At 69.7% G+C, this 47,291-nt stretch carries 37 protein-coding genes (1 of these 37 running past the window's edge); 26 read left to right on the plus strand and 11 right to left on the minus strand.

Annotated elements, in window-relative coordinates:
* A protein-coding gene (locus SYV04_RS33800) for an HYR domain-containing protein (protein WP_321550122.1) crosses the window boundary here: on the plus strand, window positions 1-1,662 show its 3' portion. 1,353 nt of this gene lie to the left of the window's left edge; only the last 1,662 of its 3,015 coding nucleotides appear in the window; the start codon falls outside the window, past its left edge; the stop codon is at window positions 1,660-1,662.
* A 344-nt stretch (window positions 1,663-2,006) separates the two neighbouring features.
* Complete coding sequence (locus tag SYV04_RS33805; protein ID WP_321550123.1) at window positions 2,007-7,862, plus strand: Ig-like domain-containing protein; 5,856 nt, start codon at window positions 2,007-2,009, stop codon at window positions 7,860-7,862.
* Window positions 7,863-7,933: 71 nt separating this feature from the next.
* Here the strand turns inward: SYV04_RS33805 and SYV04_RS33810 are convergent, their stop codons facing one another.
* The 4 genes from SYV04_RS33810 to SYV04_RS33825 all read right to left on the minus strand — a co-directional run bounded on the left by SYV04_RS33810 (window position 7,934) and on the right by SYV04_RS33825 (window position 12,572).
* Complete coding sequence (locus SYV04_RS33810; RefSeq protein WP_321550124.1) at window positions 7,934-8,746, minus strand: hypothetical protein; 813 nt, start codon at window positions 8,744-8,746, stop codon at window positions 7,934-7,936.
* Between the two features lie 14 nt (window positions 8,747-8,760).
* Window positions 8,761-9,576 (minus strand): hypothetical protein, encoded by an 816-nt coding sequence (locus SYV04_RS33815; protein ID WP_321550125.1) that lies wholly within the window; start codon window positions 9,574-9,576, stop codon window positions 8,761-8,763.
* A 53-nt stretch (window positions 9,577-9,629) separates the two neighbouring features.
* Window positions 9,630-11,456, minus strand: coding sequence for a serine/threonine-protein kinase (locus tag SYV04_RS33820; protein ID WP_321550126.1), 1,827 nt, complete (start codon window positions 11,454-11,456; stop codon window positions 9,630-9,632).
* A gap of 144 nt (window positions 11,457-11,600) precedes the next feature.
* On the minus strand, window positions 11,601-12,572 hold the full coding sequence (locus SYV04_RS33825) for a L,D-transpeptidase (protein WP_321550127.1): 972 nt from the start codon (window positions 12,570-12,572) through the stop codon (window positions 11,601-11,603).
* 115 nt (window positions 12,573-12,687) lie between these two features.
* Between SYV04_RS33825 and SYV04_RS33830 the strand changes: the two genes are divergently transcribed.
* The 5 genes from SYV04_RS33830 to yddG all read left to right on the plus strand — a co-directional run bounded on the left by SYV04_RS33830 (window position 12,688) and on the right by yddG (window position 17,191).
* Entirely contained in the window at window positions 12,688-13,458 is a 771-nt protein-coding gene (locus SYV04_RS33830; RefSeq protein ID WP_321550128.1) for an arginyltransferase, read from the plus strand.
* A 126-nt stretch (window positions 13,459-13,584) separates the two neighbouring features.
* Window positions 13,585-14,946: a DNA/RNA non-specific endonuclease gene (locus SYV04_RS33835; protein WP_321550129.1), complete on the plus strand. Its 1,362-nt coding sequence runs from the start codon at window positions 13,585-13,587 to the stop codon at window positions 14,944-14,946.
* Window positions 14,947-15,039: 93 nt separating this feature from the next.
* Entirely contained in the window at window positions 15,040-15,387 is a 348-nt protein-coding gene (locus SYV04_RS33840; protein ID WP_321550130.1) for a hypothetical protein, read from the plus strand.
* A 37-nt stretch (window positions 15,388-15,424) separates the two neighbouring features.
* Window positions 15,425-16,192, plus strand: coding sequence for an ADYC domain-containing protein (locus tag SYV04_RS33845; RefSeq protein ID WP_321550131.1), 768 nt, complete (start codon window positions 15,425-15,427; stop codon window positions 16,190-16,192).
* 69 nt (window positions 16,193-16,261) lie between these two features.
* Complete coding sequence (yddG, locus tag SYV04_RS33850; protein ID WP_321550132.1) at window positions 16,262-17,191, plus strand: aromatic amino acid exporter YddG; 930 nt, start codon at window positions 16,262-16,264, stop codon at window positions 17,189-17,191.
* Here the strand turns inward: yddG and SYV04_RS33855 are convergent.
* A complete protein-coding gene (locus tag SYV04_RS33855) occupies window positions 17,160-17,786 on the minus strand; it encodes an NAD(P)-dependent oxidoreductase (protein ID WP_321550133.1) in 627 nt (208 codons plus the stop codon). The genes yddG and SYV04_RS33855 overlap by 32 nt on opposite strands.
* A gap of 737 nt (window positions 17,787-18,523) precedes the next feature.
* On the opposite strand from SYV04_RS33855, the gene SYV04_RS33860 reads away from it, so the two are divergent.
* The 3 genes from SYV04_RS33860 (at window position 18,524) to SYV04_RS33870 (ending at window position 22,172) form a co-directional block, all read left to right on the plus strand.
* Window positions 18,524-18,994 (plus strand): SMI1/KNR4 family protein, encoded by a 471-nt coding sequence (locus SYV04_RS33860; protein WP_321550134.1) that lies wholly within the window; start codon window positions 18,524-18,526, stop codon window positions 18,992-18,994.
* Between the two features lie 110 nt (window positions 18,995-19,104).
* Complete coding sequence (locus SYV04_RS33865; protein ID WP_321550135.1) at window positions 19,105-20,742, plus strand: sensor histidine kinase; 1,638 nt, start codon at window positions 19,105-19,107, stop codon at window positions 20,740-20,742.
* The gene (locus SYV04_RS33870) at window positions 20,739-22,172 is read left to right on the plus strand and encodes a sigma-54-dependent transcriptional regulator (protein WP_321550136.1); all 1,434 of its coding nucleotides are present in this window, start codon (window positions 20,739-20,741) and stop codon (window positions 22,170-22,172) included. Before SYV04_RS33865 ends, SYV04_RS33870 begins: the two co-directional genes overlap by 4 nt.
* Before the next feature lie 2 nt (window positions 22,173-22,174).
* On the opposite strand, the gene SYV04_RS33875 is transcribed toward SYV04_RS33870, so the two are convergent.
* Window positions 22,175-23,437, minus strand: a complete 1,263-nt coding sequence (locus tag SYV04_RS33875; protein WP_321550137.1) for a GAF domain-containing sensor histidine kinase — start codon at window positions 23,435-23,437, stop codon at window positions 22,175-22,177.
* Between the two features lie 233 nt (window positions 23,438-23,670).
* Here SYV04_RS33875 and SYV04_RS33880 point away from each other — a divergent pair, with 233 nt between their 5' ends.
* The 3 genes from SYV04_RS33880 to SYV04_RS33890 are packed head-to-tail and all read left to right on the plus strand — an operon-like array spanning window position 23,671 to window position 25,749.
* Window positions 23,671-24,288, plus strand: a complete 618-nt coding sequence (locus tag SYV04_RS33880; RefSeq protein WP_321550138.1) for a hypothetical protein — start codon at window positions 23,671-23,673, stop codon at window positions 24,286-24,288.
* Between the two features lie 5 nt (window positions 24,289-24,293).
* The gene (locus SYV04_RS33885) at window positions 24,294-25,097 is read left to right on the plus strand and encodes a hypothetical protein (RefSeq protein ID WP_321550139.1); all 804 of its coding nucleotides are present in this window, start codon (window positions 24,294-24,296) and stop codon (window positions 25,095-25,097) included.
* A gap of 10 nt (window positions 25,098-25,107) precedes the next feature.
* Window positions 25,108-25,749: a hypothetical protein gene (locus SYV04_RS33890; protein ID WP_321550140.1), complete on the plus strand. Its 642-nt coding sequence runs from the start codon at window positions 25,108-25,110 to the stop codon at window positions 25,747-25,749.
* A 20-nt stretch (window positions 25,750-25,769) separates the two neighbouring features.
* Here SYV04_RS33890 and SYV04_RS33895 read toward each other — a convergent pair whose 3' ends face one another.
* A complete protein-coding gene (locus tag SYV04_RS33895; protein ID WP_321550141.1) occupies window positions 25,770-26,786 on the minus strand; it encodes a zinc-binding alcohol dehydrogenase family protein in 1,017 nt (338 codons plus the stop codon).
* A gap of 100 nt (window positions 26,787-26,886) precedes the next feature.
* Between SYV04_RS33895 and SYV04_RS33900 the strand changes: the two genes are divergently transcribed.
* From SYV04_RS33900 to SYV04_RS33940, 9 genes are all read left to right on the plus strand, one after another.
* A complete protein-coding gene (locus SYV04_RS33900; protein WP_479691453.1) occupies window positions 26,887-28,254 on the plus strand; it encodes a restriction endonuclease fold toxin 5 domain-containing protein in 1,368 nt (455 codons plus the stop codon).
* Between the two features lie 13 nt (window positions 28,255-28,267).
* Complete coding sequence (locus SYV04_RS33905) at window positions 28,268-28,981, plus strand: immunity 52 family protein (RefSeq protein ID WP_321550143.1); 714 nt, start codon at window positions 28,268-28,270, stop codon at window positions 28,979-28,981.
* Between the two features lie 189 nt (window positions 28,982-29,170).
* Window positions 29,171-30,007 carry a hypothetical protein gene (locus tag SYV04_RS33910; RefSeq protein WP_321550144.1) on the plus strand — a complete coding sequence of 279 codons (837 nt, stop codon included), beginning with the start codon at window positions 29,171-29,173 and terminating at the stop codon, window positions 30,005-30,007.
* 16 nt (window positions 30,008-30,023) lie between these two features.
* Entirely contained in the window at window positions 30,024-31,715 is a 1,692-nt protein-coding gene (locus SYV04_RS33915; RefSeq protein ID WP_321550145.1) for a vWA domain-containing protein, read from the plus strand.
* A 3-nt stretch (window positions 31,716-31,718) separates the two neighbouring features.
* Window positions 31,719-33,560 carry a sensor histidine kinase gene (locus SYV04_RS33920; RefSeq protein WP_321550146.1) on the plus strand — a complete coding sequence of 614 codons (1,842 nt, stop codon included), beginning with the start codon at window positions 31,719-31,721 and terminating at the stop codon, window positions 33,558-33,560.
* Complete coding sequence (locus SYV04_RS33925; protein ID WP_321550147.1) at window positions 33,557-34,261, plus strand: response regulator transcription factor; 705 nt, start codon at window positions 33,557-33,559, stop codon at window positions 34,259-34,261. The genes SYV04_RS33920 and SYV04_RS33925 overlap by 4 nt, the downstream gene beginning before the upstream one ends.
* Window positions 34,262-34,401: 140 nt before the next feature.
* Window positions 34,402-36,972: an ATP-binding protein gene (locus tag SYV04_RS33930; protein ID WP_321550148.1), complete on the plus strand. Its 2,571-nt coding sequence runs from the start codon at window positions 34,402-34,404 to the stop codon at window positions 36,970-36,972.
* Window positions 36,965-37,426 carry a response regulator gene (locus SYV04_RS33935; protein WP_321550149.1) on the plus strand — a complete coding sequence of 154 codons (462 nt, stop codon included), beginning with the start codon at window positions 36,965-36,967 and terminating at the stop codon, window positions 37,424-37,426. Before SYV04_RS33930 ends, SYV04_RS33935 begins: the two co-directional genes overlap by 8 nt.
* Before the next feature lie 4 nt (window positions 37,427-37,430).
* Window positions 37,431-39,005 (plus strand): sensor histidine kinase, encoded by a 1,575-nt coding sequence (locus tag SYV04_RS33940; RefSeq protein WP_321550150.1) that lies wholly within the window; start codon window positions 37,431-37,433, stop codon window positions 39,003-39,005.
* 66 nt (window positions 39,006-39,071) lie between these two features.
* Here the strand turns inward: SYV04_RS33940 and SYV04_RS33945 are convergent, their stop codons facing one another.
* Complete coding sequence (locus SYV04_RS33945) at window positions 39,072-40,496, minus strand: SPFH domain-containing protein (protein WP_321550151.1); 1,425 nt, start codon at window positions 40,494-40,496, stop codon at window positions 39,072-39,074.
* Between the two features lie 136 nt (window positions 40,497-40,632).
* Here SYV04_RS33945 and SYV04_RS33950 point away from each other — a divergent pair, with 136 nt between their 5' ends.
* Window positions 40,633-43,857, plus strand: coding sequence for a carboxypeptidase regulatory-like domain-containing protein (locus SYV04_RS33950; RefSeq protein WP_321550152.1), 3,225 nt, complete (start codon window positions 40,633-40,635; stop codon window positions 43,855-43,857).
* A gap of 9 nt (window positions 43,858-43,866) precedes the next feature.
* On the opposite strand, the gene SYV04_RS33955 is transcribed toward SYV04_RS33950, so the two are convergent.
* Complete coding sequence (locus SYV04_RS33955) at window positions 43,867-44,514, minus strand: eCIS core domain-containing protein (RefSeq protein ID WP_321550153.1); 648 nt, start codon at window positions 44,512-44,514, stop codon at window positions 43,867-43,869.
* A gap of 84 nt (window positions 44,515-44,598) precedes the next feature.
* Here SYV04_RS33955 and SYV04_RS33960 point away from each other — a divergent pair, with 84 nt between their 5' ends.
* Complete coding sequence (locus SYV04_RS33960; RefSeq protein ID WP_321550154.1) at window positions 44,599-45,027, plus strand: hypothetical protein; 429 nt, start codon at window positions 44,599-44,601, stop codon at window positions 45,025-45,027.
* Window positions 45,028-45,036: 9 nt separating this feature from the next.
* On the opposite strand, the gene SYV04_RS33965 is transcribed toward SYV04_RS33960, so the two are convergent.
* Window positions 45,037-45,519: a nuclear transport factor 2 family protein gene (locus tag SYV04_RS33965; RefSeq protein ID WP_321550155.1), complete on the minus strand. Its 483-nt coding sequence runs from the start codon at window positions 45,517-45,519 to the stop codon at window positions 45,037-45,039.
* Between the two features lie 51 nt (window positions 45,520-45,570).
* On the opposite strand from SYV04_RS33965, the gene def reads away from it, so the two are divergent.
* Together def and SYV04_RS33975 are read left to right on the plus strand one after the other, a co-directional pair.
* Window positions 45,571-46,077, plus strand: coding sequence for a peptide deformylase (gene def / locus SYV04_RS33970; protein ID WP_321550156.1), 507 nt, complete (start codon window positions 45,571-45,573; stop codon window positions 46,075-46,077).
* Between the two features lie 23 nt (window positions 46,078-46,100).
* Window positions 46,101-46,799 carry a sterol desaturase family protein gene (locus SYV04_RS33975; protein WP_321550157.1) on the plus strand — a complete coding sequence of 233 codons (699 nt, stop codon included), beginning with the start codon at window positions 46,101-46,103 and terminating at the stop codon, window positions 46,797-46,799.
* 195 nt (window positions 46,800-46,994) lie between these two features.
* Here the strand turns inward: SYV04_RS33975 and SYV04_RS33980 are convergent.
* Window positions 46,995-47,291, minus strand: a 297-nt coding sequence (locus SYV04_RS33980) for a hypothetical protein (RefSeq protein WP_321550158.1), incomplete at its 5' end; no start/stop codon positions are given.

Below are 47,291 nucleotides of genomic sequence, written 5' to 3' on the forward strand. Positions count from 1 at the left end.
GCCTACTCCATCACCAACGTGAACAATGACGGCACCATCCCCGCTCACCCCGTCAGCCACTGGCTCAAGCCCCGCCTCAACACCTTCCACTCCAACGTCGCCAACTACTTCGGCGACGGCGAGAGCCCCTACGCCGCTCCGGACATCACCGTCTCCGAGCTGAGCGCCGCGTGCTCCGAGTCCTCGCTCAACATCAGCGCGCAGATCGTCAACCAGGGCGATACCCCCGTGGCCGCTGGCCTCAAGGTGTCCTTCTACCGGGGCAATCCCGCCTCCGGCGGCACGCTGCTCGGGGTGACGACGCTGACCTCCGCCATTCCCGTCGATGGCTTCGCCCCCGTCCTGCTGTCGGTGGGGGCCCAGCCGGTGGGCGGCGCCAACCAGATCTTCGTCGTCGCCGATGACGACGGCTCCGGCTCGGGCCGCGATACCGAGTGCGATGAGACCAACAACGGCGCCTCCGCCGAGGTGGACGTCACCTGCGGCGCTCCGCCGACCAGCGTGCCGCCCGTGGCCATCTGCCAGAACGTCACCGTCAACGCCAACGCCCAGTGCCAGGGCTCCGGCGACGTGAACAACGGCAGCCATGATCCGGACGGCCAGCCCGGTCCGTTCACCGTCACCCAGGCGCCCGCCGGCCCGTTCGGTCTGGGCAGCCACCCCGTCACGCTCACCGCCAACGACGGTGCCGCCAGCGCCCAGTGCGTCGGCACCGTCACCGTGGTGGACGTCACCCCGCCCGCCCTGAGCTGCCCCGCCTCGCAGACCGTCGACACGTGTGACGCCGACGGCGTGGCGGCCACGTTCCAGGCCTCGGCCACCGACAACTGCGGCCCGGCCCCCGTTACTTGCTCGGCCGCCTCGGGCGCCACCTTCCCGCTGGGCCAGACGGCCGTCAGCTGCAGCGCGGCGGATGGCTCCGGCAACATGGCCTCGTGCAGCTTCAACGTCACCGTGCGCCCGGAGACCACGGCTCCGTCCATCTCCTGCCCCGCTCCCATCGTCATCAACGCGTGCGTGGAGGGCGGCCCGGTGGCTCACTTCAACGTGGGCTCCAGCGACAACTGCGGCGCGCCGAGCGTCACCTGCTCGCACGCCTCGGGCTCCACCTTCCCCGTGGGCCAGACGGTCGTCACCTGCACCGCCACCGACACCCTGGGCAACACCGCCGCGTGCAGCTTCGACGTGACGGTGAACAGCGAGGGTGAGGGCGCTCCTGTCCCCGGCGCGTCCCTGGGCAATGAGATCTGGCCCCCCAACCACAAGTACGTGGACCTCACGCTCGCCGACTGCGCCGCCCCCGCGCAGGACACCTGCGGTGGTTCGCTGCCCGCGGACCAGTACGGCACCATCCTGCGGGTCTCCTCGGACGAGGTGGAGGACGCGAATGGCAACGGCGATGGCCGCACCTGCGATGACATCACCATCGCCGCGAACGGTAAGGCCTTCAAGGTGCGCGCCGAGCGCGAGGGCACCGGTGACGGCCGCGTCTACACCGTCCACTACGCCATCAACGGCCCGGGCGGCACCGCCCAGAGCAACTGCCGCGTGTTCGTGCCGCACGACCAGTCCGGCAACCACGCGGTCATCGACAGCGGCGTGAAGTTCTGCGTCGGCCAGGGCTGCCCGGCGGGCACCGGCGGCAGCGCGCTCTGCAACTGAGGCGCGTCGTCTGCTGAGTGAGTGAGTGAGGGCCCGGGGCCGACTGGCGGCTCCGGGCCCTTTGCTTTGAGGAGCCTGGCTCGGAGTGCGTTCGCGGAGTGTGCCTACGACGCTTACGGCCTCACGTAGGGTATGGCTGGGCGGCCGAACGAGCAGGGCTGATCAGCACAGAGTCCGGAAAGCGCTGGAAGAGCAGCGGAGCGAGCGATTTTCGCGCCTTCCACGCCTCGGGGATGGCGGGTTTGTAGGTGTTCCTGCTCAGTCATCCTGTCGGGTAGAAAACAGGAGTTCCCGCGCTGCTGCCCCAGGCGCGGATCCCTCATCTCTCCCGCCTCGAGCCATCTATGTCCCTTCGTTCCCCGTCGCTCAGCTGGTGCCTGACTCTGGGCACCCTCCTCGTGGGACTCACCTTCGGCTGCGGTGACAGTGCGCAGCCGCCCATTCCTCCTCCTTCCAAGCAGCTGCCGGATGCCGCCAAGTCCAGCGTGGAGCTGAGCCGTACCTCCAACGTGCGGGCCGACGGTGCCGACGAGGTCTCCATCACCGTCACGGTGCGCAAGGGGGACGGCGTGGTGATGGCGGACCGCACGGTGATGTTGGAGGTGTCCGGCGAGGGCAACACGCTCAGGCCCGCCTCGGGCAAGACGAACACCGAGGGCGTGATGACGGCGAAGCTGGTGTCCACCCGCGGGGGCGCCAAGCAGGTGACGGCCCGGGTGCAGACCGACGGCGAGCCGGTGGTGCTCAGCTCGCGGCCCACCGTCGAGTTCGTCGCGCTGCAGCCCAAGAAGCTGGCCTTCACCGCCATGCCCCTCGAGGCCACCGCGGGCGCGCTCATGAGCCCCGTGCTCGAGGTGTCCATCCAGGACGAGACCGGGGCCACGGTGCGAGAGGTCGTGGGCACCGTCACGCTGGAGCTGGCCTCGGGCCCCGGCGGCGGACAGCCCGAGGGTTCGCTCACCGTCAGCGCGGTGGACGGCGTGGCGCGCTTCCCCGAGCTCCTCTTCAAGAAGGCGGGCACGGGCTACTCGCTGCGGGCCACCTCGGGTGCGCTGACGGCGGCCACCTCTCCGCTCTTCGATGTGGTGCCCGCCGCCGCGAGCGTGCTGGAGCTCAGCGGGCTGCCGGCCAGCATGACCGCCGGCGACACGACCAGCGTCGACGTGACGGTGAAGGACGCGTTTGGCAACCTGGCCACCAACTACCGGGGCACGCTGCGCTTCAGCTCCACCGACGGCTTTGCGCCGATGCCCGCCGAGCACACCTTCACCGAGGCCGACGCGGGTCGGAAGACCTTCACCGGGCTGTCCCTCCAGCGCGCGGGCACCCAGCGGGTGACGGTGACCGACTCCGTCAACCCGGGCCTCACGGTCGAAGCGGAGGTGCAGGTCGGGGCCGCGGCGACCTTCCGGATCCTCTTCAACCGGCACCCGCTCAGCCGCTTCTCCGTACGCGCTGCGATGTCCGAGGTCGAGGTGATCTTCCTCGACCGCTTCGAGAACGTCACGGCGGTCAGTGGGCCCGCCGTCAGTCTGGCCCTCAACCCCGCAAGCGGGGTGCTGGGTGGCACGACGACGCTCTCCCCAGTGGATGGCAGGGCCTCCTTCACCGACCTGAGCGTTACGCATGAGGGCACCGGCTACACCCTCGTCGCCACGGCCGGCACGTTCAACAGCGCCACCAGCAGCGCGTTCAACATCGTCGACGACGTGGCCCCGGCCGCGCCGCAGCTCAGCCAGGGCACCACCGCTCCCACCAGCATCGAGGTGCGGTGGACCGCCGTGGGCGATGACGGCGTGCTGGGCACCGCCACGAGCCAGGAGCTGCGCTACTCCGCCTCCAACATCGTCTCGGACGCGGACTTCGCCGCGGCCACGCCGGTGGCGACGGGCACGCCCCAGGCCGGCGGCAGCGCGGAGCAGGCCACCCTCACCGGGCTCACCCCGGGCTCCAACTACTATGTGGCCCTGAAGGTGACGGACAGCGCGGGCAACTCGGTGCGCTCGGCCACCCTGCCCGTGTCCACGCCCAACCCCACCGTCACCCAGCTCGTCTTCACCGTCCAGCCGGTCGATACCGCCGCGGACTCGGTCCTGCCGGAGCTGAAGGTGGCGCTGCGTGACATCAACGGAGACACCGTGACCTCGGCCACCTCGGCGGTCACCCTGACCCTGCGGGGCGGCCCCACGCTCACGCGCACGGTGAACGCCGTGGCCGGCGTGGCCTCCTTCCCCGGTCTGAGCATCACCACCGCGGGCACTGGCTACTTCTTCGAGGCCACTGTCGGGGGCACGGTGCCGACGGCGCAGAGCAACGCGTTCGCCATCCTTCCTGCGGCCGCGAACCACCTGGAGCTGGTGGGCCTCGTGGCGCCTGTCGGCGCGGGCCAGCCGGGCTCCGTGCAGGTGACGGCGTATGACGCGTTCAACAACATCGCCTCCGGCTACCGGGGCACGGTGCGCTTCACGTCCAACGACGCCGCCGCCACCCTGCCCGCCGACTTCACCTTCGCCGCCGGGGATGCGGGCCGCAAGGTGTTCACCAATGGCGTGGTGCTGCGCACCGCTGGCAGCCGCACCGTCACCGTGGCGGACACCGTCAACGGGACGCTGACCGACTCGCTCACCGTGGACGTCGTCAACGGCGCGGCGACGCAGCTCGTGCTCACCGCGTCCGCCGCCTCCGTCACCGCCGGCAGCCCCTTCTCCCTTGAGGTGACGCTGCGCGACAGCGCCGGCAACATCGCCATCGACTACACGGGCACCGTCTCCTTCACCTCCACCGAGACCAACGGGGTGATTCCGTCCGACTACACCTTCACCGCGCTGGATGCGGGCCAGAAGACCTTCAGCAACGTGGAGCTGCGCACCGCCGGGCCCCAGTCCATCACCGCGCGGGACATTGGCAACGCCAGCCTCACGGACACCGAGTCGCTCACCGTGAACGCGGCGGCCGTGGTGAGCCTGGCCTTCTCCGCTCCGGCGAACGCCACCGCGGGCACCGCCTTCAGCGTCACCGTCAGCGCCATCGACACGTTCAACAACGTCGTCTCCGGCTACACCGGCACCGTGAGCTTCAGCTCGGATGACACTCAGGCCACGCTGCCGGCCAACTACACCTTCACCCCGGGCGACGCGGGCAGCCGCATGTTCAGCGCCACCTTTGGCACCGCGGGCACCCAGCCGCTGCGCGTCAGCGACGGCACGCGCAACGCCAGCGCCAGCATCCTCGTGGCGCCCGGCGCCGCCACGCGCCTGGCGCTCACCGGGCTGGAGGCCTCGCTCACCGCGGGCACGTCGGACTCCGTCGACGTCACGGCGTATGACGCCTTCAACAACGTGGCCACTGGCTACACCGGCACTGTGCGCTTCACCTCCACGGACCCCGCCGCCGTGCTGCCGCCGAACTACACCTTCACCGCCTCTGACTCGGGCACCCAGCCCTTCCTCGTCGAGCTGCGCACCGGCGGGCCTCGCGTCATCGCCGTGACGGACACGGGCAACGCCGCGCTCACGGACGACGAGCAGACGAACGTCGTCGCCGGCAGCCCCGCGAAGCTCGTGTTCTCCCAGCAGCCGACGAACGGCACCGTGCGCAGCACGCTGAACCCGGTCAGCGTGACGCTGGTGGATGCCTACGACAACACCACCACCGCGACGGCTCCCCAGGTCACGGTGTCCCTGCTGGGCGGTGGCGGCAATGCCACCCTGAGCGGCACGCGCACCGTGTCCCCGGCGGGCGGCGTGGCGACCTTCAGCGCGCTCTCCATCGACCAGGAGGCCACCGACTTCCAGCTCGCGGCGAGCGCCGATGACCTCATCGGTGCGACCAGCACCGTGTTCACCGTCGTGGACAACCTCTCGCCGGACCTGGTGGTGATCACCGCGACCCAGTCTTCCGCCACCAGCGTCACGGTGGCGTGGATGGCGGTGGGCGATGACGGCTCCCTGGGCCGGGCCTCCAGCTATCAGCTGCGGTACTCGACCTCTCCCATCAACAGCGAGACGGACTTCGCCTCCGCCACCGAGTTCCCCACGGGGGCGCCGCAGAACCCGGGCACCTCGGAGTCCGTGTTGGTGACGGGCCTGACCCTGGATAACGACCTCTACTTCGCCCTCAAGGTCCTCGACGGAGCCGGAAATTTCAGCCGCTCCGAGGACGTCATGGTGGGCGGGAGCGGGCCGTGCTCGGGGGTGACGTGTACTCCGCCGGCGACGACCTGTTCGGCCGATGGCACCTCGGTGGTGAGCTACACCTCCGCCTGCCAGGAGGACACGGGCACGTGCCAGGACACGCCGACCACCACGCGCTGCCAGTCGTATGAGACGTGCAGCACCGGGGCCTGCGTGCCGGTGACGCCGGGCAGCCAGGCGGGGCAGATCCTCATCAGCGAGTTCAGCGCCCTGGGCTCGGAGTTCATCGAGCTGCACAACACCACGGGCGTCCCCCTGGATGTGCATGGCTTCACCCTGCGCAACGCGGCGGGGCAGATGGTGACCCTCCGCGCTGTCACGGACCCGAACGGCACGGCGGGCACGCCGGTGACGATCGGCGCCACGGGCTACCTCTATGGCGTGGCCAATCCCTCCGGGGCGATTCCTCCGGGCGTGGGCTTCGTCTATGGCGATCCGGGCACGAGCTTCGCCCTGGCGGACACGGGCGACGCGCTGGCGCTCTACTCGGCGGCTCCGGCGGGCAACTTGCAGGACGCGGTGGACTTCCGCTCCTTCGTCACCAACCCGGACGTGCCACTGACGGCGGCGGACTTCGTGGGCTTCGCGGGTAGCTCCACGCAGCTCGACCTGAGCGGCACGACGGCGGGAGGCAACGACACGGCCACCAACTGGTGCGTGAGCTTCTACGAGGCGGGCCAGCGCGGCTCGCGCATCACCCACAGCCGGGGCGGTGCCAACGGCAGATGCAAGGTGGCTGTCATCAACGAGCTGTTCATCGATCCCTCGGGCGGGGACGACGGCAAGGGCTTCATCGAGATCGCCGGGCCGGGCGGCTCCGTCATCGGCGGCGCGAGGCTCATCGACGTCGAGGGCAAGGGCGCGCAGGCGGGCCAGCCCAACACTGCGGTGAGCTTCACCTTCCCCGCAGGAACCCGTATCCCTGCGGACGGCATCCTCCTGGTCGCCGATGCGGCTTTGAGCGGCGTAACCTTGGTGCCCAACTTCGTCAACGGCGTGGATGTGAAGACGGCCACGCTGGATCCGGAGAACAACGGTGGCGACAGCATCCAGCTTGTCTCCGCGGCGATTCCGGCGACCCTGTTGGATGCGGTGGGCTATGACCCCGCGGGGGCCAACCTGGACACGAACGTGGCCAGCAATGGCCTGGCGATGTACGAGGGCGCCACGGCGTTGTACCTGGGGCCGAACGGCAACTCGACCGTGTCCCTGGTCCGCTCGCCCAACAGCACAGACACGGATAACAACCGCAACGACTTCCGGTCGGATCCGTCGTCGACGCCTGGGCTGCCCAATGACACGATCAACCTCACCGTGACGGGCATGACGCCCGATGACGCTCCCAGCATCGCGGCTTCGACCGTCGTCACCGTGATGGGCACGGACTTCGGGCCGGGCATGAGGGCGAGGTTCGGGACCGGGGCGGAGGGCCCCTGCACCGTGTTGGGGCCGACCGAGGCCACCTGCACCGCCGCGGCGGGCAGCGCCACCCCGACTCGGGTGGATGTGCTTTTCAAGAACAACGTGGCCATCGGCACGCCGGACCTGACGGTGGGCAACGCCTTCACCTTCACCGGCAGCCTCAACGAGACGGGCAACACGGATGAGGCGGACTACTGCAACCTCCAGTTCCCCGCCAGCTTCACGGTGACGACGGGACAGGCGACGCCGTTCCTCTACGGCCAGCTCTACGAGGCGGGCGTCACGGATGGCGGCGGTGCGCCCGCGGGGTGGATCGCCGAGGTGGGCTATGGGCCGACGGCGTCGAGCCCGCTGACCACCAACACGTGGCGGTTCTTCTCGGCGGTCCACAACACGCAGGTGGGCAACAACGACGAGTTCGTGGGCTCGTTCGTGGCGCCGGCGGCCGGGAGCTACTCGTACACGTTCCGGTTCAGCTCCGATAACGGGATTCGCTGGACCTACTGCGACCTGAACGGGGCGGGCTCGAACACTGGCGTCGACTTCCAGACCACTCAGCTCGGTGCCATGACGGTCAGCAACTAGGTCGGGCCGAAGGGCCCGGGAGCCCGGCCGGTGTGCCAGGGCTCCCGGGTGTCCCTCCGGAGAGGGACGCGCTACTGGTCGTCACACGGGGTGCCCAGGCGGGCCCCCGAATACACTCCGAGCTCGTTGTAGATGAGCGGCAGGTTCTGCTCGACGGGCACCACGCGCAGCTCCAGCTTCTTCTTGTTGCCGGAGATCCATATCGGCGCCTGCGCCCGGTCCACCACCAACCGGAGCTCGCCCTTCTTCGTCGAGAAGATCTGCCCCTCCGAGTCGGAGATGATGTCCTTCATCTCCTGCAGCTTCAGGCTCCCCTTGGGGCCCACGTGGACTCGGAACTTCTTCTCGTCCTCCGAGCGGAAGCCGCGCTCCACGAAGTAGTAGTTGCCGTCCGTGTCGCGCAGCAGCGCGTGCGGCACGTACTTCTGCGGGTTCGGCTCGTACTTGGCCCCCGTCAGCAGCTTCGCCGCCGGCTCGGCCTCCATCACCGTGAAGGCAATCGTCTTCTCGCCGCAGCGCACCGAACAGGTCTTCTTCTCCTTGTCCAGCTCCACCTCCGAGAACACCCGGTAGTCGATGCCCCGGAAGTTCTCGTTCGCCGTCTTGTTGAAGAAGCGCGGATCCAGGAACGAGTCGCCCGCCAGGCCCCAGGGCGGCGGCGCTACCTGGACGAACGTCTTTCCATCTCCATAGAAGAGCTGCGTGGTCTTCTGCTCGTCGGGCGCCAGCACCACGTAGTGGCCCTTGCCGTCCGTGCAGACCGAGGTCTTCTCCAGGATGCGCTGCTCCCCCAGGTTCTCCGCCTTGCCCCAGGGGGGCTCGATGGCCCAGGAGGTGCTGGACAGCAGGGCGGCCGCGGTGGCCAACAGGTGTCGAGAGTGCATGAGACAAGCTCCGGTTAGAGGTTCTTCTCGAAGTACTTCGTGGCGAACTCTTCCTGATTGGCGGCGTCCGGGGCCGTGGTCCAGCTCACGGTGCCCTCCTGGATGGCCAGCTTCAGCTCCGTGCCGAACTGGCACGTGAGCTTCTTCACCTTGGCCGTGATGGCCTTCTTCCCCGCCGCCGAGTCACACAGCCCCCGCAGCGAGCTGAGCGGGTTCGCGCAGTACGAGGCGATGCTGTACTTCTTGATGACGTCGTCCGAGACGCTCTTCCAGTCGATGCTGGCCGTCACCTTCGTGCCGCACGCCTCGTTCATTGCCTTGAGCTCATCGGCGAAGGACTGCTGGTTGCCGTCCTCGCGCTCCTTGCGGTTGAACGCCGCCAGCTTGCCCAGCGTGCCGTCCGACTTCTGCTTCTGGTGCTGGGAGTAGATGTCCTCGGCCTTGAGCGCCTGGGTGCGCTTCTCGTCGAAGGTGACGGAGAGGCCGTCCTTCCTGCCAGGTACCCACAGCTCGTAGCGCTTGGTGCCCCACGAGTCGCGCACCACCAGCGTGTAGAAGTTCTCGCCCCGGTACGGGGTGAAGTAGTCCGCGCCCTTGTTCGTCTCGCTCATCGTGTGCAGGAGCGCCTTGCCGTCGAACTCGCTGCTGGTGCCCTGCACGTAGAGGAGCACCTGCTTGCCGTCCTTGGACTCCGGGCCGGTGAGCGGGATGATCGCCACCGACTCGCCCTCCTTGCCCGCGTACACCTTGCCGGCGCCGACCGGAGCCGCTGCCCATGCGCTGGCGCCGCACAGCGCCCCCGCGATGACCACTGCCAGGGTGATTCTCATGTGTGCCCCCTCCCGTGGGGCCGTGGTGCTGCCGCCTCCGGGGCCCTGGAGCCTCAGAGGTTGACGTCGTGAGGCTTGCAGTACTTCGCCAGCCGCGCCTTGCCCTTGGAGGACAGGTTGCGCCACTGCGCCCTCGCGTTGCCCAGGTCTCCCTTGTGGCAGTAGGCGCGCCCGAGCAGCTCGTACGCGGCCTCCGTCTTGCGCGTCTGCTGGCTGCGCTGGGCCAGGCGGATGGCCTTGTCGAATTCTCCCGAGGTCAGCGCGCGCTCGGCCTCCTCCAGCTCCTGGCGCACCGACTCGGGCACGGCCTCGGGCTTGTCCGGGCGCGTCTGCGGACGCGCGGTGTTGGCGGGCTCCGTGTTGGCGGGCTCGGTGGGGGTGGTGGCCACGGTCGGAGGCGTGCTCGGCGGCGTGGTGGGCGGCGGCTCCGGTTTGACTTCCGGGGGCGGCGTCGGCGCCACGGGGGGCGGCTGCGCGATGGTTGGGTTCGGGGCGGTGACGGTGGGCGTCTCGGGCGGAGGGCTCGGGGGCGTCTCGGTCTTGAGGAACCGGCTTCCGACGATTCCGACGCCGAGGAGCACCACCGCCACGACGGCCGCCACCCCGAGCTTCGCGTTGGAGCGGGGGGCAGGTGCCGCGACGGGCGGCGCGGGCGTGGCCGGAGGCGCGGGTTGAGGCGCGGCCGGCTGGACCGCCGGCAACGAGAGGTCCGTCGGGCGCCGGGAGACGCTCACCGCGAGCGAGGGCTGCGCGGCGGGGGCGGCGGCCTCGGCGGCCCGGAACGCGGCCAGCGTCGAGCCGGGCTCCACGCTTGGGTCCGCCAGGGCGGCCGGGTTCGGCGAGGCGGGCTGGGCAGCAGGGGCGGGCGCGCCGGCGGCGGACTGGCGCGCGGGGACGAAGGTGGCCTCCGAGGCGCTCTCGTCGTCATGGAGCGACGGGTTGGAGGGCGGCAGCGCGCCCCGGGGCGAGTAGGGCGTCGGATCCGGCCCCAGGCTGGCGAGCGACTGCAGCGGCGTGCCGGTCAGCTCGGCGATGAAGGTGGCCACGTCCTGGAAGCGGTCCTTCGGGTTCTTGGCCAGCGCCTTGTCCACCGCGGCCACCGCGCGGGCGGGCAGGTCCGGACAGCGCACCGCGAGCGACTCGGGCGGCTCGTTGACGACGCGGTAGACCACCTCGGCGATGGTGGCCCCGGCGAATGGCGAGTCTCCGCTGAGCATCTCGTAGACGATGGTGCCCAGGGCGAAGATGTCCGTGCGCGCGTCGATGTCCTTGTTCTTGCCCATGGCCTGCTCGGGCGACATGTAGCGCGGCGTGCCCATGAGCACGTCTTCCTGCGTCTGCAGCGTCTGCGAGCCCATGAGCTTCGAGATGCCGAAGTCCATGAGCTTCACCCGCTCGGTAATCATGCCTTCCGAGTCGGTGGGCACCAGCTGGACGTTGGCGGGCTTCAAGTCCCGGTGGACCACGCCGGCGCGGTGGGCCGCCTGCAGCGCCGAGCCCATCTGCCGGGCCACGGAGAAGGCCTCGCGGATGGACATGCGGCCCTTCTTCAGCCGGTGCCCGAGGCTCTCGCCGCGCAGGTACTCCATCACCATGTACGGCGCGCCGTTCTCCAGGGTGTGGAAGTCCAGCACCTCGACGATGTTGGGGTGGCCCAGCTGGGAGGCGATCTCCGCCTCTCGGCGGAAGCGCGCGAATTGCTCGTCACTCAGCTCCTCGTCATGCAGGAGCACCTTCACCGCCACTTGCTTGCCCGGCAGGCGCAGGTGCCGGGCGAGGAACACGGAGCCCATGCCCCCCTTGCCCAGCAGTGAAGTGAGTTCGTACGTGTCCCGCAGGACCGTCCCGATGCGGATGTCAGCAGCGGCGGAGTGGCTCATTAGAAGTCGGAGGGGTGCCTGCGCGCACTTAAGCCGCTTCCGACGCGATGCGCCAGTCACGTGCGCCGTGGGTTCGGCGGGGAGGACTCCGTGCGTCGGATTGGACGCGCTGTGTCAGGGGAGGCTGCTGGAGGGGACCCACGGTCAGAAGAGGACGACCATGGCGCCTTCGGGGATCTTCTCGTAGAGCGCGGTGATGTCCGGGGTGTGCATCACCACGCAGCCCCAGGAGAGTCGGCCGCCCGTCTCTTCCAGCGTCCAGGGGCCCACCCAGCCGTGGAAGCCGATGCCGCTGCCCAGGCGCGTGGAGGCCTCCGTGGCCTTGCGCTCGGCCCAGGCGCGCGCGATGCGGTCTCGTACCTCGCGGGTGATGAGGCCCTGCGTCAGGCCCCGGTCCGCGTCCCAGGGGTTGGGGTAGTTCAGGCGGATCCAGTGGCCTCCGTAGTACTCGGCATAGGCCCCGGTGAAGCTGCCTCGGTGCTTCTGCACCACGTGGTACATGCCCATGGGCGTGCGGTTGTCGCCGCGCACCTGCTTGCGGCCCTCGGCCTGGCCGAAGCCCACTTCCACGCGCGTTACCTCGCGGCCGCGCTCGTACAGCCGCATCGCGTAGTTCGTGTGCGAGACGAGCAGCAGCACGGGCTCCTTCGCTGGCAGCGGCAGGCGGGCGCGGGATTGGAGGAAGGCACGGGCCTCGGCGGCTGAGAGGGCCTTGGTGGTGTGCAGCGTCACCGAGAGCTGGGACTTTGCGGCTACTCGGCCCAGGGGGTGACCGCGTGTGACGAGCGCGCCCGTGGGCAGTGTCACGGCTTCCAGCCCCGTGTACTGGGTGCGGAGGCGCAGCAGTTCGTGGTTCTCGTAATAGAAGTGCTCCAGCGTCAGCGAGCCGCCCTTCGCGTCCACTGTCTCCACGCGTCCGTGGGCCAGGGCTCGAACCTCGTTCCCTGGAGTCGCACGGGAAGGGGCCGGCAGTGGCTCGAAGCTGTCCGCGGCCGGCGCGGGGGGATTCAGGTAGGTCTCGAAGGCATCCGCGGCGGGCGTGTTGGAGGCGCTCGCGGAGAGAGAGGTTCCCAAGGTCAGCAGCACCACGAGGAAGCGGAAGAGGGACGAGGACACGATCAGCACCCGAGGTGGACACCCGGAGGATGCCAGACGTTCCCGCTCACTTGCCTGCCGTGCGGCCGAGGCCTGCTTGACAACCCGCGGGTAACCCTCGAATCAAGAGGGACCCATGGCGAACGAAATCCACCACGCCATCGAAGAGCCCGGCCCGTGCAGCTACCTGCCCGACCAGCTCTCTTCGCTCGAGCAGAAGGTCCTGACCGACGTGTCGCCCGAGGAGTATGAGGCGATGATGGAGCGCGGCTGGCGCCGCTTCGGCCCCGTCTACTTCCGGCCCGCCTGCCAGGCATGCGCTCAGTGCGTCACCCTGCGCATCCCCACCGCCACCTTCCACCCCAACCGCAGCCAGCGCCGCGCCCGCACCGCCTGCGCCCGCTTCCGCGTCGAGGTCGGCCCCCCTCGCGTCGACAAGGAGCGGCTCGCCCTCTACCACGCGTGGCACGCCTGGAGAGAGCAGGAGCGCGAGTGGGATGCCTCGCCGATCGGCGAGCGCGAGTACTTCCTCCAGTTCGCCTTCCCCCACCCCTGTGTGCGCGAGGTGGCCTGGTACGACGATGCGGCCGAGGGCGGGCCCCGCCTCGTGGCCCTCGGCATCTGTGACGAGACGCCCCACGCCTGGAGCGCCGTGTACTTCTTCTCCCACCCCGACTACGCCCACTGCTCCCTGGGCACCGCCAACGTCGTGAAGCAGGTGGAGCTCGCTCGCCAGCGCGGCATCCCCCACGTGTACCTGGGCTATCGCGTGTCCGGCTGCGCCTCGCTGCGCTACAAGGCCGCCTTCCGCCCCCACGAGCTGCTCGAGGGCCGCCCCGGTCCCGACGAAGCCCCCCGCTGGAGCTCCGCCCCGGAGTCCGAGAAGGACGACCCCTCCGCCCCCTGAGCCGGGCCGCGCAACCCCTTGGTTTCACAGGCGGGCGTGCCCCAGGCGCAACTTCTCGGAAGCTGAGGGAGATAATTCCGTACCCCCTCCGTCCCGATCAGGGGCTTTCTTCAGGAGACCGGCGCGATGGCGATCCGTCCGACAGGCCCGAGCCCGGCGCTCATCCCCTCGGTGAAGGTGGGCAACACGGTGGCCTCCGAGCAGGGCAGCTGGAACCGCTCCAGCGCCCGCGAGGCGCCCATCGCCCAGCTTCAGCAGAAGTTCGGCTGGGCCGAGGGAGGCTGGCAGGCCGAGCTGCTCAAGGCCGCGGACGCCGCCGGCTCCACCGCCAGCCGCCGGGGCAATGGCAACGTGTCGGCCGCCGAGGTGGATGCCTACCTGGCCAAACCCGAGGACGCGCGCTTCCTGACCTCCACCGCCGTGCAGCAGCAGCGCACGGCCCTGGAGCAGAAGCTCTCCGGTGGCGCTCGCTCCGTCGCAGTGGACGGCTTCGACAGTGACTGGCAGGACGCCGTGGCGCGCCGCGCGGATCAGCTCAGCGGGGATGCCAATGGCCAGCTGTCACGCGCCGAGCTGGACTCCTTCCTGAACGACATGAAGGCGGGCCGCATCCAGGACACCCGGTGGGTGCCGGATCAACAGACGGCCATGTTCGAGAGCAAGGTGGCCGAGACCGCCGGAGAGCTGGATCCGCTGCGCCCCGACGGCCCCACCAGCGGCCTGTCGCTGGTGAAGGAGTACATGCGCCTGTCGGCGGATCAGCCGAAGAACGTGCCCACCTTCGTGAGCTACCTGCTGTCGGCCTCGGACATCCAGGAGACTCCGGTGGACGTGGACCGGGACCGGAGCAACTTCACGCGCGACCCGGAGCTGGGCAGCGACAGCGTGACGGCCTCGGACTACACCGGCACGGAGATGGACCGCGGGCACATGAAGCCGGCCGAGGACTCGCCCACGCAGGAGGCGATGGACGAGAGCCACCTGATGAGCAACATCGCCCCCCAGCACCCGAACCTCAACCGCCAGGCGTGGCGCACGCTGGAGGACGCGGTGAACGACCTGGTGCGCTCCAGCGGGGGCAAGGCGCACATCCTCACCGGCAACCTGTTCCTCGACGCGCAGGGCAAGCCGCTGCCGCCCGAGGCCGTGGACACCCTCGGCGCCAACGCGCGCCGCGTCGCCGTGCCCACCCACCAGTTCAAGACGGTGCTCCTGGAGCTGCCCAACGGGCACCTGAGCATGTTCGCGTACATGGTCCCCAACGTGAAGGACGCGCCCACGAAGAAGGAGGACATCACCCCCTTCCTCGCCAACGCACGCACCTCGGTGGACCACATCGAAGAGCTGCTCGGGCAGGACCTGTACGCACAGCTGCCCAAGTCCGTGCAGGCCCGGCTCGAGACGGACAGCACCGCCGAGGTGAGCTTCCGCGAGGCCAGCCTGTACGAGGCCGCCTCGCTGCTGTGGCCGCAGCAGCGGACTCCCTGAGCGGGCGCGCTCGGCTTTCTGCCCTGCCGCCTCGCTTTGCTAGGGTGCGGGGTGGAGCCCCCCGGCTCCACCCTCGATGGAAGGAGCACCCTCATGTCCAAGCGTTTCACCCAGATGGCTCTCGTCGCAGCCGTGGTGATGGGTACCGCAACTGTCGCGGCAGCGGGCAGTCAGCTGAACGGCGTCAAGCTCAATGGCATTTGGTTCAACGGCATCGAGATGAACGATGTGTGGCCCAACGGCATCGAGATGAACACCACCTGGCCGAACGGCTTGAAGGTGAACGGCTTGAAGTTGAACGGCGTCAAGCTCAATGGCATCCGGTTCAATGGCATCTCCCTGGGCACTGTCTCCGTGAACGCGCCTCAGACGAACAGCTCGCCCGAGTCTCGCGTCACCGCCATCACCCTGCGTGATGGCACGGTGTTGCGTGCTCCGTAGGTCGCACCTGGGATGCCTCGCCCTGCTTGCCCTCGGCATGGCAGGGCGGGCGTCCGCCGAGGAGTCGCTGCGCGCCCTGCGGGTCGTCGGCACCGAGTTCCATGTTGAGACCTCCAGCGGGCGCACGCTGAAGAGCCAGGACCTGGTCGGCGCGACGCTCACGGTTCAGCAGGGCCTGGCGTCCTTGAACATCCGCATCGACGACGTCTTCCTGGATCCAAAGGATGGCGCGCGGGAGATCTGGCTCCACCAGTTGTCGGTGCAGGATGCCTCCACGGGAAACTGGCGTCCGCTCTGTGGGCAGGACCCCGAGGGCAAGCGCCTCGCGTTCCCCTTGGTTGGTGTGGTGGAGGAGGCCACGGCGACTCGGCAGCGCACGCCCGACACCGTCTTCACGCTCACCTGCACCAGCGGCGCGGAGGGCAAGTGCGTCCGCTTTGGCTACAAGCCCTGGAAGAAGACCGCTCAGGGTGTCGACCTCTGGGACTATCACCAGGCCTGTGTTCGCCTCGTCCGCGCCGACTACTGCGGCGATGGCCAGGCGACCACGCGCGCGGGCACGTTGATCGACATCTATGACTCCATCGGCATCCAGAAGTCCGAGCCGAAGAAGGGGATGCGCTTCGAGGCGGCATGGAGTCCTCAGGGGGCGCTCTGTGTGAACCACCCCCGCGTCCCGGAGAACGTCCGTCTGGAGGCGCTGCGCAGCTGCCCTCGGCTGGCCAAGGCCGCCCTGGGCGAGGGGTGCCGCGAGGAGCACTTCACTGGCAAGAAGGAGGCGCTCCTGTTCAACAAGTCGCTCTGACCGGGGTAGGACTCCCTGCTGCGCAAAGGCTGGGCATCGCCCTCGCTCCTATATAAGGAGGGCCCCGCCATGGCCCTCGCTTCCTCTGCAGCCGCCACCTCCCGCACCACGGCCGTTGGCGCGGGGGCCATCCTGCTCTGGGCCTCGCTGGCGCTGCTGACGACGTGGACGGGCACCCTGCCGCCGTTCCAGACCATGGCCCTGTGCTTCGCCGTGGCCTTCGTGCTGTCGCTGGGCAAGTGGCTGGCGCGGCGAGAGGACATCGCGAGCCACCTGCGCCAGCCCGCCTCGGTGTGGCTCACCGGCGTAGGAGGGCTGTTCGGCTACCACTTCCTCTATTTCGTGGCGCTGAAGACGGCGCCCGCCGTGGAGGCCAACCTCATCAACTACCTGTGGCCGTTGCTGCTCGTGCTCTTCTCGGCGCTGCTGCCCGGTGAGCGCCTGCGCTGGTGGCACCTCGCCGGTACCGCGCTGGGGCTGTGCGGCACGCTGGTGCTGGTGACGGGTGGGGGCAGCGTCTCCTTTCGCCCCGAGTACACCGTCGGCTATGCCTCGGCGTTCGGCTGCGCCATCTGCTGGGCCGCGTACTCCGTGCTCTCGCGGCGCTTCGGCTCGGTGCCCACGGACGCCGTGGGCGGCTTCTGCGGCGTCACGGCCGTGCTCGCGGTGCCGTGTCACCTCGCCTTCGAGCGCACGGTCTCGCCCAGCCCAGGGGAGTGGCTGGCCCTGCTCGTCATGGGCGCGGGTCCCATGGGCATCGCCTTCTTCTTCTGGGACGTGGGCATGAAGCGCGGGAACATCAAGGCGCTGGGGGGGCTCTCTTACGCCACTCCGCTGCTCTCCACGCTGCTGCTCATCCTCGCGGGCCGCGCGCGGCTGAACGTGGGCATCGCCCTGGCTTGCCTGTTCATCGTCGGGGGCGCGGTGCTTGCCTCGCGGGACCTGTGGGCCCGTGGCTCCGGCTCCGTCAGTACGCCACCGCCACCGCGCGACGGATGAACGCGGGGTTCTCGAGCTGCTGCACCAGGAAGTGCGCGAGGTCGGCGCGGGAGATGTGAGCCAGGGCGCCGATGAAGATGTCCTCTCCCGCGCGCCAGATGCCGCGCGGCCGTCCTTCACTCAGCCGGGGCGGGCGCACGAGCGTCCAGTCAAGAGGGCTGGCGAGGATGAGCTGCTCTTGTTGGAGCCGGTCCTGGAGCATGTCGCGGAGCGAGGAGCGCATCACCTGGTATAGCCAGCCGAGCCGCTTCGGCGGATGGCCGATCATCGCTCCAGTGATGCAGACCAGCCGCCGCACTCCGTGGGACTCCATGGCACGGAGCAGGTTGCGAGTGCCCTGGGCGCACAGCGTGGAAGGTGAGTCTCGGTGCGGGCCCAGGGCGCAGAGCACGGCATCGCTTCCGGCCACGGCTTGGGTGACGGCGGCCGGGTCGAGGATGTCTCCCGGCACCACGGTGACGCGGTGCTGGAAGTCGCCCAGCGCCTCGGGGTGGCGGGCGAGGGCGGTGACGCTGAGGCCTTGCGCGAGCGCCTGCTCCACGAGGTGGAGGCCCGTGCGTCCGGTGGCACCGATGATCAGCACTCGCTTGCTCATGGGAGGCTCTTTCTAGACGGTAGCCTAAACTGGTGGATGCGTTTGCTGGCTACCTACTCTCAACCCCACCTCTTTATGTCCTCTCGTGGCAGCTTCCGAGCAATGTGGTCCCTGGTCTGGATGGCAGCCCTCGTGGGTTGCGGAACGACTGATGGAACGCACGTATCTCCGGGGGCAGCGCCAGCCTCCGCCAAATGGATAGGTCCCGTCATGGCGGGGCCCGGTGAAGGGCAGACGCGGACGACCCTCTACTATGGCCCCTGGCAGTGCAATCGACGTTGGATGGATCAGTGCCAACGCAAGTGCGTTTCGGAAGGCCACAGGCTCATGGGCTGCATCTGGCTGGCCGATATCAAGACGGACATACAGGGGCGGTTCCTGGGCTCCCCCATGAGCGCGGGTGGGCGTTATGCCATCACACACTGCTGCTGCGACTACCCGAAGGTGGCGGATACGGCTGCGCGACGCCAGAAATGGAAGGGAGAGCGAGACGCCTTCCGGCGGAAGTGGAGCGAGGAGTTCGGAGAGTGGCCAAAGAGTGGAGAGGAGCACTGGCCGGGACACCACATCCATGACCTCCAGCGGGGTGGAGCCCCCACGGCTGGGCGCAACGTGCTGCCTACGCCCTCCGACGTTCATGCCGTTTTCACCGACGAGTACCCCATGTGCTACGCGGGAGGTGGCAGATGGAGCATGGTGGGGCCTGATCTGCCCTATACGGATTGAGGTCCACGGCCATGAAAGCCTTGCTCGAAGAGCTCTCACGCCACCATTTCCCCAACCCACCGGCGACGTCCGAGCAGATTGACGCTTTCGAGCGCCGTGTCGGCTGGCGCCTGGACCCTGACCTTCGCGCCTTCTATTCGCACTGCGACGGTGCGGCGCTGTTCCGGCGGCGTCCCGATGCGGACTATCGCTTCCTTTCGCTGGCCGAGATCCGTCGGGCGCGAGTCGCCATCCGTGGCAAGGACGATGACTCTCGCGGTCCGGCCTCCATGTACACGATCTGCGACCTTCAGGACGGAGACTACATCCTGGTGGATGTGGGCCAGCAGGAGCACGACCGCTACCCCATCATCGACGGCTGGCACGAAGCCTGGCCGGATCCGGAGTATTGCAAGCCGATCGCCGGTTCCTTCTCCGCATTCCTGGAGCGAGCCCTTCGCAGCGGTGGAAACTGGTTCTGGCTGGAGCAGCGAGGGGCCTGAAGCACCCGCCCTGCCGGAACTGGGACTCACCCCGGGTGTCTTGGGGAACGCGGTCCGGAAGCGGTAGCGTGCGGATGTCGGTCGTGGCGCGTCGCCGCCGAGGACCTGGAATGTCGGCGTACTTCATTGCCTCGTCGGTGGTCGCGCTCCTGGTCGCGCTGTTCAACGCGCTGCTGGCTGGCTACGTGCTCGCCTCCGGCTGGCGCGACACCCGCCAGCGCCTCTTCGCCCTCGCCCCCGTCGGCGTCGCCCTCTTCGCGCTCTCCTGGTTCGTGCTACTCGTACACCCGGACACCCGCGACTCCTCCCTGGTGTTCGCCTCCTGGGCCGCGCTGCTGTCCGTCTCGGGGTTCGTCGGTGATGCCCTGCTGGACCTGGGTCCCTCCCGCACTCGCCGCGTCCTGCTCTTCCTGCTCGGACTCGGGAGCCTCGTCCTCGCCGCCCTCTCCGGCGTCGTCGCCACGAGCTGGCGCACCGCGCTGGGCTCGGTGTTCCCCGAGGCCCTGGCCCTCGGCGCGGTGGCCTTCATCGGCGTGGCTCGCCTGCGACTCTGCCGCACTGAGAACGCGGCCATCCGGCGGCTCTCCCGGCACCTCACCGCCCTGGTCGTCGCCGCGCTGACCGTGGGCCTCTTCCGCGAGGGCATCGAGCTGGCGCGCGGCGGAGCCGTCGGCACCGTCGCCCTCCTGTGCGTCATCCTCGCCTCGGAGTCGATGGCCCTCAGCTACATCCTCCACGACCGCGTCGAGGTTCGCCTGCCCGTGGCTCGGGCGGTGACCCATGCGCTGCTCGCCATCGGCGCGGCCTTCCTCGTCGTCGCGTTGCTGCGGGCGCTGGGCTACTCCGTGGACCTCGGCCAGATGACCGTCACCGTGGGCGTGGCGCTCGTGGCCTCGCTGCTCTTCGTGGGGCTGGGAGATCCGCTCAGCCGGGGCCTCGAGTTCCTCCTGTTCCCCAAACAGGCCCGGCTCACCGGGATGCTCTCCGCCTCCCGCGCCGAGGCCGCCGCGCTGCGCAGCCGCCTGGAGCGCGCCGAGCGTCTGGCCATCGCCGGCGAGCTGGCCGCCTCCGTGGCCCATGAAATCAAGAACCCCCTGGCTGCCCTGCGCGGCTACGCGGAGCTGCTCGGGGATGCTCCGGCCCACGTGGCCCCCGAGCAGCGGGCTCGCTTCGAGAAGGCGGTGCGCATCATCCGCGAGGAGAGCGACCGCATCGACGCCAAGGTGGCCGAGCTGCTGAGCCTCGGGCGTGCGCCGAAGGGCCGACAGGAGGGGCGGCCGCTGGACGTGGCGCGCGTGGTGCTCGAGGCGGTGGCCGTGGCCGAGGGCGAAGTGGACATCCCGCACATCTCCGCGAGGCTGGACCCGACGCTGAAGGTGGTGGGAGACGAGGACGAGCTGCGCGGCGTGCTGCTCAACCTGCTGAAGAACGCCGGCGAGGCGATGCGCGGCGGCACGGGCGGGCGCATCGAGGTGGTGGCCCAGCGCGAGGAGGACAGCGTGGCGATCGAGGTGCGCGATGAGGGCCAGGGGCTCGGCGCGGTGGACCGCGAGCAGCTCTTCCGTCCCTTCTACACGACCAAGTCGGGAGGCACGGGGCTGGGGCTGGCCATCTCTCGCTCGGCCATCGAGGCGGCGGGAGGGAAGCTGAGCCTGCTGCCCCGCGAGGACCGCGTCGGCGCGGTGGCTCGGGTGGTGTTGCCCGCGGCGCCCCAGAACTCCGGTGCCGCCAGGGAGGAGACGCGATGACAGCCGAGGCAGGCGAGGCGCACCGGACCGAGGTGGCCATCGTCGAGGACGAGCGCAACCTGCGCGAGCTCTACCTGGACGTGCTGAGCGCGCGAGGGCTGCACGTGGTGCCGCTCGAGTCGGTGGCGCAGGCGGAGGCGTACCTGTCCCAGCGCGCGCCGGACCTGCTGGTGCTGGACGTGAAGCTGGGGGACGGGGACGGGCTGGTGCTGCTCGACAAGCTCCGGTCCCAGGGGTCGCGCACTCCGGTCATCGTGGTGACGGCCTTCGGCACGGTGGAGCGCGCGGTGCAGGCGCTGCGCGCGGGGGCGGCGGATTTCCTCGTGAAGCCGTTCAGCAACGAGCGGCTGGTGTCCGCGGTGGCGGCGGCGCTGGAGGCCGGGCGGCGCTGGGAGGAGCTGGAGCTGGCGGCGCCGAAGCTCGAGGCGCGCAAGGCACCCGGCGGCGAGCTCGTCGGCACCGAGGGCGGATTGAAGGACGTGGCGGCGCTGTTGCCCCGGGTGGCCGCCTCGGACGCCACCGTGCTGGTGCGTGGCGAGTCCGGCACTGGCAAAGAGCTGGTGGCCCGCGCCATCCACGCCGCCTCGCCCCGCATGGACGGGCCCTTCGTCTCCGTGAACTGCGCGGCGCTGCCGGCCTCGCTGCTGGAGTCCGAGCTGTTCGGCTTCGAGCGCGGCGCCTTCACGGGCGCTCATGCTCGGCGCAAGGGCCTCATCGAAGCAGCCGACGGAGGCACGCTCTTCCTGGACGAGATCGGCGACATGGCGCTGGAGGCCCAGTCGCGCCTGCTGCGCGTGCTCCAGGAGCGGGAGCTCACCCGCATCGGTGGACGCGAGGCGGTGCGGGTGGACCTGCGTGTCATCTCCGCCACGCACCGGGACCTCGACGCCATGGCCTCGGGAGGCCAGTTCCGCGCGGACCTGCTCTACCGGCTGGCGGTCATCCCCATCCACCTGCCCGCGCTGCGAGAGCGCGCCGAGGACATCCCCGGCCTCATCGAGCACTTCCTGGACAAGCACGCGACGCGCAAGGGCCTGCGCGTGCCCCGCCCGGACTCCGAGGTGCTGCGGCGCGCGGTGGCGTACCCCTGGCCCGGCAACGTGCGCGAGCTGGAGAACTTCGTCGAGCGCGCCGTGGTGCTCGGTCGCTTCGATGGGGAGTCGCTCCGGGTCCCCACGAAGGCCCCACCTCCCATGGCTGCGCGAGAGGAGCCCCGGGTCTCCGAGGTGGCACCCGCACCGGAGGAAGCCGGCTCCGTCGCGACGCTGCGGGAGGCCGTGGCCCGCGCGGAACGTGCCGCCGTCGTCGCCGCGCTCCAGGCGGCGCGAGGGCAGAAGACGGTGGCCGCCCGACTCTTGGGGGTGAGCTACAAGACCCTCTTCAACAAGATCCACGAGCACGACATCCGCGAGGAGCTGCACATCGGCTGAGCTCACCGCACCACGCCGGGCAGCGCCTCCCGGTCCACGGGGAAGGCGAGCTCGAAGCGCGCGCCCTTGCCCGGCGCCGAATGCACCTCGAGCGTGCCGCCGTGGGCGATGGCGATCTGCCGCGCCAGGTACAAGCCGAGCCCCAGCCCCGAGGAGCCCGGGCCCCGCGAGAAGCGCTCGAACAGCCGGGGCAGCAGGTGCGGAGCGATGCCCGGGCCCTGGTCGGAGACGATGAGGACGGCCCAGGTGCCGTCGTCGCGGACCTGCCGGAGGGCCTCCACCACCACGGGCAGCCCCGCGGGGGAGTGCTTCAGCGCGTTGGCGACGAGGTTCGAGAGCGCCTGGCGCAGGCGCTCCGGGTCGGCCACCACCACCAGCTCCTCGGGCCCCCGGCGCTGGACCTCGGTTCTGGGGCTCGTGGCGGCAGCGGCCACCTCCTCTACCAGCCGCACCAGGTCCACCGGCTGGGAGCGCAAGGCGAAGAGCCCCTGGTCCAGTCGCCCCACGTCGAGCAGGTCAGACGTCAGCCGCGTGAGCGCTTCGAGGACTCGGCTCGCCGCCAGGGCATCGCGCAGGTAGTTCGTGGCGTTCTCGCGCTCCGCCCGCTTGTGGATGAGTTCGATGCGCGTGCGCAGCGAGAACAGGTGGTTGCCCATGTCATGGGCGAAGACGGTGATGAGCTCGTCCGCGGCGGCGCGGCGGCCCTGCTCGGCGGCGCTCCGCGTCAACTGCTCCACGAGCTCGGCCCGGTGCGCCACCATGCCGAGCCACCGGGCAACGGTCTCCACGAAGCGCAGGTCATCCAGGGAGAAGAAGTCGGGCTGCGCCGAGGAGCACTCCAGCACCCCGCGCCGCACCCCGCCCAGTTCGATCGCGGCCGCGATGGCGGACCGGATTCCCAGCCCGAACTTGATGCCCGGCAGCTCCTCGGGGTCCTCGTCCTGGTGGCCGGTGTGCCAGGGCTTGCCGGTCTCGAAGACCTCGACGACGCGGCCGCGGTTGGCCAGCTGCAGCCGGTCCAGGCCCAGCCGCTTCTGCTGCCGGCCCATAGGGGTGTCGCTGACGCCCAGGGCCACGAGCGTCTGCGTCTGTGGCTCCAGGACGAAGACGTCCACCTTGTCGGCACGGAGGATGTCGCCGATGAGTTGGGCCGCACGGTCCAACGTGGGGCGCAGCTCCGCCGCTGGCAGGGCGAGGAGCTGCTCCAGGGTATGCCACAGCCGTTCGCGTCGCGCGTTCTCGGGGTCAGAGGCAGGGTCGGACACGAGGGGAACATGTTCACCCGGCGTGCTGGGGATGAGTGGACGTAGGTCGAAGTGTCCCCGTGCCCTCTTGTCCGCTCCCCCGCCAGGGATACCTGTGTAACGCGTTACATACCTCTGTCGCGCACGACACGCGCTGGGCCCCTGCTCCTCGGCCCGAGAGAGGGAAGAGCGCGGGGCACGATGCTTGCTCCCTCCCCGAGCGGCGCGCTGAAGCGCCATCGAAGGAGACCCTCATGGGCGCTACATCCCTGGTCGCGGCGGGAAACCGACCGCACCGGCTGGACTCACTGTTGTGGTCGCTGGACCGTCCCGCGCGCGCGGCGCTGGAGTTGTCCCAGCGCCCGCTGTCGGCCACCCTGGCCCCGGCGCTGCTGGGCATCTTCCTGGTGGCGGCGGCCTCCGCGGCGGCCGGTTGCATCTCGCTGTCCGGCTTCAAGCTGGTGCCTCGGCTGGACGCGCTGCGCGCCGTGTTCGAGGCGCTGCTCGTCGTGGTGCCGGGCACCACCGTCTTCGCCATCTACCTGCGGCTGCGCATCCCCGCGCGCGCGTTCCTGGCCGCCACCGCCCTGGGGTTGTTCGCCGCTGGCGTGGTGGCCGCCTGCCTCCTGCCGCTCATGGCCTTCCTCGCGGTGGTCGCCATCGAGACGCGCTCCACGCTGCCCCTGCCCCTGCTCTTCGTGCCGGGCATCGCCCTGGCCACCGTGGGCGTCCTCGCCTCGCGGGTGATGACTTCGCTCGATGGCTCGCGGGCCGCGTACTGGCTGTCGCGCGCCTTCGTCTTCTTCCTCGTGGCCGTGTTCTTCCTGCGCATCAACGCGGCGGCGATCAAGGTCCACTTCCACGTCTGGTGATTCCCATGCATGCCCTGTCCTCACCGTCCATCGGGGCCTTGAGCCCCATCCCCGAGTCCCTGTCCTCTATCGAATCCCATCACGAGAACCCGAAGTCCGAGCGAGGGACCGTCGCGAAGAGCGAGCCGCTCTCGCCGTTCATGCCCTGGTCGGCGGAGGAGCGCGCCCCGCTGCCGCAGGTGGAGGCCCCCAGCGGAGAGCGCTCGCTGCTGGCGGATCTGCTGCGTGAGCCGTCCGCGGTCACCGAGCGGCTGTTGGAGCCGTCACGGCTCCAGGGGTTGGTGCTGGGCTCGGTGGCCATCATCACCCTGAGCACGAGCTTCTTCGCCGCCACGGCGAGCGCGGCGCGGGGCAAGGAGGCGTGGTGGGGCGCGGCGGTGCTCACCTCGCTCAACGTGTTGATGTCGCTGGCGGCCTCGCTGGGCCCCATCTACGCCACGGGCATCCTGGTGGCGGCGCGGGTGCCGCTGGCGCGGCTGGTGGCGGCGCTGCTGGCGGCCACGGCGGCGGGCTCGCTGCTGCTGGCGGGGATGGCGCCCGCGCTGTACCTGGTGTGGCGGCTGGATGGGGAGTGGAGCGGGCCGCTGATGCTCGTCTCGGCGTTCCTGCTCTCGGGCGCGGCGGCGGGGGCGCGCATCCACCGGCTGCTGAGCGTGATGGCGGAGACGGTGACGCGCTCGGCGCTGGGCGAGGCGGCGAAGCTGAGCCCGGAGGACGCGTTCCGCGTGGGCATCCTCGCGCGCGTCTCCTGGATGATGTTGGCGTTCACCCTGGCCCTGGGTTTCTGGGCCTTCAACGCGCTGGGCTGAGGAGGCGGTCATGACGGCGCTGTGGATTCTTCAGGCGTATGGCGTGCTGGGCGTGCTGGTGGCGGTGCTCGTGCTCGCGCGCGGGACGGGGGGCCCGCCGCGGGCACGGGTGGGACAGGCGCTGCTCACGGGGGTGCTGTGGCCCTTCATGCTGCCGGTGCTCCTGTCGCCGGGGGAGGCACCCGGGAGCGCGGTGACGGAGGCGCGCGGGGAGCGGGCGCGGCGGCTGGAGGAGGTAGCGGCGCGGCTCGAGGAGTGCTGGAAGCAGGCGGCGGTGGAGAGCGCGTGGGCGGCGGAGCCCGCGCGCGAGCACCAGGTGCTGGAGCGCTTCATCTCCCGGCTGCGGGCGCAGGAGCGGCGCCTGAAGGAGATGGAGGTGGCGCTGGCGGCGGCGCCGGCGAGCGTGAAGGAGCGGCTGGCGCGGCTGTACGAGAGCGCGGTGGCCGAGCTGGAGAACAGCATCGGCTTGGTGGAGGACCTCTCGGCGCAGCTCACGCTGCTGCGCTTCGCTCACCTGAGCAACCCCTCGGCGGCGCGGGTGGAGCGGGGCCACATCGAGGAGCTGCTGCTGCGCATCGAGTCGCTGGCCGAGGCCTCGCAGCCTCCGGGCAGTGAGACGGCCGCGCCTCCGCCCGCGGTGGCTCGCGCTTGAAGGGGCGGTAGGCGCTTTCTTCAGCGCCAGCCTTCGAGGGCGAGCTTGCCCACCATCTTCCCGGACTCGAGCTTCGCGTGCGCCTCGCGCAGGGTGGCGGCGGAGATGGGGGAGAGCTTCTCGGTGAGCGTGGTGCGCAGGCGGCCGGCGTCGAGCCACTCGGACACCTGCTTGAGGATCTGGTGCTGCTCGGCCATGTCGGGGGTGCCGAACATGGGGCGGGTGAACATGAGCTCCCAGGAGAAGCTCACGCTCTTCTGCATCAGCCGCCCGAGGTCCAGCGGGTCCTTGGTCTCGACGATGGAGGAGATGCGCCCGCGCGGTTTGATGACATCGCCCATCACCGTCCAGTAGGCGGAGGTGTTGACGGTGTTGAGGATGTAGTCGACCTCGGGGGTGCCGGCGGCGCGAAGCTGGGCGGCGAGGTCCTCCTTGTGGTTGATGACGTGGTCGGCGCCCATCTTGCGGCACCAGTCCTGGGACTCGGGGCGGGAGGCGGTGGCGATGACGCGCAGCCCGGCGAGCTTGGCGAGCTGGATGGCGATGGAGCCGACGCCGCCGGCGCCGTTGATGACGAGCAGGGAGCGGCCCGCGTGGCGGCCGCCCAGGTCGATGGCCATGCGCTCGAAGAGGGCCTCATGGGCGGTGAGGGCGGTGAGGGGGATGGCGGCGGCCTGGGCGAAGTCGAGCGAGCGGGGCTTGGGCCCGACGATGCGCTCGTCGATGAGGTGCAGCTCACTGTTGCTGCCGGGGCGGGTGATGCTGCCCGCGTAGAAGACGGCGTCGCCTTTGCGGAAGAGGGTGACGTCGGGGCCTGCGGCCTCCACCACGCCAGCGGCGTCCCAGCCGAGCACGCGGGGGGAGGACTCGGTCTTGTCCTTGGGGGAGCGGACCTTGGTGTCCACGGGGTTGACGGAGACGGCGTGGACGCGCACGAGCAGGTCATGCCCCTGGGGCTGAGGGTCGGGCAGCTCCACATCGAGCAGGGACTCGGGATCGGCGATGGGCAGGTAGCGCTTCAGGGCAACGGCCTTCATGGTTCGCTCCGGGGTATGGCTCGAGGCAGCGGCGGTGACCCTATCATCGTGCTTGGAGTGCCGTTCTCGTAGGCTGTAGCCCTTCTCGAGGGAGGGGCCTGTGAGCGCTCGTCTGGCCATTGCGGTCCTTCTGCTGGCCCTGTCTTGCGCGTGCGGAGGCGCACGGGGGGTGCGCCTCGACACGGGACATGGGGAGCCGCTGAAGTACGAGCCGCCCACCAGGAACAAGTCCATCAAGGTAGACAAGGGCGACTTCGAGGATGCGCTGGCGCGGCTGGTGGTGGAGGTGCCTCTGACCCTCCGCCCCGCTCGGGCAGGTGGGTTGGTGAGAGCCTCCACCTCCTCGCTCCACGAGGAGGACGCGCCATGGCAGCACCTGCTGCGCAAGAGCGTCGAAGGCTTATGCGAGGCAGGCCAGCCGAAAAAGGACTGCCTGTCGCTGCTCGACGATGTGATGGGCCTGAGTGATACGGACAAGCTGGTAGTGGCACTGGGCCTGTCATTTGCTCCCATGCGAGAGAGCATCGAGGAAGCGGTGCGGGACACGCTCACACCGAGGTTCTTCTACGCCGCCATCGCCACCAGCATGGTGACCTGGGTCGTCCTGGCGGCCAACCCCGAGCCGGTATTCACCAAGGCTGCGGCGGTGGTGTCAGCGGTGATGCTGATGTACCTGGGAGTAGACGCCTTCCTGGACATGGTGAAGGCGAGCTTCGAGCTGAAGCGGGCCACGGCCCAGGCCACCACCTTCGAGGAGCTGGAGGCCGCCGCCCAACGCTTTGGCCGTGTCATCGGGGTACAGAGCTCACGTGTCTTCATCCTCGCGGTGACGGTGCTGGTGAGCCGGGGCACGGCCGGAAGCGCTTCCTGGCTGGCCTCGAGGTTACCGCTGCTGCCGAGCTTCTCAGAGGCGGCGGTGCTGGGGGCCTCACAAGTGAACCTGAGGCTGGAAGCAGTAGGGCAGGTGAGCGCGGTGGCGGTGGTGGAAGGCAACCTCGTCATCTCCCTGGCCCCTACCGCAATGGCCATGTCCGCAATGGGCTCGGGAGGGAATTCGGGGCCGGGTGGCCCCGCCTCCGGCGGTCCGGGAGAGTGGGTCCAGGTGAATGAGGGCATGTCCGAGAGTGCCCGCGGCTATCAGGCCCAAGTGACAGGAGCGCCTCGCGGCTATGCCTACCGGGTCAGGAGAGGTGGAGAGGAAGCGGACTTCGACGGCTTCCATGACGGAGTCCTGCTGGAGGCGAAGGGACCGAACTACGCGCAGTTCTTCGACAACAAGCTCGACCCGGAGAAGTTCTTCACGGGTGTTGAGGCCATTCTCGGGCAGGCTCGACGTCAGCTCGTCGTCGCGCAGGGAACTCCCATCCGATGGCTCGTTGCCGAGGAGAAGTTCGCGGCGGCGCTGAGCAAGCTGTTCCAGGGTAGAAAGCTTCGCATCCAGGTCGTTCATGTTCCCCCCACTCCGTAAGCGAAGCGGCTGAATGATCGAGACCTACTACGCGGGTGCTTACTGGTTGGCTCGCCACGAATCCGCCGAGGCATGCGCCCGGCGCGCGGAAGCCCTCTTTGAACGTCTCGGTCGCATCGAGCCGACGTGGCGGCACTGGTACGAGACGGGGAGTTCCTTCGCGGAAGCCCGCGAGCGACCGTTCACCCCTGACACCGCGAGCTTCAAGGCGCTCTTCGAGCGGAAGCAGAACCGCATGGGGGATGGGTTCAGCTTCTGGCTGTGGACGGGTGACAGTCCCGAGGAGACCACGAGCGTCGATGGGTTCTGCGGCTCCGCCAGCTTCGTGCCCCCTCCAGTCTGTGTGTTCAAGCCACCCTCGGAAGGGCCCCTGGCGCACCGGGTGCTGACCTCCGCCGTGCTGAGCGAGGTGGTGCGCGCCATGGCGCTGGCCTGGGAGCCGGAGTGGTGCGTTGCCACCTCCGAGCAACACCGGGACATGCTGGCGAACCATGGGGAAGTGCCAGACGTCTTCGTGGGCTGGGTGATGTACTTCTCACGCCAGCGTGGCCCCGTGCCTCCGCTGCCGGCCTCGGTGCGCGTCGAACCCGTGGAGGACAAGGGCACCCTCATCCTCCTCACCCCGGAGCGCTTTACCGCCTCGAACCCGGAGCACGTCGCCCTGGCAGTACGTGTTCAAGAGCTGCTCGACGCGGCCGGGTTGTTGCGCCCGCTTCAGCCCGGGTAGTCGCGGCCCGCATGAGCAAACCATGAGGAACAAATGAAGTGGCCTGGAGGCTTCTCCGGGCCGTGAGTGCGACCTTTCCGAGCGTCCCGGCCCGTCACCGGCCCGAAGCCCGGAGGAACCATGTCGCACACTTCCCGTCATCCTCAGACACCCCGTCCGTCCCCGAAGCCATCGAGCCCCCTCCTTTATATGGCGCTGCTCGCCCTGCTGACCGGCACGGGCTGCGCGGCGACCCACGGGACCATGAAGGCCGAGCTGCCGCCGATGGCGTTCGCCACCGAGGCCATGGGCGCGCCCGCCCCGCCCCCCGTCCTCACCGAGAACCACTTCCGGGGAGACCGCGCTGGCAGCATCGCCGAGGACTCGCTCCGAGAGGTGCTCGCCGCGCCCGTGTTCCTCGAGGAGAAGGCGCGCGTGGGCATCGTCCCCGTGCAGGGCTCCTACGCGCTGGACATGGAAGTCCCGCTGCCGGCGGTCACCGCGGCGCTGGCGGATGCGATGGATGCCTCGGGCGAGTTCGAGCTGGCCAGCGAGGTGTCCACGGACTTCCCGGTGGACCGAGGCATCTCCGGCCTGCGGGAGCTGGCGGCGCGCTACCGCTGCGACTACCTGCTCATCTACCGGCACCGCTTCGTGGACGCCTCGTACATGAACAAGGCGGCGTGGGGCTACCTCACGGTGGTGGGAGCGCTGTTCCTGCCGGGCAACACCATCGAGAGCGCGGGGGTGCTGGAGGCGACACTGTTCGACGTGAAGACGGGCACATTGCTCTTCACGGTGAACGAGCGGGTTCACAGCGAGGAGCAGGTGAACATCTGGCACAACGGGCTGAAGGCGCAGTGGATGAAGCGGCAGATGCTCGAGGGGGCGACGCAGAAGCTGGCGGACCAGGTCGTCACGAAGATCCGCCGGCTGGTGGTGGCGCGCCCGGAGCAGGGGAAGAAGTCCACGGGGGCGGTGGTATCGTCTCCGCCCGTGCCCTCCGCGGTGCCGGTGCCCGTGACGGTGTCCACGGTGGGTCCGTGAGCGCGAGCGGAAAGCCATGAAGAGGAACACGACGATGCAGAGGCTCGCGCTGGCCACGCTCACGGTGGCTCTGGGACTCACGGTGGGAGCCGGCTGCGCCATGAAGGCGCCCATGCACGAGCCCCGCGCGCCCGCCAACACCGAGCAGAGCGGCACCGAGGAGCTCGTGGTCACCACCGGGTACAGCAGCCCGCGCTCCGTCACGGAGGTCGAGGAGTCCACGGACTACTCGGGCCTGGCGGTGGTGAACGGCAAGCCGTACGCGGACATGTACTTCAAGCACTACGGGGTGAACCCGACCATCGACACGGAGGAGGAGAGTGTCTCCACCTTCTCCATCGACGTGGACACGGCCTCGTACACGTTGGCGCGGGCGTACCTGTCACGCGGCCACCTGCCGGAGGAGGAGGCCATCCGGGTGGAGGAGTTCATCAATGCCTTCCGCTACGACTACGCGGACCCGGGCAAGGCCCCGTTCGGGGTGCAGGTGGAGGCGTTCCCCTCGCCCAACCGCCGGGGCTACCACGTGCTGCACGTGGGGCTCAAAGGGCGCGAGGTGAGTCAGTCCGAGCGCTTGCCCGCGAACCTGGTCTTCACCATCGACGTGTCGGGCTCGATGGCGATGGAGCACCGGCTGGGGCTGGTGAAGCGCGCGTTGACGCTGTTGGTGGATCAGCTGGACGGGCGGGACACGCTGTCCATCGTCGTCTACGGCAACGAGGCGCGCACGGTGCTGGAGCCCACGCGGCTCGCGAACCGTCCGCGCATCTACGAGGCCATCCAGGCGCTGCGGCCGGAGGGCTCCACCAACGTGCAGGCGGGGTTGAAGCTGGCCTATGCCATCGCGGCGGCCCAGGTGCGCAAGGGCACGGTGAGCCGCGTCATCCTCTGCTCGGACGGGGTGGCGAACAACGGCGTCACGGACGGGGACGGCATCTTCGACTCGGTGAAGGAGTACGCACAGAAGGGCGTGCGGCTCACCACGGTGGGCTTCGGCATGGGCAACTACAACGACGTGCTGATGGAGCGGCTGGCGCAGGTGGGAGACGGGCAGTACGCCTACGTGGACCGAGTCCCGGAGGCGAAGCGCCTCTTCGTGGATCAGCTCACGGGCACGTTGCAGCTCATCGCCCGGGACGTGAAGGTGCAGCTGGAGTTCGACCCGTCGGTGGTCTCTCGCTACCGGCTGATCGGCTTCGAGAACCGGCTGCTGAACAAGCAGGACTTCGCCAACGACCAGGTGGACGCGGGGGACATGGGCGCGGGGCACACGGTGACGGCGCTCTACGAGGTGAAGTTCCGGGACACGGCGGCGCGGTCGGCCAGCGCCTTCGCGTCCCTGCGCATCCGCTACAAGGATCCGTCCACGCGGCTGCAGGCGGGAGACTCCCAGCTGGTGGAGAAGGCGCTGCCCACGGCCATCGTCCGCGGGAGCCTGGAGGCGGCCTCCGGACCCTCGCAGCTGTCGCTGGTGGTGGGGCTGTTCGCCGAGAAGCTGCGCGGCTCGTACTGGGCGCGCACGGTGACGTACGAGGACCTGCTTCGGCTGTGGTCGCAACTGCCCGAGCGCCTGCGCACCCGCGAGGACGTCACCGAGCTGCGCGAGCTCATCCACCAGGCCCGGACGTACGACCGGCGCGAGGACAGGTTCGAGCGGACGGCGCCGGTGGCGAACATGGACTTCGACCACATACCGGTGGTGCGCTAGCCCATGTGGCGCCGGCTCCTGCCCACGCTGGTGGCCATCGGCATCGGGCTCGCGGTGCTCACCGCGGGCCTGGTGTCGCTGCACGGCATCTTCGTGCGCGAGCGTGAGGAGGGCCGGCGGGCGCTGGAGGACCGACGCCGAGCGCTGGAGCAGTACGCGCGGCGGGCGCTGACGGAGACGCTACGGGAAAAACTGGAGGCGGCCAGCACCCGCCTGGAGCGGGCGGAGGCGGATCCGCTGGAGGAGGACACGAACCTCCTGCTCTTCCGGGGAGGGCGCCAGCTCTTGCCCCGAATCGCCGCGCCGCGCGAGGACGGAGCCACCCCGGCCACGAAGCTCCACGCCGCGCTGGAGGCGGAAGGGCCGGCGGCACTCGCCGCGAAGGAGGACGAGCCGGAGGACCCGTGGGCGGAGCGGCTGGTGTTGATGGGGCGCTTCCTCGCGGCGCTGAAGGCCTCCGAGCGCCCGGCCATCGAGAGCACGCTGCGCGAGTGGCTGGCCCACCGCTCGCGCTTCGTGCTGCCGGTGGCGAAGGACACGGCGGCGACGGTGTGGCTGCTGGAGCGCTTCCAGGCCAAGGGCAATCCGGATCCGGTGCTGATGCGGCTGCTGCTCCGGGACGGAGTGCAGGGGACGGGAGGCTCCCGGGTGGAGGGACTCCAGCGGGTGCTCCTGGAGCGGCGGGAGTCCTTCGGCCGAGAGGACTTCACCTTCCTCCGCGAGCGCATCGCCCGGCTCTCGGAGCTGACGCACGTGGACTTCGTGGACTTCAACGCGCGAGCGACGGCCGAGCCGGGGGCGCGCGTCCAGCTCTCGGCCTCGTTGGAGGAGCCGCAGCTCCGACCGGACGGCTGGTACATCGAGCCGCGGGGCACGAGCGGAATCCGAGGCGTGCGGGTGAACGCCGCCGAGCTGGTGGAGTCGGTGCGAGGCGAGATGCGGGAGCGAGGACTGCTGGAGGACGGGGATCGGCTGGAGCTGTCGCGCACGGACACGCCGGTGCCGGTCTCCACGCTGGCGGTGGGGCTGGAGTCGCCGCGCATGGTGGCGGCGGTGGCGGAGCTGGAGTCCGGCTATCGGCTCAAGGCGCTGCTGTTGGGGCTGAGCGGAGCGCTGGCGCTGGCCCTCATCGGCCTGGCGGTGCTGGCGCACGAGCGCAAGGTGCGCTTCCTGGCGCTGCGCTCGGAGTTCGTCTCCACGGTGTCCCACGAGCTGCGCACGCCGCTGTCGGCCATCCGGGTGATGGCGGAGACGCTGGAGCGCCGGGTCGGAGGCCTGCCGGGCGCGGGCAACTACCCCTCGCGCATCATCTCCGAGGCGGACGCGCTGGGCCGGCTGGTGGAGAACATCCTCACCTACAACCGGCTGGAGAAGGGGCGCTGGGAGGCGCGGCGCGAGCAGGTGCCGCTGGCGGAGCTCGTCCAGCGCGTGGTGGAGGATGCGGGAGCGCAGAACACCACCCAGGTGGCGCTGAAGACGGAGGGGCTCCAGGGGCTCTCCGTACCGGGAGACCCGGAGCTGTTGCGGATGCTCTTCTCCAACCTCGTCCACAACGCGTGCCGCTACACCACGCGCACGCCGGTGGAGCTGCGGGTGGAGGCCCGGCCGGGCGGCGCCACGGTGGTGTACCTGAGCGACAACGGGGTGGGAATCCCCCAGGAGAGCTGGGAGGCGGCCTTCGAGGAGTTTCGTCGGTTGCGTCGGGAGGGGCTGCCCGCGCGAGGAGGCAGTGGCCTGGGGCTGGCCATTTGTCGAAGAATCATGTCCCTGCACGGCGGCGCCATCCGGGTGGCCGCCTCGAGCCCTGAAGGCACCACGTTCGAACTCACCTTCCCCTCCGCATGAGCCCACCCACCGCCGGTCCCCGAGTCCTCGTGGTGGAGGACGATCCGAACCTCCGCCTCACCCTGGTCGACAACCTGGAGGAGGAGGGCTACGCGGTACAGGCCGCGAGTACCCTGTCCGAGGCCCGTACCCTCTGGAAGGCGGGGGCGGACGTGGTGGTGCTGGACATCATGCTGCCGGACGGAGACGGCTACACGCTGTGCCGGGAGATGCGGCAGGCGGGAACCTCCAGCCGGGTGTTGATGCTCACCGCGCGCACGCTGGAGGACGACGTGGTGCGCGGCTTCGACGTGGGCGCGGACGACTACCTGGCCAAGCCCTACCGCCTGCGCGAGCTCCTGGCCCGCATCCGCGCGCTGTCCCGCAGGGGCGCTCCCGCCACGCCCGCCGCCGAGGTGCTCGCCTTCGACCGCTTCCGGGTGGACCTGGAGTCGCGACGGCTCTTGGACGAGCGAGGCCAGGCGCTGGAGCTGACGCGCACCGAGTTCGACCTGCTGGTGTACCTGCTGCGCAACGCGGGCAAGGCGCTCACGCGAGACCAGATCCTCGCCGCGGTGTGGGGCGAGGACACGGTGGTGGACGCGCACACGGTGGACAACTTCGTGTCCAACCTGCGCAAGAAGCTCGAGTGGACGAGCGCCTCGCGCTTCGAGATCCGCTCGGTGCGCGGCGTGGGCTACCGGATGGACCTGCTCGCCTGAGGCGCGGTTTCACGCGCGGTGTGGGCGGGTGCGGGAGGGCCCGCCCTGCAATGTCCTCTTCCGAGCAACATAAGGGTGCCATTCCAGGGGGGGACGGACCGGGTTTGTCCTGAGACGGGGTGCCGGTTTAGGAGGGAGGTGTGCTCGACACACCCCCCAAGGCGAGCATTCTCCTCGTCGATGACCTTCCCGCCAACCTGCTCGCATTGGAGGCGCTGTTGGCCCCGTTTGGCCATCGGCTGGTGCGTGCCGCCTCGGGGCACGAGGCCCTGCGGTGTACGTTGCAGGAGGACTTCGCCGTCATCCTGATGGACGTGCGGCTGGGGGACATGAGCGGCATCGAGGTGACGGCGATGCTGCGAGACCGCGAGCGCACCCGGCACACGCCGGTGCTGCTGGTAACGGCGGCCAGCAGTGATGACGTGGAGCTGATGCAGGGCTACGCCCACGGCGCGGTGGACTACCTGCGCAAGCCCATCGTCCCCGAGGTGCTGCGCACCAAGGTGGCGGTGTTCGTGGACCTCTACCTCACGCGCGAGACGGTGCGGCGCCGCGAGGAGCAGCTGCGCTTGCGTGAGCGAGAGGCGCTGGAGAACGCCCACCGCGAGCACCTGCACCACCTGTTCATGCAGGCCCCGGCGGGCATCGCGATTACGCGGGGCCGCGACTTCGTCTTCGAGTTCGTCAACCCCATCTACGAGCAGATCGCCGGGCGTCCGGTGCCGGTGGGCCGGAAGATGCGCGAGGTGCTGCCGGAGATCGCCCACCAGCCGGCGCTGATGGCGCCGCTGCGCGGGGTGATGGAGACGGGCCAGCCCTTCCTGGGCACCGAGTTCCCGATGCGGTGGGACCGTCACGGCACGGGGGTGATGGAGGAGGGCTTCTTCAACCTCATGTACCAGCCGGTGCGCGAGGCGGAAGGGCACGTCTCGGGCGTCATCACCTTCTCGGTGGAGGTGACCGAGCAGGTGCTGGCCCGCCGTCAGGCGGAGCACCTGGCCGAGGACCTGCGGCGCCAGAAGGAGGCGCTGAGGGTGAGCGAGGAGCGGGTGCGGCTGGCGGTGGCCTCCGCCTCGCTGGGCACGTGGGACTTCAACCCCGTCACCCGCGAGCTCCAGTGTGACGCGCGTTGCCGGGAGCTCTTGGGGCTGCCTCCCGAGGGCGACATCGCCTACGAGGACTTCCTCTCGGGGCTGCACCCGGGGGAGCGGGAGCACATCGAGCAGGCGATCCGGCGCAGCTTCGAGCCGGAGGGCAGCGGCGACTTCGACGAGGAGTACCGCACGCTGGGCCTGCGGGACGGGGTGGAGCGCTGGGTGCGCGCCAAGGGCCGAGCGCGGTTCGAGCAGGGCCGCGCGGCGCGCTTCACGGGCACGGTGCAGGACATCACCGAGCGCAAGCACTCGGAGGAGGAGCGCACCCGGCTGCTGCTGCGCGAGCGCCACCGGGCCGAGCAGCTCAAGGGGCTGGCGGAGGCCTCGGTGGCCATCAACGGCGCGAGCTCCCTGGAGACGGTGCTCTCCATCGCGACGGAGTGGGCGCGGGCGCTGGTGGGGGCCCACCAGGCCGTCTCCAGTATGGCCGAGAACCAGGACTGGGAGCAGGCCATCACCTCCGTGTCCCTCTCGGACAAGTACGTCCCGTGGAAGGACTCCCTCCAGGCGCCGGAGGGCAGCGGCCTCTACGCCTTGGTGTGCGAGACGAACCAGCCGATGCGGCTGACGCAGGAGCAGCTCGAGGCCCACCCCCGGTGGAAGGCCATGGCCCGGCATGCGGACAAGCACCCGCCCATGCGCGGCTGGCTGGCGGCGCCGATGGTGGGCCGCGACGGGAGGAGCCTGGGCCTCATCCAGCTCTCGGACAAGCTGGAGGGAGACTTCAGCGAGGAGGACGAGTCCATCGTGGTGCAGCTGGCGCAGATGGCCAGCGTGGCGGTGGAGAACGTGCGGCTCTACGTGGACCTGGAGCACCGCGTGCAGGAGCGCACCCTGCAGTTGCAGGAGGTCAACCGCGAGCTGGAGTCCTTCAGCTACTCGGTGTCACACGACCTGCGCGCGCCGCTGCGGCACATCACCGGCTTCGCCCAGCTCCTGGAGCGGCGCAGCGGGGCGACGCTGGACGAGGCCTCGCGTGGCTTCCTGAAGACCATCGTCACCGCGGCGCAGCAGGGCGGCACGCTGGTGGACGACCTGCTGTCGTTCGCGCGCATGGGCCGGGCGGAGCTGCACAAGAAGACGGTGGACCTGGGCGTGCTGATGGGAGAGGTGCGCCACGAGCTGGAGGCCGACGCCGGAGGGCGTGCCATCGACTGGCGCATTGGCTCGCTGCCAATGGTGAACGCGGACCCGGTGCTGCTGCGTCAGGTGGTGCGCAATCTGTTGGGAAACGCACTGAAGTACACGCGCCCCACGACCCATGCGGTGATCGAAGTCGGGGCCCGCGAGTCGGAGGGAGAAGTCGAGGTGTGGGTGCGAGACAACGGAGTGGGCTTCGAGATGCAGTACGTGGACAAACTCTTCGGCGTCTTCCAGCGCCTGCACACCGTGGATCAATTCGAAGGCACGGGCATCGGCCTGGCCAACGTGCGACGTATCATCTCCCGCCATGGCGGGAGGACCTGGGCGGAGGGCGCCGTGGGGCAGGGCGCTACGTTCCACTTCTCGCTGCCTCTTGCTACCCCTGAAGTGAAGGACACCCACCGTCGTGACTGAGCTCAAGAGAATCCTCCTGGTGGAAGACAGCGCCAATGACGTGGCCCTCTCGTTGGCGGCCCTGGAAGAAATCCAGTTGGCCAACGAGGTGGTGGTGGTGCGGGATGGGCAACAGGCGCTCGACTTCCTGCGCAAGAAAGGCGAGTACGCGCACCGCACCGACGGCAACCCGGCGGTGGTGTTGCTGGACCTGAAGCTGCCCAAGGTGGACGGCATCGAGGTGCTGTCGCAGGTGAAGGGGGACGCGGAGCTGAAGTCCATCCCCATCGTCATGCTCACCTCCTCGCGGGAGGAGCGGGACCTGGCGCGCAGCTACGGGCTGGGGGTGAACGCGTACGTGGTGAAGCCGGTGGCCTTCCCGGACTTCGTCTCGGCGCTCAAGGAGCTGGGGCTCTTCTGGGCGGTGGTGAACCAGCCGCCACCGGGCTCGCTGACGCGGTCGGGAGGCAGGTGAGCCGATGCAGAGCCTCGCGCGTGAGCTGATGCCCGAGCCCGAGCCGAAGCCGCTGTCCATCCTCCTGCTGGAGGACAATGAGCTGGACGCGCGGCTCGTCACCACGCAGCTGGAGGAGGTGGGCATGCCCTTCCGCCTGGAGCGGGTGGAGGGGCGCGAGTCCTTCATGCGGGCGCTGGAGCGGGGGGGCTACGACATCATCCTGTCGGACTACAACATCCCGGGCTTCGACGGGGTGAGCGCGCTGGCGGCGGTGCGGCGGGTGCTGCCGGACATTCCGTTCCTCTTCGTCACCGGCGCGCTGGGCGAGGAGCGGGCCATCGAGCTGCTCAAGCGGGGGGCCACGGACTACGTGCTCAAGAACCGGCTGGAGCGCCTGGTGCCCAGCGTGGAGCGGGCTCTGCGGCAGGCCGAGAGCGAGCAGCTGCGGCGCGAGACCGAGAAGGCGCTGCGCAAGTCCGAGGAGCGCTACCAGCTCGTCATCCGCGCCACCTCGGACGTGGTGTGGGACTGGGACTTGGAGAAGGGCACGGTGGAGTGGAGCGACTCCATCGAGACGATGTTCGGCATCACCCGGCGGGAGATGGAGGCGGACACGGACGCGTGGTTGGCGCGGGTGCATCCGGAGGAGCGCGAGCGGGTGTGGCAGGGCATGCAGCAGGCGCTGACCTCGCGGGTGGACCGCTGGCAGGCCGAGTACCGCTTCCAGCGCGCCAATGGCACGTATGCCTTCGTGGTGGACCGGGGCTACATCGTCCGGGACGAGGGGGGCCAGGCGCAGCGCATGGCGGGGGCGATGCAGGACATCACCGAGCAGAAGCGCTCGGAGGAGGAGCGCCAGCAGTTGTTGAGCGAGGCGCGGCGGCGGGTGGAGTTCGAGCAGCAGTTGGTGGGCATCGTCAGCCATGACCTGCGCGGGCCGCTCAACGCCATCCTGACGGGGGCGTCGATGATGCTGCAGCGGGAGACCATCGAGCCGTGGCAGGCGAAGACGGCGGCGCGAATCCTCTCGTGCGCGGAGCGCTCGAACCGGCTGATTCGAGACCTGCTGGACTTCACCCAGGCGCGCATGGGGGGCGGCATTCCGGTGCGGCCGGCGTCGGCGGACCTGCACGAGGTGACGCAGCAGGTGGTGGAGGAAGCGCGCGCGGTGCATGTGGAGCGCAACATCCTGGTGACGCAGGGTGGGGAGGGGCGCGGGGAGTGGGACGCGGACCGGATGGCGCAGGTGGTCTCGAACCTGGTGACCAACGCGCTGAAGTACAGCCCGGAGGGGACGCAGGTGCGGGTGGAGACGGTGGGCGAGCCGGAGCGGATGGTGCTGCGGGTCCACAACGTGGGGGAGCCCATCGCGGCGGACCTGCTGCCGCGCATCTTCGAGCCGCTGCGGCGCGGCAAGCGCCGGACGAACCGCTCGGACCGGAGCATCGGCCTGGGGCTCTACATCGTCCGGGAGCTGGTGCTGGCGCACGGGGGGACGGTGGAGGTGAACTCCACGGAAGCGGAGGGAACCACCTTCACGGTGTCGCTGCCCCGAACGATTCCCGTCCTGAGCGCGGAGCCCCCCGCCATCGACTGAGGCACGCCCTCCCGAAACCTGTCTGATGTCCGACAGGTTTGTCCGGAGCGCGCCCGGGGGCAGGGCTCAAGGAGCGGGGCGCTCGGGAGGGGGCGGCGCAGGGAGCTTCGCCGGAGCCACCTCGGCCTCGGGGCGCAGGGCCTTCACCAGGGCCATCATCTGGGCCACGAGGCTGGTGAGCGCCTGGCCCTCCTGGATGCCGGCGCCGGTGCCGATGGAGAAGGAGCGCAGCTCCTGGGGCTGGGGCATCTTCTCGGCGATGGTGGGCAGCAGCTCGACGAGGCGGGACTGGACGTTGGCGGGGCTGAGGCCGTTGAGGATGTGCTGACGGGCCTCGAGCAGCTCCAGCTCGAAGCGCTTCTGCTTGTTGCCGGCGGTGCGCTCGGCCTCCAGCACCTCGAGGCTGGCCTGGGCCTCGCGCTTGCGCTGAGCGGCCTGGGCCTCGTGCTTGAGCTGGGCGAGCTCGGTCTCCACGGCGAGCCGCGCCTTGTGCAACTCGGCGGTGTGCAGGGCGGACTGCTGGCGCTCCACGGCGAGCGTGCGGGCGGCCTCCTCCTCGCGCTGCTGGCGCCGCAGCTCCTCGGCCTGCTTGCGGTCATAGGCCTCGGCGTCCTTGTGAGCGCGCAGCTGGGAGAGCTCGCCCTCGGTCTCCAGGTGGGAGCGCTCGCGCTCTTGTTTCACCTGGAGCTCGCGGCGGGAGATGGCCTCCTCGGTCTCGAGTCCGGCGAGCCGGGCCACGCGCTCGCGCTCGGCGCGGAAGGGCTTCTGGAGGCTCTCCCAGAGGCGGGCGGAGCTGACGACGGCCTCCTTGATTTGAACGGTGACGATGCGAAGGCCGAGGCCCTTGTCGCTGCCGCCACCGCCCTCGGCGACCTGACGGATGCGGGCGGTGAGCTCCTCGATGATGGGCTGCTTGTCGGAGAGCACGGCGTCGATGCTCATGGTGGCCACCTTGTCCTTGATGGCGGCCTCGGCCTGCTCGCGCAGCTGGACGTTCACCACGCGCATGGGGTCGTCGACGTCGGTGAAGTCGAGCTTCTTATAGGCGGTGGCGAAGTCCTCGATGATCCACTGCACGTAGCCCTGGACGAGCAGCCCCTGGAGCTCGCGGCAGATGCAGTGGGCGTTGATGAGGATGGTCTGCATGGCGCCCGGCACGACGAGGAACGAGTCGATGGCGGGGTTGAAGCGGAAGGAGACGCCCAAGCCGATGTGCAGGGGCTTGTCGTGGCCGCGGCGGGTGTGGACGACGTAGGCGTTGGGAGGGACGACGACGTTCTTCCAGCGCCAGAAGCCGGTGACGCGCACATCCACGGCATTGCCGCCGGGCATCTCGGGAGGGGGAGGAGCGCCCATCCCCCCGCGGCGACGCGGCGCCATGCCGGCCGCCTGGGCAGGCACCGACATGGGAGAGGCCATCTTGCGAGCCTTGAGGTCGACCTCGAGGCGCTGTTGCTGCTCCTGGACTTGATCCAGGTACTCGTTCCGCATGGATTGATTCATCGAGGTCCCCCGAGGAGGGCCGCATCTAACACCACGGCACCCCGAGCCAGAAAGGTGGGAGCCCGGAGCCAAGGGCCCTTCCGGTTCCGGAGGGAGCTTGCGAGACTCGGGAGGGGAGGTCGGTATGCGCAGGGGAGTGCTGGCAGGGCTGGGACTCGTGCTGCTCGCGGCGGCGGCGGTGGTGGGCTGGCGGCTCAGCGACGGGGAAACCCAAGCCCAGTCCCAAACGCCCGGCGCCTCGTCTCGCTCCGCCCGAGCCCCGAGCCGAGGGCATGAGCTCACCCACAAGTCGCCCACGCCTCCGCCGAGTGGAGCCCTGAGCATCCACGGGTGGGTGCGCACGGAGCAGGGGCCGGCGGAGGGAGTGCGAGTCGTCGCCACGAGGCCCATGCCGGGCGAGACGCTCTCGGAGCTGCCTTGTCCGGAGTCCTCGTTGGCCTTCGCGGGCCGGAGGGGCGCGACGCTCGCCAACTGCCTGAACGAGGCCGAGGGGCTGGTGATGGAGCTGGTGCGGGCGCGTTACGGCGAGGCCCCCGAGTACGCCACGGCCACCACGGCGGCGGATGGCAGCTTCGTGCTCCAGAGCCTGCCGGAGGGGACCTTCACGCTGTGGGCCATGGACGCGCGAGGAGCCCGGAGGAAGCAGGACGTTCCAGCGGGAGCGGAGGGCGTGGGGCTGCTGCTGGCCGAGGGCCAGTGGATGGCGGGCGTGGTCCGGGACGAGGAGGGGGTGCCGGTGCCGGAGGTGCGGGTGACGGTGGTGCATGAGGCGCACACGCGCTTCTTCGACACGGTGACGGGAGAGGACGGACGGTTCCGCGTCGGACCTCTGCCTGGAGACAGCTATGCGCTGGTGGTGGAGAAGGAGGGCTGGCTGCCGGTGTTCCTGAGGAGTGGGGGGCTGGAGTGGTCGAAGGGCCAGGTGGTGCTCCTGCGAGCGCGCCGGCTCACGGGCCGGGTGCTGTCGGACGGGGCGGCGGCGCCCGGAGCGGAGCTTCTGCTGGGAGGCCAGGAGTCGCGTGGAATCGAGGCGCTACGGGCGACGGCGGACGCGGAGGGCCGCTTCACCTTCGAGGGATTGGAGCCGGAGAGCTACCGGCTCACGGCGGAGTCGCACGCGCGCCACGCCGTGGCCCAGGTGGACCTGAGCGGACAGCTCCGGGAGCCCGAGGAGGTGGTGCTGGAGCTGGGCAGCGCGCTCTTCGCGGAGGGCACGGTGCGGGATGAAGCCGGGCGGGTGGTAGAGGGCGTGAGCGTGTCGCTGCGGGTAGAGGAGGAGTACGGGCAGCCCTGGACAGCGGTCACGGATGCGGCGGGGCAGTACCGGGTGGGGCCGCTGCAAGCGGGCGCCTATTCCTTCGGGCTCTCCGCGGAAGGCTACCTGGACGAGGACTCGCTGACGCGCGAGCTGACGAGGGATTCAGCGCCGGTGGACTTCACGCTGAAGGCGGCGGCGCGGATCTCGGGAGTGCTGGTGGATGAAGCGGGGCAGCCGGTGCCCCACATCCGCGTCTTCTTGAAGGAACGGCGGAAGGGGCCGGATGATTTTTCATTGATCACCGACGGGAACGCGGCGGACGCGGAGGGCCGCTTCTCGTTGGACGCGCCGCACGAGGGCGCATGGGTCCTCGACGTCTCGGATGAGGGGTTCCTGCAGCAGGAGGTGTCGGTGCAGGCGCCCTCCGAGGGGGTGCGGATGGTGCTGAGCCGGGGCGCGACGGTGGCGGGGACGGTGACGGATGCGCGAGGCCAGGCGGTGGAGCGGGCCTCGGTGACGCTGTGGCGGTTGGAGCCGGAGGAAGGCCCGGAGCGGTCGCGGCAGACGGGGGAGGAGGGGCGCTTCACGCTGCAAGGAGTGCGGCCCGGCCGCTACATGGTGGAGGCGACGCTGGAGACGCCCGGGGTGGATCTCGCGGTGGCCAAGGCCATCGAGGTCCGAGGCGCGGAGCAGGCGGAGGTGGCGCTGCGCTTCGAGGAAGGGCGGACGGTGTCGGGCCTCGCGGTGGACGGCGAGGGGCAGCCGGTGGAGGGAGTCTCCGTGCGCGTCAACCTGGAGGACGAGCACGTGCCGACGTGGCGGCGCGGCGGGCGCACCTGCGGCAACAGGCTGACGCTCGACGCGCGAACGGACGCGCAGGGGCGCTTCACGCTGCGGCACCTGGGGGAGGAGACGTATTGGCTGTACGCCCACAAGTCGGGCCACACCTTCATGCCCGCCCTCTCGGTGGGAGGCGAGCGGGTGGATGACTACGGCCTGCGGGTGAGCGAGGCGACGAAGGAACTGCGCCTGGTGTTTGACCGGCAGGCGCGAGTGCATGGGCGGCTGGTGGGGCCGGACGGAGCGCCGCTGCGGCACTTCAACCTGAACCAGGAGCCGGTGAGCGACGCGGAGGGCTACTTCGAGTTGCCCATCTCGGATGCGGGCCAGCTGCGACTGGAGTTCACCGCGACGGGGATGGCGCCGCTGATTCGCGACGTGCAGGTGCAACTGGGCGTCGACAAGGACCTGGGAGCGGTGCGGATGGGGCCTGGGCGTCGGGTGACGGGGCGGGTGGTGGACCTGGAGACGGGGGCGCCGGTGGCGAAGGTTCGCCTCGAGGTGGCGGAGGCCTCCTCCAGCATGGATACGTTCAACGTGGAGGGGCTGATGGCGGTGACGCGGGAGGACGGCACCTTCGAGCTGCCGCGGGTGGAGGCCCGGCCCCTGCTGCTGGTGGTGAGCCACGAAGGCTACCTACCCCTGAGCCTCCCGCTGGGAGCGAACCAGGAGTCGGTGACGGTGACAGTGGATCCGGGGGCGCGGCTGGAGGTGACGATGAAGGACGCGCAGGGCCGACCGATGAACGGGTTCATCAACCTGGCGAGCGAGGACAGCGGGTCGGTCTCCGCGCAGGTGAAGGAGGGGAGGCTCATCCGGCGCGGGGTGCCCGAGGGGCTCTACATGGCGAGGGCGCATGCGAGCGAGCCTGCGGGAGCGGGGATCTTCCTGCCGCGGTCGGTGCGGATTCCGGCCCGAGGGCTGGTGGTGCTGGACTTCGCGGAGCGCAAGGAAGGGGCCACGTTGAAGGTGGACCTGGGGGAGGGGGGGGAGCTGATGGACGGGCTCCTCTTGCCGGGAGGCTTGCCGGGCCCACTGAACCTCGACGACCTGCCCACGCTGAGGGAGCGCAGCCTGCCAGCGGAGCAAGAGGGGAACGTGGTGACGTTCCAGTACCTGCCGACGGGGCACGCCACGGTGCTGCTGCTGATGTTCGGCGCTCCGGGCCGCGTCTACAGGGAGGAACTGGAGCTTCCGCCCACGGGAGTGGTGGAGCGGAAGGCGAACTGGCAGCCGGTGGGGGAGCTGTAGGCCCACCGGTTACGGCTTGCGGAGAATCTCCAGGGCGGCCACGAGGCTGTAGGTGAAGTCCGCGAAGCCGTCGGGAGGCTGGGAGCCCGGGCGGATGACGGTGGGCTTGTCGTTCTGGAGCAGGCCGAAGAGGGCACCTGGGGCCTCGAACCAGGCGCCGCGGTAGGCGTCTTGGATCATCTGGCCCTGCTGCTCGGGGTTCATGCGCCGCCAGGCCTTGCCCTGGCGCAGGGGCTTGGCGAAGTCGTAGCCATCGCCGCCGGTCTGGGCCCAGAGGGCATTGGGCACATAGCCCCAGCCATCGCGCTGGTATTGCCAGACGTGGACCGCCTCGTGGACGAGGAGGGAGGGGTACTGAGAGGAGATGGCGCTGTAGGCCTTGGAGGGCAGGTGGATGGTGTTGCCGAGGGTGAAGGCGCGGCTGCCGTTGATGAGCTCGGTGAAGGAGCCCATGCGGGTGAGGCGCAGGGGAGGGTACTTGAGGCCGGCGTCGAACACCTTGCGGAGCAGCTGCACCTCGACTTCGGAGAGGGGGCGCGTGTCGGGGAGCTTCTGGGCGCTGGAGGCGGCGGCGTTCACGAGGTGAATGGGCCCGGAGGGCTTGCTGGGCTCGGCGGGAGCGGCGTTCGTCTCGGGGGGCTCGAGTTTGGCACCCATGGGCCAGGCTCCTCGCGGGGGTGGAAGAGGGAAGGATACCCCTGGGGGCCGAAAACCCGGATCCGCCTGTGGTACGAGAGGGCCATGAACCCGGAGTCGATGTCGGACAAAGCATTCCTGGAGGCGCTGGAGTCAGCCACCTACCCCAAGGAGCAGTTCGGTCACCGGGCGCACCTGCGGCTGGGGTGGCTGTGCCTGCGAGAGCAGGGCTTCGAGGAGGGGCTGGCGAGCATCCGGACGCGGATCCAGCGCTACGCCACGGCGGTGGGAGCGGCGGCGAAGTACCACGAGACGATGACCCGGGTCTGGGCCGAGCACGTCCAGGCGGCGCTGGACGCGACGCCGGAGCTCACCTCCTTCGACGCGTTCCTCGCGGCGCACCCGGAGCTGCTGAACGCGGGGCTGCTGGAGCGCCACTACCGGAAGGAGACCCTGGGCTCGGCGGAGGCGAAGACGGGCTGGGTGCCGCCGGACCGGGAGCCGCTGCCGCGAAGGAAGCAGACAGGCAAGTAGGGCGGGGGCTCAGGGGCCTGAGACGCCGCGCTCGCTCATGAACTTGTCCAGCGAGGCGCGGGCGGTGGCCTGGACCTTGTTCTTGAGCAAGGGCGTCCACCCGAGCAGCAGGCCCGCGGGCCCGAGGGCCTGACGGGACCAGCGATGGAAGTCGAAGCGGTCGCGGTGGCGGAGAATCTTGCCGTCGCGGAACTCGAACTCGCCATCGATGATGTTGTGAACCTTCCGACCGGTGGTGGAGAAGGTGTAGTGGGCCTCCCAGTGGGCGCGACCGGTGCGGTCATCGGCCTGGATGTCGCGGAACTCGAGGGTGAGGTCCTTGCCGCGCTCGCAGAGCATGCGCCACATGGAGGTAACGCCGCCGTGGCGCAGGCCGACGAAGGCCTCATCGGAGAACTCGGCCTCGGGGTGGTAGCAGGAGGCCATGGTCTCGGCATCGCGGCGTTGGAAGGCCGAGTAGAAGGTGTGGAGGAGCTGGGCGTTGGGGTGCATGGACAGAGGTGTTAGCAGACTGGCGGGCGGGCATGGCAGAGTGGAGGGGATATGGCGCGAGAGATTGTGATCTGGCCCCACAAGGTGCTCACCTCGGCGACGCAGCCGGTGAAGGAGTTCGGCCCGGAGCTGGAGAAGCTGCTGGAGGAGATGGCCGAGTCCATGGCGGAGGCCAAGGGCATTGGCATCGCGGCGAACCAGGTAGGCGAGTCGCTGAGGACGGCATTGGTGGGGCGGGAGGACGGGACCCACTTCGAGATCGTCAACCCGGAGATATTGGAGCGCTCGGGGAAGGTGACGCTGGAGGAGGGGTGCCTGTCGGTGCCGGACGAGTGGGAGAAGGTGCCGCGCTTCCACAAGGTGAAGGTGCGCTACCAGGACAAGGCGGGGCAGTGGCACGAGGTGGAGGCGGAGGGGCGGCTGGCGCACGTCTTCCAGCATGAAATCGACCACCTGGACGGGCGCGTCTTCGTGGACCACCTGTCGGGGCTCAAGCGGGGCCTCATCCAGGAGCGGATGAAGAAGCTGCAGAAGTCGCAGAAGCGCAAGAAGGACTGAGCCGGGGCGGTTACACTGAAGGCATGAGCGAGGCCCCGCTCCCAGAGTCCGTGGCGAGGTTCCGAGCGGAGTTCCGCCAGAAGGAGCCTGGAAGGCACTACCGGGGGTGGGGGCACTTCGCCTTCACGAGCCTGGGCTCGCTAGCGGTCATCACCTTCGCGCTGAGCCGACTCACGGAGGTACGGCCGCTCGAGTGGCTGATGGTGCCGGCGACCTTCCTGGTGGCGAACACGGCGGAGTACTTCGGCCACCGGGGCCCGATGCACCACCGGAGGAGGGGGCTGGGGCTGGTGTACCGGCGGCACACGCAGCAGCACCACCACTTCTTCACCGAGGAGGCGATGGCCTACGAGTCGAGCCACGACTTCCGGATGGTGCTCTTCCCACCGGTGCTGCTGCTCTTCTTCCTGGGAGGAATCGCCACGCCCCTGGGAGCGCTCCTCTTCGCGCTGGGAACCCCGAATCTCGGGTGGCTCTTCGTGGCGACGGCGATGGGCTACTTCCTCACGTACGAGTGGCTGCACTTCTGTTACCACCTGCCAGCCGGGCATCCGGTTGCCAGATTGCCCGTGATGGGGAAGCTGCGCCGGCACCACGAAGTGCATCACGACCTGAGAAAGATGGGGCGCTACCACTTCAACATCACCTTCCCCCTCTGGGACCGGCTCATGGGGACGATGTGGCGCTCGCCAGGACCCTTGGAGGGCAAACAGCCTCCCTAGGAAATCCGCTGGAGGAAGAAGCAGCTCCCCGCCGGGGGTTTTCACCTCTGAGCGCCGTGCTCAACATCCCGGCGCTGATCACCATCGACTCAAGAAGGATTTGACGAGACGGTGCCGAGGCGGTAGTGATCCTGCCCCTCCGCTGGGTGCCTCCGACACATCGGTGCCGGTCAGTCCCCAGGCGGAATGAAGTCGTCAACGAAGTCGGTTGACACCGAACGCGGCAGAGAGGTAGAAGCCGCGCCCCTTCGAACGGATCCGCAGTCGGGGTTCGGAAGTGAATCGAAGGGCCTGACAAAAAGAATAAGTCACCGGGAAGCAGTTGACGGCGGACGCGGCAAAGAGGTAGAAGCCGCGCCCCTCCAGAAGGAAGACGGGAAGCGGTTCGCCGCTGAACAGAAGCCGGAAGGAAAGCCGAAACCGGTTGACAGGGAGCGAGGCGAAGAGGTAGAAGCCGCGCCCCGCCTCGAAAGGGAAGAACGAAGCCACTGG

The organism is Hyalangium ruber (assembly GCF_034259325.1).
In the GTDB taxonomy this organism is placed as follows: Bacteria; Myxococcota; Myxococcia; order Myxococcales; family Myxococcaceae; genus Hyalangium_A; species Hyalangium_A rubrum.

What these genes read in the sequence shown, in the direction of transcription:
- SYV04_RS33805 (WP_321550123.1), top strand. Translation starts at nt 2,007, where the DNA reads ATGTCCCTTCGTTCCCCGTCGCTCAGCTGGTGCCTGACTCTGGGCACC.
- SYV04_RS33810 (WP_321550124.1), bottom strand. Translation starts at nt 8,746, where the DNA reads ATGCACTCTCGACACCTGTTGGCCACCGCGGCCGCCCTGCTGTCCAGC.
- SYV04_RS33815 (WP_321550125.1), bottom strand. Translation starts at nt 9,576, where the DNA reads ATGAGAATCACCCTGGCAGTGGTCATCGCGGGGGCGCTGTGCGGCGCC.
- SYV04_RS33820 (WP_321550126.1), bottom strand. Translation starts at nt 11,456, where the DNA reads ATGAGCCACTCCGCCGCTGCTGACATCCGCATCGGGACGGTCCTGCGG.
- SYV04_RS33830 (WP_321550128.1), top strand. Translation starts at nt 12,688, where the DNA reads ATGGCGAACGAAATCCACCACGCCATCGAAGAGCCCGGCCCGTGCAGC.
- SYV04_RS33835 (WP_321550129.1), top strand. Translation starts at nt 13,585, where the DNA reads ATGGCGATCCGTCCGACAGGCCCGAGCCCGGCGCTCATCCCCTCGGTG.
- SYV04_RS33840 (WP_321550130.1), top strand. Translation starts at nt 15,040, where the DNA reads ATGTCCAAGCGTTTCACCCAGATGGCTCTCGTCGCAGCCGTGGTGATG.
- SYV04_RS33845 (WP_321550131.1), top strand. Translation starts at nt 15,425, where the DNA reads ATGGCAGGGCGGGCGTCCGCCGAGGAGTCGCTGCGCGCCCTGCGGGTC.
- yddG (WP_321550132.1), top strand. Translation starts at nt 16,262, where the DNA reads ATGGCCCTCGCTTCCTCTGCAGCCGCCACCTCCCGCACCACGGCCGTT.
- SYV04_RS33855 (WP_321550133.1), bottom strand. Translation starts at nt 17,786, where the DNA reads ATGAGCAAGCGAGTGCTGATCATCGGTGCCACCGGACGCACGGGCCTC.
- SYV04_RS33860 (WP_321550134.1), top strand. Translation starts at nt 18,524, where the DNA reads ATGAAAGCCTTGCTCGAAGAGCTCTCACGCCACCATTTCCCCAACCCA.
- SYV04_RS33865 (WP_321550135.1), top strand. Translation starts at nt 19,105, where the DNA reads ATGTCGGCGTACTTCATTGCCTCGTCGGTGGTCGCGCTCCTGGTCGCG.
- SYV04_RS33870 (WP_321550136.1), top strand. Translation starts at nt 20,739, where the DNA reads ATGACAGCCGAGGCAGGCGAGGCGCACCGGACCGAGGTGGCCATCGTC.
- SYV04_RS33880 (WP_321550138.1), top strand. Translation starts at nt 23,671, where the DNA reads ATGGGCGCTACATCCCTGGTCGCGGCGGGAAACCGACCGCACCGGCTG.
- SYV04_RS33885 (WP_321550139.1), top strand. Translation starts at nt 24,294, where the DNA reads ATGCATGCCCTGTCCTCACCGTCCATCGGGGCCTTGAGCCCCATCCCC.
- SYV04_RS33890 (WP_321550140.1), top strand. Translation starts at nt 25,108, where the DNA reads ATGACGGCGCTGTGGATTCTTCAGGCGTATGGCGTGCTGGGCGTGCTG.
- SYV04_RS33895 (WP_321550141.1), bottom strand. Translation starts at nt 26,786, where the DNA reads ATGAAGGCCGTTGCCCTGAAGCGCTACCTGCCCATCGCCGATCCCGAG.
- SYV04_RS33905 (WP_321550143.1), top strand. Translation starts at nt 28,268, where the DNA reads ATGATCGAGACCTACTACGCGGGTGCTTACTGGTTGGCTCGCCACGAA.
- SYV04_RS33910 (WP_321550144.1), top strand. Translation starts at nt 29,171, where the DNA reads ATGGCGCTGCTCGCCCTGCTGACCGGCACGGGCTGCGCGGCGACCCAC.
- SYV04_RS33915 (WP_321550145.1), top strand. Translation starts at nt 30,024, where the DNA reads ATGAAGAGGAACACGACGATGCAGAGGCTCGCGCTGGCCACGCTCACG.
- SYV04_RS33920 (WP_321550146.1), top strand. Translation starts at nt 31,719, where the DNA reads ATGTGGCGCCGGCTCCTGCCCACGCTGGTGGCCATCGGCATCGGGCTC.
- SYV04_RS33925 (WP_321550147.1), top strand. Translation starts at nt 33,557, where the DNA reads ATGAGCCCACCCACCGCCGGTCCCCGAGTCCTCGTGGTGGAGGACGAT.
- SYV04_RS33940 (WP_321550150.1), top strand. Translation starts at nt 37,431, where the DNA reads ATGCAGAGCCTCGCGCGTGAGCTGATGCCCGAGCCCGAGCCGAAGCCG.
- SYV04_RS33945 (WP_321550151.1), bottom strand. Translation starts at nt 40,496, where the DNA reads ATGCGGAACGAGTACCTGGATCAAGTCCAGGAGCAGCAACAGCGCCTC.
- SYV04_RS33950 (WP_321550152.1), top strand. Translation starts at nt 40,633, where the DNA reads ATGCGCAGGGGAGTGCTGGCAGGGCTGGGACTCGTGCTGCTCGCGGCG.
- SYV04_RS33955 (WP_321550153.1), bottom strand. Translation starts at nt 44,514, where the DNA reads ATGGGTGCCAAACTCGAGCCCCCCGAGACGAACGCCGCTCCCGCCGAG.
- SYV04_RS33960 (WP_321550154.1), top strand. Translation starts at nt 44,599, where the DNA reads ATGAACCCGGAGTCGATGTCGGACAAAGCATTCCTGGAGGCGCTGGAG.
- SYV04_RS33965 (WP_321550155.1), bottom strand. Translation starts at nt 45,519, where the DNA reads ATGCACCCCAACGCCCAGCTCCTCCACACCTTCTACTCGGCCTTCCAA.
- def (WP_321550156.1), top strand. Translation starts at nt 45,571, where the DNA reads ATGGCGCGAGAGATTGTGATCTGGCCCCACAAGGTGCTCACCTCGGCG.
- SYV04_RS33975 (WP_321550157.1), top strand. Translation starts at nt 46,101, where the DNA reads ATGAGCGAGGCCCCGCTCCCAGAGTCCGTGGCGAGGTTCCGAGCGGAG.